At 74.0% G+C, this 57,671-nt stretch carries 45 protein-coding genes and 1 pseudogene (1 of these 46 running past the window's edge); 25 read left to right on the top strand and 21 right to left on the bottom strand.

Features of this window, described 5'->3' with window-relative positions; genetic code table 11:
* On the bottom strand, positions 1-923 hold the beginning of the coding sequence (locus ABZ898_RS28365) for an AAA family ATPase (RefSeq protein ID WP_361664858.1). Its footprint begins 940 nt before the window's first position; only the first 923 of its 1,863 coding nucleotides appear in the window; its start codon is at positions 921-923; the stop codon falls past the left edge of the window.
* 390 nt (positions 924-1,313) lie between these two features.
* Positions 1,314-1,997, bottom strand: a pseudogene (locus tag ABZ898_RS28360) (hypothetical protein).
* Positions 1,998-2,250: 253 nt separating this feature from the next.
* On the opposite strand from ABZ898_RS28360, the gene ABZ898_RS28355 reads away from it, so the two are divergent.
* The 5 genes from ABZ898_RS28355 to ABZ898_RS28335 all read left to right on the top strand — a co-directional run bounded on the left by ABZ898_RS28355 (position 2,251) and on the right by ABZ898_RS28335 (position 8,613).
* Positions 2,251-3,207, top strand: coding sequence for a hypothetical protein (locus ABZ898_RS28355; protein WP_361664845.1), 957 nt, complete (start codon positions 2,251-2,253; stop codon positions 3,205-3,207).
* A gap of 44 nt (positions 3,208-3,251) precedes the next feature.
* The gene (locus tag ABZ898_RS28350) at positions 3,252-4,793 is read left to right on the top strand and encodes an amino acid permease (RefSeq protein ID WP_361664843.1); all 1,542 of its coding nucleotides are present in this window, start codon (positions 3,252-3,254) and stop codon (positions 4,791-4,793) included.
* Between the two features lie 227 nt (positions 4,794-5,020).
* Positions 5,021-6,391 carry a peptidase C39 family protein gene (locus ABZ898_RS28345; protein WP_361664840.1) on the top strand — a complete coding sequence of 457 codons (1,371 nt, stop codon included), beginning with the start codon at positions 5,021-5,023 and terminating at the stop codon, positions 6,389-6,391.
* Between the two features lie 131 nt (positions 6,392-6,522).
* On the top strand, positions 6,523-7,221 hold the full coding sequence (locus ABZ898_RS28340; protein WP_361664837.1) for a TetR/AcrR family transcriptional regulator: 699 nt from the start codon (positions 6,523-6,525) through the stop codon (positions 7,219-7,221).
* A 219-nt stretch (positions 7,222-7,440) separates the two neighbouring features.
* A complete protein-coding gene (locus ABZ898_RS28335) occupies positions 7,441-8,613 on the top strand; it encodes an acyl-CoA dehydrogenase (protein ID WP_361664833.1) in 1,173 nt (390 codons plus the stop codon).
* Here ABZ898_RS28335 and ABZ898_RS28330 read toward each other — a convergent pair.
* Together ABZ898_RS28330 and ABZ898_RS28325 are read right to left on the bottom strand one after the other, a co-directional pair.
* Complete coding sequence (locus ABZ898_RS28330; RefSeq protein ID WP_361664830.1) at positions 8,576-8,812, bottom strand: hypothetical protein; 237 nt, start codon at positions 8,810-8,812, stop codon at positions 8,576-8,578. The two genes, ABZ898_RS28335 and ABZ898_RS28330, sit on opposite strands and share 38 nt — an antisense overlap.
* 157 nt (positions 8,813-8,969) lie before the next feature.
* Entirely contained in the window at positions 8,970-9,413 is a 444-nt protein-coding gene (locus tag ABZ898_RS28325) for a hypothetical protein (RefSeq protein ID WP_361664827.1), read from the bottom strand.
* A 235-nt stretch (positions 9,414-9,648) separates the two neighbouring features.
* On the opposite strand from ABZ898_RS28325, the gene ABZ898_RS28320 reads away from it, so the two are divergent.
* The 4 genes from ABZ898_RS28320 to fxsA all read left to right on the top strand — a co-directional run bounded on the left by ABZ898_RS28320 (position 9,649) and on the right by fxsA (position 13,745).
* On the top strand, positions 9,649-10,092 hold the full coding sequence (locus ABZ898_RS28320; protein ID WP_361664824.1) for an Lrp/AsnC family transcriptional regulator: 444 nt from the start codon (positions 9,649-9,651) through the stop codon (positions 10,090-10,092).
* A gap of 61 nt (positions 10,093-10,153) precedes the next feature.
* Complete coding sequence (locus tag ABZ898_RS28315; protein ID WP_361664821.1) at positions 10,154-11,758, top strand: amidohydrolase; 1,605 nt, start codon at positions 10,154-10,156, stop codon at positions 11,756-11,758.
* Between the two features lie 554 nt (positions 11,759-12,312).
* Positions 12,313-13,101, top strand: coding sequence for a polyprenol monophosphomannose synthase (locus ABZ898_RS28310; protein ID WP_361664818.1), 789 nt, complete (start codon positions 12,313-12,315; stop codon positions 13,099-13,101).
* A 77-nt stretch (positions 13,102-13,178) separates the two neighbouring features.
* On the top strand, positions 13,179-13,745 hold the full coding sequence (gene fxsA, locus ABZ898_RS28305; protein ID WP_361664815.1) for an FxsA family membrane protein: 567 nt from the start codon (positions 13,179-13,181) through the stop codon (positions 13,743-13,745).
* Between the two features lie 124 nt (positions 13,746-13,869).
* Here the strand turns inward: fxsA and ABZ898_RS28300 are convergent, their stop codons facing one another.
* The 4 genes from ABZ898_RS28300 to ABZ898_RS28285 all read right to left on the bottom strand — a co-directional run bounded on the left by ABZ898_RS28300 (position 13,870) and on the right by ABZ898_RS28285 (position 17,338).
* On the bottom strand, positions 13,870-14,244 hold the full coding sequence (locus tag ABZ898_RS28300; protein ID WP_003977404.1) for an RNA polymerase-binding protein RbpA: 375 nt from the start codon (positions 14,242-14,244) through the stop codon (positions 13,870-13,872).
* Positions 14,245-14,511: 267 nt separating this feature from the next.
* Entirely contained in the window at positions 14,512-15,858 is a 1,347-nt protein-coding gene (locus ABZ898_RS28295; protein ID WP_361664855.1) for an MFS transporter, read from the bottom strand.
* A 62-nt stretch (positions 15,859-15,920) separates the two neighbouring features.
* Positions 15,921-16,688, bottom strand: a complete 768-nt coding sequence (locus ABZ898_RS28290; protein WP_361664813.1) for a glycerophosphodiester phosphodiesterase — start codon at positions 16,686-16,688, stop codon at positions 15,921-15,923.
* Positions 16,685-17,338, bottom strand: coding sequence for a hypothetical protein (locus ABZ898_RS28285; protein WP_361664810.1), 654 nt, complete (start codon positions 17,336-17,338; stop codon positions 16,685-16,687). The genes ABZ898_RS28290 and ABZ898_RS28285 overlap by 4 nt, the downstream gene beginning before the upstream one ends.
* A gap of 103 nt (positions 17,339-17,441) precedes the next feature.
* Here ABZ898_RS28285 and ABZ898_RS28280 point away from each other — a divergent pair, with 103 nt between their 5' ends.
* Complete coding sequence (locus tag ABZ898_RS28280) at positions 17,442-18,947, top strand: PLP-dependent aminotransferase family protein (RefSeq protein ID WP_361664807.1); 1,506 nt, start codon at positions 17,442-17,444, stop codon at positions 18,945-18,947.
* Between the two features lie 94 nt (positions 18,948-19,041).
* Here ABZ898_RS28280 and ABZ898_RS28275 read toward each other — a convergent pair whose 3' ends face one another.
* Together ABZ898_RS28275 and ABZ898_RS28270 are read right to left on the bottom strand one after the other, a co-directional pair.
* Entirely contained in the window at positions 19,042-20,646 is a 1,605-nt protein-coding gene (locus ABZ898_RS28275; RefSeq protein WP_361664804.1) for a hypothetical protein, read from the bottom strand.
* A gap of 88 nt (positions 20,647-20,734) precedes the next feature.
* Entirely contained in the window at positions 20,735-20,929 is a 195-nt protein-coding gene (locus tag ABZ898_RS28270; protein WP_030810431.1) for a hypothetical protein, read from the bottom strand.
* A gap of 220 nt (positions 20,930-21,149) precedes the next feature.
* Here ABZ898_RS28270 and ABZ898_RS28265 point away from each other — a divergent pair, with 220 nt between their 5' ends.
* The gene (locus ABZ898_RS28265; protein ID WP_361664802.1) at positions 21,150-21,542 is read left to right on the top strand and encodes an ankyrin repeat domain-containing protein; all 393 of its coding nucleotides are present in this window, start codon (positions 21,150-21,152) and stop codon (positions 21,540-21,542) included.
* A gap of 307 nt (positions 21,543-21,849) precedes the next feature.
* Positions 21,850-23,268, top strand: a complete 1,419-nt coding sequence (locus tag ABZ898_RS28260) for a HEAT repeat domain-containing protein (protein ID WP_361664799.1) — start codon at positions 21,850-21,852, stop codon at positions 23,266-23,268.
* 45 nt (positions 23,269-23,313) lie between these two features.
* Here ABZ898_RS28260 and ABZ898_RS28255 read toward each other — a convergent pair whose 3' ends face one another.
* The 5 genes from ABZ898_RS28255 to ABZ898_RS28235 are packed head-to-tail and all read right to left on the bottom strand — an operon-like array spanning position 23,314 to position 27,737.
* Entirely contained in the window at positions 23,314-24,183 is an 870-nt protein-coding gene (locus tag ABZ898_RS28255) for a biotin-dependent carboxyltransferase family protein (RefSeq protein ID WP_361664796.1), read from the bottom strand.
* The gene (locus ABZ898_RS28250; protein ID WP_361664793.1) at positions 24,180-24,797 is read right to left on the bottom strand and encodes an allophanate hydrolase subunit 1; all 618 of its coding nucleotides are present in this window, start codon (positions 24,795-24,797) and stop codon (positions 24,180-24,182) included. The genes ABZ898_RS28255 and ABZ898_RS28250 overlap by 4 nt, the downstream gene beginning before the upstream one ends.
* Positions 24,794-25,552 (bottom strand): 5-oxoprolinase subunit PxpA, encoded by a 759-nt coding sequence (locus tag ABZ898_RS28245; RefSeq protein WP_361664852.1) that lies wholly within the window; start codon positions 25,550-25,552, stop codon positions 24,794-24,796. The genes ABZ898_RS28250 and ABZ898_RS28245 overlap by 4 nt, the downstream gene beginning before the upstream one ends.
* A gap of 44 nt (positions 25,553-25,596) precedes the next feature.
* Complete coding sequence (locus ABZ898_RS28240) at positions 25,597-26,436, bottom strand: putative hydro-lyase (protein ID WP_361664790.1); 840 nt, start codon at positions 26,434-26,436, stop codon at positions 25,597-25,599.
* The gene (locus ABZ898_RS28235; RefSeq protein ID WP_361664787.1) at positions 26,433-27,737 is read right to left on the bottom strand and encodes an MFS transporter; all 1,305 of its coding nucleotides are present in this window, start codon (positions 27,735-27,737) and stop codon (positions 26,433-26,435) included. Before ABZ898_RS28235 ends, ABZ898_RS28240 begins: the two co-directional genes overlap by 4 nt.
* Before the next feature lie 196 nt (positions 27,738-27,933).
* Between ABZ898_RS28235 and ABZ898_RS28230 the strand changes: the two genes are divergently transcribed.
* The 4 genes from ABZ898_RS28230 to ABZ898_RS28215 all read left to right on the top strand — a co-directional run bounded on the left by ABZ898_RS28230 (position 27,934) and on the right by ABZ898_RS28215 (position 35,854).
* Positions 27,934-28,626, top strand: a complete 693-nt coding sequence (locus tag ABZ898_RS28230) for a GntR family transcriptional regulator (protein ID WP_361664784.1) — start codon at positions 27,934-27,936, stop codon at positions 28,624-28,626.
* 96 nt (positions 28,627-28,722) lie between these two features.
* Positions 28,723-30,252 (top strand): hypothetical protein, encoded by a 1,530-nt coding sequence (locus tag ABZ898_RS28225; protein ID WP_361664781.1) that lies wholly within the window; start codon positions 28,723-28,725, stop codon positions 30,250-30,252.
* A 31-nt stretch (positions 30,253-30,283) separates the two neighbouring features.
* Positions 30,284-31,156, top strand: a complete 873-nt coding sequence (locus ABZ898_RS28220; protein WP_361664778.1) for a hypothetical protein — start codon at positions 30,284-30,286, stop codon at positions 31,154-31,156.
* A 42-nt stretch (positions 31,157-31,198) separates the two neighbouring features.
* Entirely contained in the window at positions 31,199-35,854 is a 4,656-nt protein-coding gene (locus tag ABZ898_RS28215) for a hypothetical protein (protein ID WP_361664776.1), read from the top strand.
* Here the strand turns inward: ABZ898_RS28215 and ABZ898_RS28210 are convergent.
* Complete coding sequence (locus tag ABZ898_RS28210; protein WP_361664774.1) at positions 35,846-37,408, bottom strand: amino acid permease; 1,563 nt, start codon at positions 37,406-37,408, stop codon at positions 35,846-35,848. The two genes, ABZ898_RS28215 and ABZ898_RS28210, sit on opposite strands and share 9 nt — an antisense overlap.
* Positions 37,409-37,541: 133 nt before the next feature.
* Positions 37,542-38,075 carry a hypothetical protein gene (locus ABZ898_RS28205; protein ID WP_361664849.1) on the bottom strand — a complete coding sequence of 178 codons (534 nt, stop codon included), beginning with the start codon at positions 38,073-38,075 and terminating at the stop codon, positions 37,542-37,544.
* Positions 38,076-38,492: 417 nt separating this feature from the next.
* Between ABZ898_RS28205 and ABZ898_RS28200 the strand changes: the two genes are divergently transcribed.
* From ABZ898_RS28200 to ABZ898_RS28175, 6 genes are all read left to right on the top strand, one after another.
* Positions 38,493-41,243 (top strand): nitrate- and nitrite sensing domain-containing protein, encoded by a 2,751-nt coding sequence (locus ABZ898_RS28200; RefSeq protein ID WP_361664772.1) that lies wholly within the window; start codon positions 38,493-38,495, stop codon positions 41,241-41,243.
* On the top strand, positions 41,240-41,674 hold the full coding sequence (locus tag ABZ898_RS28195) for a roadblock/LC7 domain-containing protein (protein WP_361664769.1): 435 nt from the start codon (positions 41,240-41,242) through the stop codon (positions 41,672-41,674). Before ABZ898_RS28200 ends, ABZ898_RS28195 begins: the two co-directional genes overlap by 4 nt.
* Before the next feature lie 10 nt (positions 41,675-41,684).
* Positions 41,685-42,080, top strand: coding sequence for a DUF742 domain-containing protein (locus tag ABZ898_RS28190; protein WP_361664767.1), 396 nt, complete (start codon positions 41,685-41,687; stop codon positions 42,078-42,080).
* Positions 42,081-42,104: 24 nt separating this feature from the next.
* Complete coding sequence (locus tag ABZ898_RS28185; protein WP_361664764.1) at positions 42,105-45,767, top strand: hydantoinase B/oxoprolinase family protein; 3,663 nt, start codon at positions 42,105-42,107, stop codon at positions 45,765-45,767.
* Positions 45,745-46,353: an ATP/GTP-binding protein gene (locus tag ABZ898_RS28180; RefSeq protein ID WP_361664761.1), complete on the top strand. Its 609-nt coding sequence runs from the start codon at positions 45,745-45,747 to the stop codon at positions 46,351-46,353. The genes ABZ898_RS28185 and ABZ898_RS28180 overlap by 23 nt, the downstream gene beginning before the upstream one ends.
* A gap of 75 nt (positions 46,354-46,428) precedes the next feature.
* Complete coding sequence (locus ABZ898_RS28175; RefSeq protein WP_361664759.1) at positions 46,429-46,959, top strand: NUDIX domain-containing protein; 531 nt, start codon at positions 46,429-46,431, stop codon at positions 46,957-46,959.
* A 15-nt stretch (positions 46,960-46,974) separates the two neighbouring features.
* Here the strand turns inward: ABZ898_RS28175 and ABZ898_RS28170 are convergent, their stop codons facing one another.
* Positions 46,975-49,299 (bottom strand): glycoside hydrolase family 31 protein, encoded by a 2,325-nt coding sequence (locus ABZ898_RS28170; RefSeq protein WP_361664847.1) that lies wholly within the window; start codon positions 49,297-49,299, stop codon positions 46,975-46,977.
* A 211-nt stretch (positions 49,300-49,510) separates the two neighbouring features.
* On the opposite strand from ABZ898_RS28170, the gene ABZ898_RS28165 reads away from it, so the two are divergent.
* On the top strand, positions 49,511-51,478 hold the full coding sequence (locus tag ABZ898_RS28165) for an acetoacetate--CoA ligase (RefSeq protein WP_361664756.1): 1,968 nt from the start codon (positions 49,511-49,513) through the stop codon (positions 51,476-51,478).
* A 6-nt stretch (positions 51,479-51,484) separates the two neighbouring features.
* Here ABZ898_RS28165 and ABZ898_RS28160 read toward each other — a convergent pair whose 3' ends face one another.
* Positions 51,485-52,804 (bottom strand): aminotransferase class I/II-fold pyridoxal phosphate-dependent enzyme, encoded by a 1,320-nt coding sequence (locus tag ABZ898_RS28160; protein WP_361664753.1) that lies wholly within the window; start codon positions 52,802-52,804, stop codon positions 51,485-51,487.
* Positions 52,805-52,849: 45 nt separating this feature from the next.
* Here ABZ898_RS28160 and ABZ898_RS28155 point away from each other — a divergent pair, with 45 nt between their 5' ends.
* Positions 52,850-54,121 carry an MFS transporter gene (locus ABZ898_RS28155; protein WP_361664750.1) on the top strand — a complete coding sequence of 424 codons (1,272 nt, stop codon included), beginning with the start codon at positions 52,850-52,852 and terminating at the stop codon, positions 54,119-54,121.
* A gap of 25 nt (positions 54,122-54,146) precedes the next feature.
* Positions 54,147-55,040, top strand: coding sequence for a hypothetical protein (locus tag ABZ898_RS28150; protein ID WP_361664747.1), 894 nt, complete (start codon positions 54,147-54,149; stop codon positions 55,038-55,040).
* A 76-nt stretch (positions 55,041-55,116) separates the two neighbouring features.
* Here ABZ898_RS28150 and ptsP read toward each other — a convergent pair whose 3' ends face one another.
* Together ptsP and ABZ898_RS28140 are read right to left on the bottom strand one after the other, a co-directional pair.
* Positions 55,117-56,787 carry a phosphoenolpyruvate--protein phosphotransferase gene (gene ptsP, locus ABZ898_RS28145; RefSeq protein ID WP_361664744.1) on the bottom strand — a complete coding sequence of 557 codons (1,671 nt, stop codon included), beginning with the start codon at positions 56,785-56,787 and terminating at the stop codon, positions 55,117-55,119.
* Between the two features lie 88 nt (positions 56,788-56,875).
* Complete coding sequence (locus tag ABZ898_RS28140; RefSeq protein ID WP_361664741.1) at positions 56,876-57,325, bottom strand: PTS glucose transporter subunit IIA; 450 nt, start codon at positions 57,323-57,325, stop codon at positions 56,876-56,878.
* Between the last annotated feature and the right edge of the window lie 346 nt (positions 57,326-57,671).

Genomic DNA, 57,671 nt, shown 5'->3' with positions numbered 1-57,671 from the left:
GGCACCGAGGGGAGCGGCCCGGTCGGCAGGTCCGGCTCGGACAGCCTGAGGTCGCGGCCCTCGGCCCCGTAGAGGGGGTCCAGCCCGTCCGGGCCGTCCATGGTGTCCTGCCCGGCGCCGGACAGGCTGATCGCCGCGAAGTCGGCGGGGTCGTCGTACTCGTCGCCCTCGGCGATCGCGGCGAGCCGGGCGGAGGTGTCCATGAACGCCGGGTCGACCCGGTGCACGGCCCGGTACAGCGGGAGCGCGGCGGCGCTGCGGCCGGTGCCCTCGTGGGCGCGGGCCAGCCAGTACCGCAGCTCCTTGCGCTGGGGCTGTTCGCTGCGGCAGCGCATCAGGGCGGACGCCAGCAGCGGCTCGGCCTGGCCGTAGGTCTCCAGCCGGACGCGGGCCATGCCGCCGAACAGGCCCGCCTCTATCCCGAGCAGGGGGTCGTCAAGCAGCGGGTCGGTGTGACGGACCAGCTGGTCCCAGTCCTTCACCAGGTAGGCGCGGCAGGCGTGCAGGAACCGCACCTGCGGGTCGGTGTCCACGGGGGGCAGCCCGGCCAGCGCCCGGTCCAGCTCCGGCACATGGCGGCCGTCCAGCCAGTGCGAGGCGTGCGCCAGCAGCAGGTCGCGGGGGCTCTCCAGTACCGGCTGCACCCACCAGCCGAGCCAGTACCAGGAGTTGAGGGCGCGGCGGTGGCGGGCGCGCTGTTCGCCGAAGCGGTCGCGGTGCCGGTACATCCGCAGTAACGCGGTGGTGGTGTCGACCCGGAGGGCGTGCAGTCCGAGCCAGGCGTCGGCCATCCCCGGGTCCATCCGCGCCGCGGCGCGGAACTCCTCCTCCGCCTGCGGGTAGGCGCCCATCGTGTAGGCGTCCACGCCTCGCATCCAGGCGAGGTCGGCCGGGGCCTCGGGGCCCTGGGTGCCGAAGTCCATCACGTCCCCCACGAACCGTGCCCCCCGTTGGTTGCCCACCGGGCAGGCGCTCGGCGGTCGCCGCGGTCGAACCGCTCTACCGCGGACCGGAGTTGCCGGTGCGCGAGGCTGTCGCCAGAAGGTCGCACCGAGGGCATCGTACCCGTGGGGGGACCGGCTGCCGAAGGGTGCCGCAGAGGGCATTCGACGAGGTGGGAGCATGCGGGGCGCATGGGGCGCGGTCACCCAGGGTGATCGGAACGACGCGTTCGGCGCCCCGGAAACCGGCTCCGGGCAGAACGAAGCCCCCGATCACGGGGGAACGATCGGGGGCTTCGTGTCTTCCGGCGCCCCTCGTGGGAGCGCGTGTGGAGAACGTAAGACCTGTACGGGCCCCCGGTCAAGCCGAGTTCAGGCTCCCGGCGAAGTTCCGGTGCCGACTCCTTCACATGTTCGACACACTGCGGATGGCGTGTCACCCTGAGTGAGGAAATGGGCTCGATCGGGCCACGCCGGACCGGCTCACGGGGGGCTCGCGGGTCCTGGCAGTACCTCGTACCCCTGCGGTGTCGCGCGCACCAGGAGGTCCGCGTGGGGGCGCGAGGGGTCGGCGGCGAAGTGCGCGCGCTCCGCCCGCGTCCAGCCGTCCCAGAACTCCCGCTGGGCCTCGCCGTCCCGCCGGCGGCCGCGCGCCCAGGACTCCCGGGCGGGCAGCTCCATCCACAGCAGCGACGCCAGGTGCGGGCGCAGCGCCCGGCGTCCCGCCCCCACCCCCTCCACCAGGATCACGGGGGCGGGCGGCAGCGGGCGCGGCGGGCCGAAGGCGCGCAGGTTCCAGTCGTAGGGGGTGTACCGCGCGCTCTCGCCCCGGCCGAGCGGCTCGATCACCTGGGCGGTCAGGCGGGCGGTCCAGGAGAAGAGTTCGCCGTGGCAGGCGATGTCGTCCAGGTGCAGCACCGGCGCCCCGCCGAGCGCGGCGGCCAGGCGGGCGGCGAAGGTGGACTTGCCGGAGCCCGCGTGCCCGTCGACACCGACGAGCCGGACCGGCCCCAGGGACGGAGTCAGGCCGCGCAGGCGGCCGGCGAGGTCGTGAATGGCGATTCCTGACGTGTGGTGCGGTGTGCGGAGTTCTGCCGGAAAGAGTGTAGTAGGGGCCGATGGGGGCGGTGTCCGGAGGCGGTGAATCGGGACTTCCCGAACCGTGTGCTGAACTTGGGTCAATCGGTGGGGATTTTCGCTCGGAATCCGCCGACCGATATGTGAAATTAGGCGTTCCAGGTGCGTCGGCCGGTGAGTAAGGTGCCTCCTGCACAACTGCGACGCGTCGTATCGGGACGGACAGGGGAGCATGGCCGCGGAGTTATTCGAGGGGCAGTACGTCTGGCACCCGGCGGCCGACGACCGCGTCCTGGCGAGCGTCTGCGTCGACGTCCGCGCCGGGCGTCATCGCTACGCCTACGAGGCCCTCGCCGAGACGCGGTCCGATTTCGCCCTGCGCGCCCACCGTTCGCTGGTGCTGGCCTCGGAGGCGGCGGGCACCGACCTCGTCGAGCGCTGGGTCGCGGAGGAGCCGTCGCCCGAGGCCGCGCTGATGTGGGCCCGCGTCGCCGTGCAGCGCGCGATGCGGGCCGCCGACGCGCGCGACGAACGCGCCGAGGCGCTGGAGCGCATCGCGCTGACCGCCTGCGAGCGCGCCGCCGCCCTCGCCCCCGACGACCCCACCCCCTGGGTCGCCAAGCTGGCCATGGCCCGCCTGCACCAGTTGCGCGAGCCCGCGCCGCAGGGTCTGCTCACCGCGCCGCCCGGCCCCTGGCGGCTGTTCGCCCACATCCTGTCCCTGGACCCCTGGCACCGCGAGGGCCACCACCGCTTCCTCTCTTTCTTCTTCACCCGACACGGCGGCTCGGTCAACGCCGCGTGGGACGTGGCCGCCTTCCTCAGCCAGCGCGCGCCCGCCGACTCCGCGCTCCGGCTGCTGCCGCTGGTCGCGCTGGTGGAGAGCTACAACCCGACCCAGCTGCTCGCCGACCGGGTCTGGGAGCAGCCGCAGTGGCGCTCCACCGCGCTTGCCGCCTACCGCAACTGGCTGCCCGCGGTGCCCCGCAGCCGCTTCACCCCCGTGCTGGACCTGGCCTACCTCGCGCACGCCCTGGTCATGGGCCAGAGCGAGTTCGAGGCACGGGCGGTCTTCGCGGCGATGGGCCCCTACGCCTCGCGCATGCCCTGGAGCGCCTTCGGCGACCCAGCCGAACAGCTCTCCCGGGCCCGGCGCGCCTGCGGCCTGGCCGTCCCCGGGCCCGCCTGAGAACCGCATCCACCGCGTCCACCCCCCAACAGAAAGGCAGATCAGTGTCGGAACGGATATCGCCGCCAGGGGTCAAGGCCCCGGCGGCCGAGGAACCGGTCGTGCTCGACGACGACGCGACCCTCCACGCCATGGGTTATCCGCGCGCTCTGACGCGCCGGTTCAAGGCGTTCGACAATTTCGCGATCTCCTTCACCATCATCAATATCCTCTCGGGTATTTTCTCGTCCTTCGGATTCGGTCTGAGCGCGGGCGGGCCCCGCATTCTCGTGTTCGGCTGGATCGGCGTCTCGGTGATGGTGCTGTTCATCGGAGCCGCCATGGCGGAGGTCGCTTCCGCCTTTCCGACGAGCGGGGCGCTGTATTTCTCCGCCGGTAAACTCGCCAAGCGGCACAAGGGCGCCTGGTCCTGGTTCACCGGGTGGCTGAACTTCGTCGGCCAGATCGGCGGCACCGCCGCCACGGGGTACGCCGCGGCCACCTTCATCCAGGCGTTCGTCGCCCTGCAGTGGACGTCCTACGAGCCCACCGCCCACCAGACGGTGCTGATCACGGCGCTGATCATCGTGCTCCAGGGGCTCGCCAACACCTACACGGTCCAGCTCGTCGCGCTGCTGAACCGGATTTCCGTGTGGTGGCTGCTGATCGGACTCGTGGTGATCGTGGGCGCACTCATCGTGATTCCCGATCATCATCAGTCGGCGTCCTTCGTGACGCATTTCGAGAACAACACCGGCTTCACCAACGGCCTTTACGGCGGCATGCTGGGCCTGCTGGTCACGAGCTGGACCTTCACCGGCTTCGACGGCAGCTTCCACATGTCGGAGGAAACGGTCCAGGCGACGGTCAACGCGCCGAAGGGCATCACCCGCGCCATCGGCTATTCGGCGATCACCGGCCTGATCCTGATGCTCGCGCTCGTCTACAGCATCGGCGACTACGCCAAGGTGGCCGGCTCGGACGCGCCGCCCGTGCAGATCCTCATCGACGGGCTCGGCATCGGCGCGGCCAAGGTCATGCTCCTCATCGTGATCGGCGCCATGCTCTTCTGCGGCCTGGCCAACCTCACCAGCAACACCCGGCAGATCTTCGCCTTCTCCCGCGACGGCGCCATGCCCGGCTCCCGCTGGTGGCACTCGGTCTCGCCGCGCACCCGGACGCCCGTCAAGGCGGTGTGGCTCGCCGTCGGCTGCTCGCTCGCCCTGGTGCTGCCCGGCTGGTGGTCCCACACCGCGTTCACCGCGATCGTCAGCGTCAACGTGGTCGGGCTCTTCCTCGCCTACGCGGTGCCGATCTTCCTGCGGCTGCGGCTCGGCGACGAGTTCCAGCCCGGCCCCTGGCACCTGGGCCGCTGGGGCCGGCCGATCGGCTGGGCCGCGGTGACCTGGATTCTCCTCAGCAGCGTGCTGTTCATGCTGCCGCAGGCGTCCCCGATCACCGTGGACTCCTTCAACTACGCCCCGATCGCGCTCGCGGTCGTGCTGCTCATCGCCACGGTGTGGTGGTTCACCACCGCCCGCCGCCGCTTCCAGGGCCCGGTCAGCTACGGCCGCCCCGACGAGGTCGCGGCGATGGACCTGGTCTGAGCCCCTGGGTGACATGAGCCTGCCATGACGGGGCCCCGGTGCGCGGCTGGACCGCCCGCACCGGGGCCGCGTCATGTCTCCGTACCGCGTCCGCCATTGGCCGAGACCAATATTCGTGGGCGCGGCATGCGCCGAAGTGCTGGCAGGGGCATGTCGCCTGCTCCATAGTTGGCGCACAACCGTGCACCTGACCGTCCCGACCCGGACACCTGGGGGTAGTCGCGCCCATGAGCAGAGCCCAGCAGCCGTCCCGCCGAACCGTCCTCGCCGCGGCCGTCGCCGCCGCGATGGCCGCCGGAGCGGTACCCGCGTCCGCCGCCACCGCACCGGCGGCCGCCGACGCCGGCGACTCGGGCCGCGCGCCCGCCCGACCCGTCGACAACCGCGCCTGGACCACGCACACCGACTGGCGGAGCGGTACCGGACGCGGCGTGCGGACCGTCGCCGGAAGGCGCCCCGGCATCGCCATCGCCGCGCCCGCGGGCCGCGTCGACTACACCGACCCGCACACCGGCACCACCGCCGCCTGGGAGTACGCCACCTGGACCTCCCCGGTCCACCGGCTCCGGGTGCCCGCCACCGAGCTGATCGCCTCCTGGAACGCCGACACCCCGGCCGGCACCTGGCTCCAGATCGAGCTGGAGGCCGCCTACTCCGACGGCACCACCGCGCCCTGGTACGTGATGGGCCGCTGGGCGGCCGGCGACGAGGACATCAAGCGGACCTCGGTGGACGACCAGAGCGACGGCAAGAGCTCGGTGTGGACCGACACCTTCGCCATCGACGACGCGAGCACCGGCCTGCGCGCCGTGGCGTACCGGCTCCGGCTCACCCTGTACCGGGCGCCGGGCACCCGCGCCACCCCGACCGTGTGGCGGACCGGCGCCATGGGCTCCGACGTCCCCGACCGCTTCACCGTCCCGGCCTCCACCCCCGGCCTCGCCCGCGAACTCGTCGTACCCCGCTACTCGCAGGAGATCCACAAGGGGCAGTACCCGCAGTACGACAACGGCGGCGAGGCGTGGTGCAGTCCGACCTCCTCGCAGATGATCATCGAGTACTGGGGCGGCCGGCTCACCCCGGAGCAGCTCGCCTGGGTCGATCCCTCCTACGCCGACCCGCAGGTCGACCACGCGGCCCGGTACACCTACGACCACCAGTACACCGGCTGCGGCAACTGGCCGTTCAACGCCGCCTACGCGGCCACCTTCCCCGGCATCCAGGGCGTGGTGACCCGGCTGACCTCGCTCACCGACCTGGAGACCCTGATCGCGGCGGGCATCCCGGCCATCACCTCCCAGTCCTTCCTCAAGACCGAGCTGACCGGGGCCGGTTACGGCACCTCCGGCCACCTGATGACGGTCATCGGCTTCACCGCCGGCGGCGACGTCATCGCCAACGACCCGGCGTCGCCCAGCGACCCCGAGGTGCGCCGGGTCTACGCCAGGCGCGAGTGGGAGAACATCTGGCTGCGCACCAAGCGGTACGACGCGGAGGGCAAGGTCAGGAGCGGGACGGGCGGCGTCTGCTACCTGTACTTCCCGGCGCACCCGACCCCGCGCCAGTCCCGCGCGCTGGCGGCGGTGGGCGTGCGCTGACCGCCGGGCGGCGGACGGGCTCCGGCCCGCCCGCCGCCCGCCGCGTGCGCCCCCCGCGACGCCCTCCTGGCCGCCCGGCGCCCTCTGCCATACTGCGAAGGTCCCGCCGACTGCCGACACCAGGGTGGAAAGTGAACGTGGGTCAACAGTGCGCCGCCGCCCGCCCTCCGGCCCAGGGCGCGGGCCGCACCGCGGGAGCCCCGGCCGGGGGACGCGCCACCGAACGCTCCGCCGCCCGCCGCGCCGAACTCATCTCCATCGGGCGCGGGCTGTTCGCGGACACCTCCTACGACGCGCTGTCCATGGACGACATCGCCCGCCAGGCCCACGTCGCCAAGGGCCTGATCTACTACTACTTCCGCTCCAAGCGCGGCTACTACCTGGCGATCATCCAGGACTCGGTGGCCGAACTGGTCGCCTCCGCCGCCAGTGGGGCCGAACGCCCGGCCGTGGACCGCCTCCAGCGCACCATCGACGGCTACCTCCGCTTCGCCGAGCACCACCAGGCCGCGTACCGCACGATCGTCAGCGGCGGCGTCGGCTTCGACGCCGAGGTGCACGCCATCCGGGACGGGGTCCGCGAGGCCATCGTCGCCACCATCGCCGACGGCGCCTACGGCCGCACCGACATCGGCCCGCTGGCCCGCACCGGCCTGTTCTCCTGGGTGTGCAGCGTCGAGGGCACCACGCTCGACTGGATCGGCCGCCCGGAGCTGACCCGCGCCGCCCTGGGCGAGCTGCTGGTGAAGACGCTCGGCGGAACCCTGCGCGCCGTCGAGGAGCTGGACCCCTCCTGCCCGGCACCGCCGCCGGCCCGCCGCGACGGCTGAGCGGGCACCCGCGAACCGTCCCGGCTGGATTCTTCGAGTAAGCGGTCGTTAACTGGTGACGGGACGTCCCCGATCGGGCATACTCACGGCACAAGCCGCTGGTCAGCCGCTTCCGAGACCCGGAAGCGGGCCCTCGGCGCAACCGGAGCGATCGCGCGGAGCCGCCCCACCCAAGGCGCACATCCGCCGATGTGCCCGCACAGGGAGGAGTCCGACGCCATGTCCGACCGCGAGACGCAGCCGGTGGAGCGTCAACTGCCCACGGACGAGGCGAGGGATCTGCTCGCCCTGGTCCGGGACATCGCACAGCGCGAGATCGCGCCGAAGGCGGCCGAGGAGGAGGACGCCGGACGCTTCCCCCGCGAGGTCTTCACCCTGCTCTCGGAGGCGGGCCTGCTGGGCCTGCCCTACGACCCCGAGCACGGCGGCGGGGAGCAGCCCTACGAGGTCTACCTCCAGGTGCTGGAGGAACTGGCCGCGGCCCGGCTCACCGTCGGCCTCGGCGTCAGCGTGCACACGCTCGCCTCGTACGCCCTCGCCACCCACGGCACCAAGCAGCAGCGCGTCGAGCACCTGCCCGCCATGCTCGGCGGCGGCCTGCTCGGCGCCTACTGCCTATCCGAGCCGTCCTCCGGCTCGGACGCCGCCTCCCTGCGCACCAGGGCCGTCCGCGACGGCGACGACTGGGTGCTCAGCGGCACCAAGGCGTGGATCACCCACGGCGGCATCGCCGACTTCTACACCGTGATGGCCCGCACCGGCGAGGACGGCCCGCGCGGCATCACCGCGTTCCTGGTGCCCGGCGACGCCGAGGGACTGAGCGCGGCCGCGCCGGAGAAGAAGATGGGGCTCAAGGGCAGCCCCACCGCCCAGATTCACCTGGACGGCGTACGCGTCCCGGACGACCGCCGGATCGGCGACGAGGGCCAGGGCTTCGGCATCGCGCTCTCCGCGCTCGACTCGGGCCGGCTCGGCATAGCCGCCTGCGCCATCGGCGTCGCCCAGGCGGCCCTGGACCAGGCGGTGTCCTACGCGACCGAGCGCCGGCAGTTCGGGCACCCCATCGCCGACTTCCAGGGACTGCGCTTCATGCTGGCCGACATGGCCACGCAGATCGAGGCCGGCCGGGCGCTCTACCTGGCCGCGGCCCGGCTGAAGGACGCGGGCAGGCCGTTCGCCAAGCAGGCCGCCATGGCCAAGCTGCACTGCACCGACACCGCGATGCGGGTCACCATCGACGCCGTGCAGATCCTCGGCGGGTACGGCTACACCGCCGACTTCCCGGCCGAGCGCCACATGCGCGAGGCCAAGGTGCTCCAGATCGTCGAGGGCACCAACCAGATCCAGCGGATGGTCATCGCTCGTCATCTGGCGGGGCCGGAGAGTCGCTGAACTGCCCCCTGCGCACGGTCGGGGCGGCCAGCGCGACCCACTCCGGGTCGTGGCGCCCCGGCAGTGTGCGGCCCCGGTCGGCCCAGACCCGCATCAGCTCGCTGTAGATCGGCGGGTCCGGCTGCTGCGGGGCCGGTTCCGCGGACCGGGGCACGTAGACGCGGCGCTGACGCCCGGTGGCCGTCTGGGTGGGAGTCATGCCCGGCCAACGCGAGCGCGGCCGGGCAGGTCACCGGCGCGCGGAATCGAGCGTCAGTCCAGCGCCGTCCGGACCCCGCCGGAACGCCGCGACCCCGCAGGCGGGGCGCGAGGCGCCCCGGTGCGGGGTCACAGGAGACGGTGGCCGCCCGGACGGCTCAGGCGGCGGCCCGGCCGCGCATGAAGGGCACGCGCATCGGGCGCGAGCCCGGGCCGCCCACGTGCGAGAACGGCTGCGTGCGCCAGTCCAGGCCCTGGGGGAGCGTCAGCAGCAGGGCGGTGTCCTGCTCCTGGGGCGCGGCGGACTCGTCGGCGGGGCGGGCGTCGGCCGCCGCGCGGCCCGTACCGGCGCAGGCCGTCAGCCCGAACGGGTTCCACGGCGACGCGCACAGCGCGTGCTCCGGCAGGCTCTCCTCGTCCGCCAGCAGCGCGATGGGCTGCGCGCAGTCCGGGCAGATGACCCGGTACATCTCGAAGGTGTCGTAGTCGGCGTCGAGGCCGTACGCGTCCGAGGCGTCGGGTTCGACACCCTCCGGCTCGGGCTCGACCACCTGCTGCTGCCGCTTGGCGACGGAGCGAACGGGGCGCTTGACACTCTGCATGGGATTCTCCCCCTAAGGCTGGGCCGTGAAGGCGCTGCGGCCTCGACCACAGCAAGCACTTCCCGGCGGATCTCGGCGGTAACCGCGAGAACCTCACGGAGCGCGTTCAAGTGGTGTGGCGTTCGTCACAGGCTAACGGTGGATATCCGCCCAGATGCCGCGTGCCGCGCCATGAGCGAGCCCCGAAGTGCTCCCGCGCGCACGCGCGCGGGAGCACACGGTAGGTTTTGGCGGCATGGAGGAGCTGGACCGTCAGATCGTGGAGCTGCTCGTCAAGGACGGGCGCATGAGCTACACGGACCTGGGCAAGGCCACGGGCCTGTCCACGTCGGCCGTGCACCAGCGGGTGCGCCGGCTCGAACAGCGGGGCGTCATCCGCGGCTACGCCGCCGTCGTCGACCCCGAGGCCGTCGGGCTGCCGATGACCGCCTTCATCTCGGTCAAACCCTTCGACCCCAGCGCCCCTGACGACATCGCCGAACGGCTCGCGGACGTCCCCGAGATCGAGGCGTGCCACAGCGTCGCAGGGGACGAGAACTACATCCTCAAGGTGCGGGTCGCCACCCCGCACGAACTGGAGGAACTCCTCGCCCGGCTGCGCTCGCTGGCCGGGGTCTCCACCCGCACCACGGTCGTGCTGTCCACCCCGTACGAGGCGCGCCCGCCGAAGATCTCCTGAACCCCGCCCGACACGCGCCCCGGTTCGGGGCGCCTCGCGGGTACGGGAGAGACTGGTGGGCATGAGTGAGCAGCCCGCCGACCCCACGACCGTCCTCCTGCGCCGCGGCGAGGTCCACAGCCCCGCCGACCCCTTCGCCACCGCGATGGTGGTGGAGCGGGGCCAGGTCGCCTGGGTCGGCTCCGAGGGTGCCGCGGACGCCTTCGCCGACGGGGTGGACGAGGTGGTCGACCTCGACGGCGCCCTGGTCACCCCCGCCTTCACCGACGCCCATGTGCACACCACCGCCACGGGACTCGCCCTGACCGGGCTCGACCTGTCCGGCGCGCCCACGCTGGAGGCGGCCCTCGGTCTCGTCCGGGACTTCGCCGCCGCCCGCCCCGCCGACCGGGTGCTGCTGGGCCACGGCTGGGACGCCGCCCGCTGGCCCGGCGGCCGGCCGCCGGCCCGCGCCGAGCTGGACGCCGCCACCGGCGGCCGCCCGCTCTACCTCTCCCGCGCCGACGTCCACTCGGCCGTCGTCAGCAGCGCCCTGCTGGAGCTGGTGCCGGACACGGTGAGCCGCGCCGACGCCCCGCTCACCGCCGACGACCACCACACCGTCCGCGAGGCCGCCCTCGCCGCCCTCACCCCGGCCCAGCGCGCCGAGGCCCAGCGCACCGCGCTCGCCCACGCGGCCTCCCTCGGCATCGGCTCGGTGCACGAGTGCGGCGGCCCGCAGATCTCCTCCGAGGACGACTTCACCGGCCTGCTGAAGCTCGCCGCCGAGGTGCCGGGACCCCGTGTCGTCGGCTACTGGGCCGAGCAGGACGTCGACAAGGCCCGCGAACTGGGCGCGGTGGGCGCGGCCGGCGACCTCTTCGCGGACGGCGCCCTCGGCTCCCACACCGCCTGCCTGCACGAGCCCTACGCCGACGCCCCGCACACCGGAACCGCCTACCTGGACGCCGAGGCGGTCGCCGAGCACGTCGTGGCCTGCACCGAGGCCGGTCTCCAGGCGGGCTTCCACGCCATCGGCGACCGCGCCGTCACCGCCGTCGTCGAGGGCGTGCGCGCCGCCGCAGAGAAGGTCGGCCTCGCCCGCGTCCGGGCCGCCCGGCACCGCGTCGAACACGCCGAGATGCTCACCCCCGGCACCGTCGCCGCCTTCGCCGAGCTGGGCCTGATCGCCTCCGTGCAGCCCGCCTTCGACGCGGTCTGGGGCGGCGACGACGGCATGTACGCCCGCCGCCTGGGCGCCGAGCGGGCCCGCACCCTCAATCCGTACGCGGCCCTGCTGCGCGCCGGGGTGCCCCTCGCCTTCGGCTCCGACAGCCCGGTGACCCCGCTGGACCCGTGGGGCACCGTCCGTGCCGCCGCCTTCCACCGCACGCCCGGGCACCGGGTCTCGGTGCGCGCCGCGTTCACCGCGCACACGCGCGGCGGCTGGCGCGCCATCGGCCGGGACGACGCGGGTGTCCTGGTGCCGGGCGCGCCCGCCGACTACGCGGTCTGGCACACCGGGGACCTGATCGTGCAGGCCCCCGACGACCGGGTGGCGCGCTGGTCCACCGACCCGCGATCGGGCACCCCGGGCCTGCCCGACCTCACCCCCGGCACCGGACTCCCGCTCTGCCTGCGCACGGTGGTGGCGGGGCGGACGGTGTACGTGCGGCCGAGCGAGTGATCTCCCGCCCCCGCCGTCCCGCCGAACGGGTGGCACCGCCCGGCCGCCCGACCTGCGCATCCTCGCCATTTTCCGCATTTTTCCGACATGCGCCCTGTTCAGGGGGGTGTTGACAGCCGACGGCGGCGGGCCGGTAGGTTCGGCCGCGTCCACCACCGGACGTTCGACCGGGGAGTGTTCGCACACTCGTCGCGGCGCCACTGGGTCAGGGCGGTGTGCCGTACCGGGGCACCGTCGACGGCAGCCAGGCGCAGTGCTCGCGCCGACGAGGGAGCGCTCCGGCCGGTCGGCAAGGTGTGACCCGGATGGGGCCCGCGCGCTCAGTAGACAACGGCTCTCGGTCGATCCGCAGCCAGCGGGTCCCAGGTCGGCCCGAAGGGCGCCGGGCCCCCATCCGCCGGGTGGGAGCCGCGGGAAACGCGGGGGAGAACCGCCGAAAAGCGCGCTCCTGCCCAGCTCGCCTGCTTCCCACACCTCCCGAGGCCCGCGCCGCCGCGTCATCGCAGGCCGTGACCACTATGGTGGGTGCCTGCGCACGACATGAAGGGGCAGCAGTGAACGACGGCGACGGGACCCTCGCGGCCAAGGCCCAGGGGCGGCAGTTCGGTCCGCTCGGCACGGCCTTGGTGATCATTCCGACCTACAACGAGGCGGAGAACATCAAGACCATCGTGGGCCGGGTACGCAAGGCCGTCCCCGAGGCGCACGTCCTCGTGGCGGACGACAACAGCCCGGACGGCACCGGCAAGCTGGCCGACGAGCTGGCCGTCGCGGACGACCACGTCCAGGTGCTGCACCGCAAGGGCAAGGAGGGGCTGGGCGCCGCCTACCTCGCCGGGTTCCGCTGGGGGATGGAGCACGGCTACGGCGTCCTGGTCGAGATGGACGCCGACGGCTCCCACCAGCCCGAGGAGCTGCCCCGCCTGCTGACCGCGCTCAAGGGCGCCGACCTGGTGCTCGGCTCGCGCTGGGTGCCCGGCGGCCGGGTCGTGAACTGGCCGAGGTCCCGCGAGGTCATCTCCCGCGGCGGCAGCCTGTACTCGCGCATCGCCCTCGACCTGCCGCTGCGCGACATCACCGGCGGCTACCGCGCCTTCCGCGCCGAGACGCTCCAGGGGCTCGGTCTGGAGGAGGTCGCCTCCCAGGGCTACTGCTTCCAGGTCGACCTGGCCCGCCGCGCGGTCAAGGCCGGATACCACGTGGTTGAGGTCCCCATCACCTTCGTGGAGCGCGAGTTCGGCGACTCCAAGATGAGCCGGGACATCCTCGTCGAGGCCCTGTGGCGGGTCACCGCGTGGGGCGTGGGCGACCGCGTGGGCAAGATCAAGGCCAAGGGCAAGTAGCGCCCGGCGGGTCCGGCCGGGCGGACGGCGGTCCACCCCTTACGCGGCGCTCAGCCGGGCCCAGGCACACTGGAAGCATGACGACTGGCGCATCCACCCCTCCCCGCTCCGGGCGGCCCCGGCGTTCGGCGCTCCGCAGGTATCTGCCCCTGGGCATCGCCGCCTGGCTGGTGCTGGAGATCTGGCTGCTGATCCTGGTCGCGGACGCGGCCGGGGGCCTCGCCGTGTTCCTGATCCTGGCCGCGGGCTGCGTCGCGGGAGCGGTCGTCGTCAAGCGGGCCGGCCGCCGTGCCTTCCGCAACCTCGACGAGGCGCTGCGGCGCGGCACCGCGCCCTCCTCGGGCGGGGGGAGCAACGGCCTGCTGATGCTCGCCGGACTGCTCCTGATGCTCCCCGGCATGCTCTCCGACGTGGCCGGACTGCTGCTGCTCCTGCCCCCGGTGCAGCACCTCGTGCGCGGCCGTACCGAGCACCTGGTGAACCGCCGCCTGGGCGGGGCCGCGCCGGGCTCCTTCGGTGACGCCTTCCAGCAGGCCCGGATCCACCGCCCCGACGGCAAGGTGGTGCAGGGCGAGGTCGTCCGCGAGCGGCGCGACGACTCCACCGACTCCACCGACGAGCCCCGGCCGCCGCTGAACCGCTGAACGCCCCAGGGCCGCTGGGCGGCGTGGGCGGCCCGGACAACGAAGAACCGCGGGCTCCGTACATCCTGAAATGTACGGCGCCCGCGGTTCTTCTGTGCGCTCGATACGGCGCTGCCCCTCGGGGCTACGCCGACTTGCGGCTGTCGCGCGGGTGTACCGCGATGTTCATCGCGCCCGAACGAAGGACCGCCAGACGCTCCTCGAGGACCTCTTCGAGTTCCTCGCGGGTGCGTCGTTCCATCAGCATGTCCCAGTGGGTACGCGCGGGCTTGGCCTTCTTCTCCTCAGGGCCGTCGCCGTCGACCAGGAGTGCCTGGGCCCCGCAGACCTTGCACTCCCACTCCGGCGGAATCTCCGCCTCGACCGAGAAGGGCATCTCGAAACGATGCCCCTTCTCGCATGCGTACTCCACGGCCTGGCGCGGGGCCAGGTCGATACCGCGGTCCGTCTCGTAGCTGGTCACCACGAGGCGCGTACCGCGAAGAGCTCGCTCACTCATGAATCGTGCCTCCCGGGCTTGTCGCCCACAGGACAGGTGTCGCTGTCGTCGTCATCCGGTCAACGTCCGGTCGGCGGTAAAGATTCCCGTTCCGAGTCCCGTTCCGGGTCGTGCGTCGCCGTCGTAGCCGCCCCTTGTTGTACCCACACACGCCCGGTTTGTCACATCTACACGCAGATATGACCCAGCGTTTCGCTGTCTTTGACGCGCAGTAACGGTACGCCTGGCAGGCCAAACGCGTACACTACCGCCCTTTCGTGTTGAACGCTAAATCCTCTCGGGGACCGGATTCCCCGCCTCGCCGATCGCACGCCGCACCGGCACCCGCGCCAGCAGCACGAAGCCGATCACGAAGAAGGCCACCAGCGAGACGATGGCCGAGCGGTAGCTCCCGCTGAGCTGGTAGGTCACCCCGAACAGCAGCGGGCCGAGCCAGCTCATGCCCCGGTCGCTCAGCTCGTACGCGGAGAAGTACTCCGCCTCCTTGCCCGGCGGGACCAGGTGCGAGAACAGCGAGCGGGACAGCGCCTGGCTGCCGCCGAGCACCAGGCCGATCCCGGCCGCCAGCACGTAGAAGAACACCGGCGCCCCGGCCGGCAGGAAGTACCCGGCCGCCAGTGTGAGCGTCCAGGCGACCAGGGAGCCGAGGATCGTGCGCTGCGCGCCGAAGGTCCGCGCGAGCCGGCCCATCGCCAGCGCGCCCGCCACCGCCAGCACCTGCACCAGCAGCACCGCGCCGATCAGCGTGGACTGGCCGAGCCCCAGCTCCTCCGAGCCGTACACCGACGCCTGGGTGATCACCGTCTGGATGCCGTCGTTGTAGACGAGGTACGCCAGCAGGAAGGCCAGGGTGCGGGGGTGGCGGCGCATGTCCCGCACCGTCGCCGCCAGCTGGCGGAGCCCGGTCGGGGCGGTGCCCTCCACGCGCGCGTGCCGGTCGCGCAGCCGGCGCAGCGGCACCAGCGCGAAGGCGCCCCACCACAGCCCGGCCGACGCCAGGCACACCCGCACGGCGGCGGTCTCCGACAGGCCGAAGGAGTCGTGCGCCGAGTACAGCACCAGGTCGGCGACCAGCATCAGGGAGCCCGCCGCGTAGCCGAAGGCCCAGCCGCGCGAGGAGACCGCGTCGCGGTCGGCGGGCGGGGCGATCTGGGGCAGGTAGGAGTTGTAGAGCATCATCCCGACCGACTGCGCGGCATTGGCCACCACCAGCAGCAGCCCGCCGAGCAGGTACCGGTGGCCGTCCAGGAAGAACATGCCCGCCGTCGCGGCCGCCCCGGTGTACGCGGCCGCCGCCAGGAGCGGCTTCTTGCGCCCCGTGCGGTCGGCCAGGCTGCCCACCAGGGGCATCACCAGCACCGCGACGATCACGGACAGGGAGACCGCGTAGGCGAAGAACGAGCCCGCCCGCACCGGCAGGCCGAGCGGATGCACATAGCCCCCGGCGTCCGCCGCGTTCCGGGCCACCGCGGTCAGGTACGGGCCGAGGAACACGGTCAGGACGCTCGTGGAGTACACCGAGCACGCCCAGTCGTACACGTACCAGCCGCGCTGCTCGCGCCGCAGCGCGGCCGTCTCGTCGGGCGCCTTCGCCCGCACGGTGCCGATGCCCACCCCGCGCCCTCGCTTTCCCCGCGCCGTGCCCGCCGAGGCGGGGGAGGCGTCGCGGGGTCCGGTCATACCCAGACGCCGCGGTCCTCCATGACCTCGCGCAACGTGTCGATGTGATCGGTCATGATGCCATCGACCCCCAGATCCAGGAGCCGGTGCATCCGCTCCGGTTCGTTGACCGTCCAGACGTGCACCTGGAGCCCGCGCGCGTGCGCCTCGTCCACGAAGCGCCGGTCGGTCACCGGGACACCCGACTGGGCCTCGGGCACCTGTGCCGCCACCGCCGAGCCGCGCACCGGGGCGGGCAGCCCCCAGGAGCGCAGCCGCAGTCCCAGCACACCGAGGGTGCCCAGGGAGGTGGCCAGCCTCGGCCCCGCCAGCCGCTGCGCGCGCCGCACCCGCGCCTCCGAGAAGGAGCCCAGACAGACCCGGTCCCAGGAGTCCGTCCGCGCGAGAAGGTCGAGGAAAGGACCGAGGGCGGCCTCCGCCTTGACGTCCACGTTCCAGCGGACCCGCGGGAACGTCTCCAGCAGCTCCTCGAAGAGCGGTACGGGCTCCGCGCCGCCCACGCGCGCGCGGGCGACCTCCGCCCACGGCAGGTCGGCGATGCGGCCGGTGCCGTCGGTGACGCGGTCCAGGGACTCGTCGTGGAAGGCGACGAGCGCGCCGTCCGCCGTGAGATGGACGTCGGTCTCGATGTAGCGGTACCCGCGCTCCACCGCCCGGCGGAACTGCGCCACGGTGTTCTCCACCCCCGCGGCCGCCCCGCCCCGGTGGGCGAAGGCGATGGGGCCGGGATGGTCCAGGTACGGATGGCGTATCGGCTCGGTCACGGGCGCAGTATCGCGTGCTCCGGCGCCCCGGCGGCGACCACCCCGGCCGGGGCGGGCAGCGGCCGGAGCGCGAACACGCGCAGGAAGAACTGGGCGAGCGGACCGATGCACAGCGCGTACAGCACGGTGCCGATCCCGACCGTGCCGCCGAGGGCGAAGCCGGTCGCCACGACGGTGACCTCCACGCAGGTGCGGATCAGCCGGATCGAGCGGCCGGTGCGGCGGTGCAGGCCGGTCATCAGGCCGTCGCGCGGGCCCGGACCGAAGTCCGCCGCGATGTAGAGGCCGGTCGCCGCGCCGTTGAGCACGATCCCCGCGACCAGCAGCGCGATCCGCGCCGCCAGGCCGTGCGCGTCCGGCAGCACGGACAGGGTGGCGTCCATGGCGAAGCCGATCACCAGCACGTTGGAGACCGTGCCCAGGCCGGGCCGCTGGCGCAGCGGTATCCACAGCAGCAGGATCGCGGCGCCGAGCAGGGTCAGCACCACCCCCATGCTCAGCCCGGTGCGGGCGGCCAGTCCCTGGTGCAGCACGTTCCACGGCTCCAGGCCCAGGCCCGACCTGACGAGCAGGGCCGAACTCGCCCCGTACAGCGCGAGTCCGGCGTAGAGCTGGAGCAGCCGGCGGGCCAGACGGCCGGGAGTGGACATGGGAAACCCCCCTGGGGTGGTGACAGTGGCCTGACCCGTGCCACTCTGTGGCTTGGGACGAAAAGTCATCCATGGCCAATTCGGGGAAGGTGGACTGATCTGCATGGCGCATTGGACCTCGGCGGTGGGTGCGGCACAGCTCGCCCGCCTGCTCGGCTCCCAGCAGGACCGCCCCGGCGGCCCCGGCACGCGCCGACCGCCCGCCTACCGCGCCCTGGCCGACGGCATCCGGCTGCTCGTCCTGGAGGGCCGCGTCCCCGTCGCGGCCCGGCTGCCCGCCGAACGCGAGCTGGCCCTCGCCCTCTCCGTCAGCCGCACCACCGTCGCCGCCGCGTACGAGAACCTGCGCGCCGAGGGCTTCCTGGAGTCCCGGCGCGGCGCGGGAAGCTGGACGGCCGTCCCGGCGGGCAACCCGCTGCCCGCGCGCGGGCTGGAGCCCCTCCCGCCCGAGTCGCTCGGCTCCCTGATCGACCTGGGCTGCGCGGCCCTCCCGGCGCCCGAGCCCTGGCTCACCCGCGCGGTCACCGGCGCGCTGGAGGACCTGCCGCCCTACGCCCACACCCATGGCGACTACCCGGCCGGACTGCCCGCGCTGCGCGCCATGATCGCCGAGCGGTACACCGCGCGGGGCATCCCGACCATGCCCGAGCAGATCATGGTGACCACCGGCGCCATGGGCGCCATCGACGCCATCTGCCATCTCTTCTCGGGCCGGGGCGAGCGGATCGCCGTGGAGTCGCCGTCCTACGCCAACATCCTGCAGCTGATGCGGGAGGCGGGCGCCCGGCTCGTCCCGGTGGCCATGGCCGAGGGGCTGACCGGCTGGGACCTCGACCGCTGGCGCCAGGTGCTGCGCGAGGCCGCGCCCCGGCTCGCCTACGTCGTCGCCGACTTCCACAACCCGACGGGCGCGCTGGCCGACGAGGACCAGCGGCGCCGGCTCGTGGACTCCGCCCGCGCGGCCGGGACCGTGCTGGTCGCGGACGAGACGATGAGCGAGCTGTGGTTCGAGGAGGAGCTGGGCCGGGCGATGCCCCGCCCGATGTGCGGCTTCGACCCGGCCGGTTCGACGGTCATCACGGTCGGCTCGGCCAGCAAGGCGTTCTGGGCCGGGATGCGCATCGGCTGGGTCCGGGCCGCCCCGGACGTCATCCGCAGCCTGGTCTCCGCGCGCGCCTACGCCGACATGGGCACCCCCGTCCTCGAACAGCTCGCCGTGCACTGGCTGTTCAGCAGCGGCGGCTGGGAGCAGGCCGTGGCGCTGCGCCGGGCCCAGGCCCGCGAGAACCGCGACGCCCTGGTCGCGGCCCTGCGCCGGGAGCTGCCCGGCTGGGAGTACGAGGTGCCCTCCGGCGGTCTGACCCTCTGGGTGCGCGCCGGGGGACTGTCCGGGTCCCGCATCGCCGAGGCGGGCGAGCGGGTCGGCGTGCGCGTCCCCTCCGGGCCCCGGTTCGGCGTCGACGGCGCCTTCGAGGGGTACCTGCGGCTGCCGTTCACCGTGGGCGGCGCGGTCGCGGACGAGGCCGCGTCCCGGCTGGCGGCGGCCGCGCGGCTGGTGGAGTCGGGGGCCACCGGGGGCGGGGAGGCGCCGGGGGCGTTCGTGGCCTGAGCCCCGCGGGGAGCGCGCCCGGCGGCTCCCCCTCCGTGCGGAACGCGCGTGCCCGCTCCGGTGGCCGGAGCGGGCACGCGCGTCTTCTACGGGATCAGGCCCGGTCCGCCGGTACCGCGTCGGCGGGTTCGGCCGGGGAGACGACCTCCGGGGAGCGGGGCGGTTCCGGCTCCGCGGGAGCCGTGCGGGCCGGGAGCAGGGACAGCACGGCCCGGCGGTCCGCTTCGGGGGCCGCCTCGTCGTAGGGGTCCGGGGTGGCTGGTACTTGGAGGCGGTGGACCGGCCCGGAGCCGAGACGGGCGTAGCCGCGGCCGGGGGGAATCCGGTCCGGCGGGGTGGTGTGCGCGGGGGCGCCCAGGGTCGCGGCGACCTGGTCGGGGGAGGCCGGGCCGAGGACCACCCGGGCGCGGGCGTGCTGGCCGACGGCCTCGCTCAGATGGTCCGCGCTGTCGAACTGCTCGGCGACGACCACGGTCACGCCCGCCGCGCGGCCGTGCCGCAGCGGGACCTGGAGCAGGGCCTGCGGGTCGGTCCGGTGCTCCGCCTCGGCGAGGTGGGTGAAGACGGTCGGGCGGTCCAGGAGGATCCACAGGGGACGCGTGGTGTCCTCGGGCGGCGGACCGCCCGCCTGCCGGGCCTGGTTGACCGCGATGAGCCGCCGCTCGGTCTCCTGGGCGGCCCACTCCAGCCCGGTCACGGCGCCGGCCGGAGCGCACTCCACGGCGAGCACGCCCTCCCGGCCGACGAGGCAGGAGTAGTCCCCGGCCCCGCCGCCGTCGACGATCATCACGTCGCCGTGCCGCAGCGCCTGGAGGGCGAGGGAGCGCATCAGCGTGGACGTGCCGCTGCCGGGGTGCCCCATGATCAGCAGATGGGGTTCCGGCGAGCGGTTGCCGGTGCGCCAGACCACCGGAGGCATGTCGCACCGCTCCTCGCCGTAGGAGAGCGGGAGCGTGCGCTGGACCTCGTCGGGGTCGGTGAAGCCGAGCACCGTCTCACCCGGGGCGGTGACGAAGTGCTGGGCGGTGACGCCGGTGGGCAGGGGGGCCAGGGCGTTCAGCGTGAGCCGGTTCGCCTCCTCCTCCCAGGTGAAGCGGTACTCCCGGCCCCGCCCGGCCTTCGCGGTCAGCAGCCGTTCGACGCCGGCCCGGCTCTCCGGGTCGCCGTCCGGGAAGTACGCCGGGTAGCGGATGACGATCAGCTCCAGGCGGCCGCCCTCGTCGAAGCCGTGCTCCGCGAACACCGCGTCCCACTCGCCGCCGTGCGTGTACATCGGCGCCGGGTCGTCGGCGGTGGAGAAGCAGGGCACCAGCGCCTCGTACAGCGACTGGAGCCGTTCGGTCTGCGCGGGGTCGGGGCCCTCGGGCGCGGCCGGGGCGTGGTCGCGCCCGTACCAGGCCGCCGCGACCATCAGGCTCACGGCGGCCAGCAGCGGGCCGTACGGCATCAGTGCCACCGCCATGACCACGGCGGCCGCCAGGAACAGCAGCGGCCCCCGCTTGTCCTTCGGGGTCGCCGCCCACTTGGCCCGCCCGGCCAGAGCCAGCCGGCGCAGGCCGCGCGAGATGGTGATCAGCGGGTGGAGGACGTCCGTGGCGCTGTCCGCCGCCGTCCGGGCCAGCTCCCGGCTCCGGGCGATCTGCAGCCGGGCGATCTGCGCGCTGTCCTTGCTCAGAATGCGGGGGAGAGGCCGGGCCACTGCTGTCTCCTGTTGGTGCGTACGGGCGTGGGGAGCTCCCCCTCGGCCGGGACCCGCCGGTCCGCGTCGCCTCGGGGGAGAGGGGGCTTCAGAACTTGATGCCGCCGAGAAGGCTCGCCAGGCTCTCGCCGCCGGCCTTGATGCTGGGGGCGATCGCCGTGCTGGCCAGGTAGAAGCCGAACAGCGCCGAGACGACGGCGTGCGAACCCTTGAGCCCGTCCTTGCGGAAGAACAGGAAGACGATGATGCCGAGCAGGACCACGCCGGACATGGAGAGGATCATTTGGGACCTCCTGGTGTCGAAGGGGGGACAGTCACCATGAGTACTTCCAGGATCACAGAATGTATCCATACGATAAAAGGTGCAAGTGGGTGAAATTCGCCGTTTTTCCCACGGGTGGGGGAGCCGCCGGTCACCCGGCCGGGCAGGGCGCCCACGCCGCCGCGCGAGCCAGTACGCTGGCGATTCACCCGAACGGAAGTCATGAGAGGCGGTCCGGCCGATGAGCGAAGCCCCCGACCCGGAGGTCGTGGAGCTGGCGACCAAGATCTTCGATCTGGCCCGGCGGGGACGGACCGAGGAGCTGGTGGCCTACGTCGACGCGGGCGTGCCGGTCGGACTCACCAACGACCGGGGCGACTCCCTCGTGATGCTCGCCGCCTACCACGGGCACGCCGACGCGGTCCGGGCGCTGCTCGCGCGCGGCGCCGACGCGGACCGGATCAACGACCGGGGGCAGACCCCGCTCGCCGGGGCCGTCTTCAAGGGCGAGACGGCGGTCATCCGGGCCCTGCTCGACAGCGGCGCCGATCCGGCCGCGGGCACGCCCTCGGCCGTCGACACCGCACGCATGTTCGGCAAGACGGAACTGCTGGAACTGTTCGGCGCTCACTGATCCACGAGCGACCGCCTCCACCAGGGGGCACGGAACGACGGGGGGAGGCGGAGGGGGACCGCCGGGAAATACGGTCGCGGCGGCACAAACCGCGGGTCATCATGACGACGTGATTCACGGACGCGATGGCTGGGCAGGTGTTGCCGCACCACGCGGGCCGTGAAGCGGCCCGCAAGGGGCCCCGACGAGAGGCAGAGGGAAATGGGAAGCAGCAAGCAGAAGACGGCGGGCGCTCCGACGTTGTGTCACGCGGCCAGGTGATGCGTGTTCCCCGGTTGCGTCGACGCTTGATGTGAGGCTGTTTCCCATGTTCGATCCGGTCATAGCGCCCAGCGGTACCCTGCTCGGCCTGCTTCAGCGGGGCCGGGGTGACGGCACCCTGCACGCGCTCACCGCCCCCCGCGCGGAAGCGCTCCAGACCCTCGACCACTGCGTCCTCCACGACCCCCGCCACGACTGGCAGGTGGAGAACCGCTCCCTGTACTACGCGCGCCTCTACCTCGACCTCAACGGCGAACTGGACGCCATCGAGGCGCATCTCCTCGACCCCGAGGACGCCCTGGACCCCGACGAGTCCCGCACCGGACTCGCCCTCGCCGTCCTCGGCCACCTCGCCTCCTACGGCAGGCTCGACGCGCTCGCCCTGCTCCGCCGGTACGCGGCCAGGGGCGCCAACTGGGCCTGGGCGCTGGACGAGCTGGCCCTGCGCGACGACGACGCGGGCCTGCGCGCCCTCGCCGCCCCCGTGCTGGCCCGCTTCGGCACCGACCCGGCGGGCGAGGCCGAACTCGCCGCCGCCGTCCGCGACGCCTTCGAACCGAGGCCCTGGCGGCTGTGGGCCGACGACCCGCGCGAATCCGTCTCCACCCGCGTGCGGGCCGCCCGCGAGGCCGGCAGCTTCGACCGCTGGCAGCGGCAGATGCGGCCCACCGGGCCCCGGCCCGGCTGGAGCGTGAGCGCGGTCTTCGAGTGGGCCCAGCAGGGCATCGAGCGCGGCGCCGCCCTCCATGTCCCCGCCGCCCGCTGCCTGGTCGCCGTCGCGGCGCCCGAGGACCGGCCGGAGATCCTCGCCGCCGCCCGCGCCGGCACCGACGGCGCCCGCTGCACCGCCCTGCGCTACCTCGCCGACAGCGAGGCCCCCGAGACGCTCGACCTGATCGAGGCCGCCGTCACGGACGGCACACGGGCCGTCGTGGACGCCGCCCTAGACGCCTTCGAGCGGATGCGCACCCCCGCCGCCGTCGACCGCGCCCGCCGCTGGGTCCAGCGGCCCGACGCGCTCGGCGCCGCCGCCGGACGCGTCCTCGCCTGCCGGGGCGGCGCCCAGGACAGCGACCTCGTCCTCGGCGCCCTGCGCGAGGCCGTGCGGGGCGAGGGGCCCGACGCGCCCACCCTGTGGACCCTCGTCGACGGCGCCGGGCGCCTCGGCATCGTCTGCGCGGCACCCGTACTGCGCCACGTCTACCGGGAGACGGCCTCCTCCCATCTGCGCGGCCGTGCCGCCCGCGCGCTGGCCGCCACCGACCCCTCCTTCGCCTCCGGGTTCGCCGTCGAGTGCCTCTGGGACTGCGAGGAGACCACCCGCGAACTGGCCGCCCGGCACGCCGAGACCGGCGACGCCCGCGTCGTCGAACGGCTGCGCCGCCTGGCCGCCGACCCCGCCGAGGAGGACGAGGTCCAGACGGCGGTGCGCAGCCGCTTCGACCAGGACCCGCAACCCCTGTGACCGGCCGGGCCGGGGGCTCGCCGGTACCCCGGTGAGCCCCCGCGCTCAGCGGCGGCGCACGGGCACGAAGCGCAGCGGTGTGCCCGGCCTCGCCTGGGCGGCGGCCGAGAGGTCCGCCGGGTGCACCACCGCCGGGACCGGGTAGCCGCCGGTGGTGGGATGGTCGGCCAGGAAGACCAGCGGGAGGCCGTCCGGGGGGACCTGCACCGCGCCCAGGACCATGCCCTCGCTGGGCAGTTCGCCCGCACGGGCGCGTTCCAGCGCGGGGCCCTCCGTGCGCAGGCCGATGCGGTTGCTCGCGGGGGAGACCCGGTACGCGCGCGTGGTGAGGTCGCCGAGGGCGCGCGGGGTGAACCAGTCCTCGCGGGGCCCGAGTGTGATCCGCAGGACCAGTTCGGCCGGCGGAGCGGGCTGCGGCGCGAGGTCCACGCGGGCGGGAGGGGCGCCCGGGGGGCCCAGGGGAAGCACGGTGCCGTCGGTCAGCGGCGCGGGGCCGAGGCCCGACAGGAGGTCCGTGGACCGGCTGCCGAGCACCGGGTCCACCGCGACGCCCCCCGACACGGCGACGTAGGAACGCACCCCCGCCACCGCCGCCCCCACCTGAAGCACCTCACCGGCGGGCACGCGGACGGGCGCGCCCCAGGGCGCCGGGCGGCCCCCGACCGCGACCGGGCAGGGCGCGCCGCCCACCGCGACGGTGACCGTCGAACGGGCCCGCACGGCACAGCCGTCGAGCGTCGTCTCCAGAACGGCCGCGTCGGGGGAGTTGCCGGCCAGCCGGTTGACGAGCGCCGCCGCGGGCGGGTCCAGCGCGCCGGAGCGGGGCACGCCCAGGTGGGCGTGGCCGGTCCGGCCCCGGTCCTGCACGGTCGTCAGCGCTCCCGCGCGTACCACCACCAGCGCACGGTCCGTCACGCGTCCTCCACCGGGGCGAAGCGCACCCGCGTGCCCGGCGCCAGCAGGGCGGCCGGTTCGCGCGCGGTGTCCCACAGCACGGCGTCCGTGCGGCCGATGAGCTGCCAGCCGCCCGGCGAGGAGCGCGGGTACACGCCGGTGTACGGCCCGGCCAGCGCGACCGACCCGGGCGGCACCGCCGTACGGGGGGTGGCCCGGCGCGGCACGCTCCGGTGGCCGGGCAGGCCGGTGAGGTAGCCGAAGCCGGGCGCGAAGCCGCAGAAGGCCACCGTGAACTCGGTGCCCGCGTGGATCGCGGCCGCCTCGCGCGGCGTCACCCCCCAGTGCGCGGCCACCTCGGCGAGGTCCGGCCCGTCGTAGCGCACCGGCAGCTCCACCGGGGCGGACCGGACCCGGGGCGCGGACGGCACCTCGGCGACGGCCAGTTCGGCGGCCCGGCGTACCGGGTCGTCCACGCCGTCGAGCAGGACCGTACGGGCCGCCGGGACGATCTCGCGGGCCCGCAGCGAGCCCTCCGCGCGCCGCCGCAGCAGCTCCGCGTGCAGGGCCCGCGCCTCCTCGGCCGAGGCGACCTCCACCAGCAGCGCGTGCTCGCCCATCGGCAGCGCCCTCACGCGAACGCCTCCACCGGCACGCCCGCCGAGGCCAGCCGGGCGCGCACCCGCCGGGCCAGATCGACCGCGCCGGGGGTGTCGCCGTGCAGGCACAGGGAACGGGCCCGTACCCGGACGCGGGCGCCGGAGAGCGCGGTCACCTCCCCGGAGCGGGCGAGGTCCAGCGAGCGGGCCACCACCGCCTCCGCATAGCTGATCACGGCACCCTCGCGGTCACGCGGCACGAGGGTGCCCTCGTCGGTGTACGCGCGGTCCGCGAACGCCTCCGGGACGGCGCGCAGGCCCGCCTTCGCGGCCACGTCCAGCAGACGTGACCCGGGCAGTCCCAGCACCGGCAGCCGGGCGTCCGCGAGGAGCACCCCCTCGACCACCGCGCGGGCCTGCTCCTCGTCGCGCACGACCCGGTTGTAGAGCGCGCCGTGCGGCTTCACATACGCCACGTGGGCGCCGGCCGCCCGCGCGAACACCTCCAACGCGCCGATCTGGTAGGCCACTTCGGCCGTCAGTTCGGCGGGCGGCACGTCCATCGCGCGGCGCCCGAAACCGGCCAGGTCCCGGTAGGACACCTGGGCGCCGACACTCACCCCACGCGCGGCCGCCAGGTCGCACACCCGGCGCATGGTGGCCGCGTCCCCGGCGTGGAAGCCGCAGGCCACGTTGGCGCTGGTGACGACGGACAGCAGCCCCTCGTCGTCGGTCAGCCGCCAGCGGCCGAAGCCCTCGCCGAGGTCGGCGTTGAGATCGACCGGCTCGATCGCGGTCATCGGGTACGGCACCTCCGTCGTGTCGGTCATCCGGATCAGTCGACCCCGGCCACGCGGTACTGCTCGTCGCGCGCGTCGGTCAGGAACATCTGCCCCGGCGCGTGCGTGAGGGCGAACGGCGGCCGGGACGCCGTCACCGCCGCCTGCGGGGTCACCCCGCAGGCCCAGAACACCGGTACGTCGTCCGGCGCCATCTCCACCGGATCGCCGAAGTCCGGCCGGTCCAGGTCCGCTATGCCGAGACCGGCCGGGTCGCCGCAGTGCACCGGGGCGCCGTGCACGGCCGGGAGCATCCCGCTCTCCCGGACCGCGGCCCGCAGGTGCGCCGGCGGCACCGGACGCATCGACACCACCATCGGCCCGCGCAGCCGCCCCGCCGGGCGGCACTGCCGGTCGGTCACGTACATCGGGACGTTGCGGCCCTGCTCGACATGGCGGATCGGTACGCCCGCCCCGGCGAGCGCCCACTCGAAGGTGAAGCTGCACCCCAGCAGGAACGCCACCAGGTCGTCCCGCCAGTAGGCGCGCGCGTCGGCCGGCTCGGCCACCAGCTCGCCGTCCCGCCACACCCGGTAGCGGGGCAGATCGGTGCGCAGGTCCGCGCCCGGCGCGAGGACGGTCGTGACCGCGCCCGCGTCCGTCACGTCCAGCACCGGGCAGGGCCGGGGGTTGCGCTGGCAGAACAGCAGGGTGTCGTAGGCCCAGTCGGCGGGCACCGCGATCAGGTTGGCCTGGGTGTGGCCCGCGGCCACGCCCGCCGTGGGGCCCGTGAGGCCCGCCCGGAAGCGGGCCCGCGCGGCCGCCGGGGTCCACTCGCGCGCGCCGGGCTCGGCCAGGGCCACCGGGCGGTCGCCGGTCAGGTCGGCGCGCGTCATGCCAGTTCCCGGCCGCGCGTCTCCGGCAGGCCGAACAGCGCCAGCGCCGCCAGCCCGTACCCCGCCGCGCCGAACGCCAGCGCGCCGCCGACGCCCCAGCTGTCGGCCAGGAAGCCGACCAGCGTCGGGAAGACCGCGCCCACCGCCCGGCCGGTGTTGTAGGTGAAGCCCTGGCCCGTGCCGCGCACCGGGGTCGGGTACAGCTCGCTCAGGTAGGAGCCGAAGCCGCTGAAGATGGCCGACATGCAGAACCCGAGCGGGAAGCCCAGCACCAGCAGCAGCGTGCCCGAGCCGGGCGGGATGTTGGCGTACGCCAGCACGCAGACCGCCGACAGCAGGGCGAACAGCCAGATGGTGCGGCGCCGGCCCAGCTTGTCGGTGAGATGGCCGCCCGTCAGGTAGCCGAGGAAGGCCCCGGAGATCAGCAGCGCCAGATAGCCGCCGGTGCCGACGACCGACAGGCCCCGCTCGGTCTTCAGGTACGTCGGCACCCAGGTCGCCAGGGTGTAGTAGCCGCCCTGCACACCGGTCGACAGCAGGCTCGCGAAGAGGGTGACGCGCAGCAGGCCCGGAGACTCCGGCGTGCCCGGCCGGAAGATCGCCGCGAACGAGCCGCGTTCCGGGCTGCGTTCGCGGGCCGCGGCGGCCTCGGGCGCGTCGTGCACCCGGCGGCGCAGCCAGAGCACCAGCAGGGCGGGCAGCGCGCCGGTCCAGAACAGCACCCGCCAGGCCAGGTCCTCGTCCACGAAGGAGAACACCAGGGTGTAGACGATCGCGGCCATACCCCAGCCGACCGCCCAGGAGCTCTGCACGACGCCGAGGGTGCGCCCCCGGTGACGGGCGCTCGCGTACTCGGCGACCAGGATCGCCCCGACGGCCCACTCGCCGCCGAAGCCGAGCCCCTGGAGGGCCCGGAAGACCAGCAGGGACTCGTAGTTGGGGGCGAAGCCGCAGGCGACCGTGAACACCGCGTAGGTGACGACGGTGATCATCAGGGCGCGGACCCGGCCGATCCGGTCCGCGACCACGCCCGCCAGGGCGCCGCCGAGCGCGGACAGCACCAGGGTGACGGTGGTGAACAGGCCGGTCTGGCCGCTGTCCAGGCCGAAGTAGGCCGACAGCGCGACCATGCTCAGCGGCAGCGTGAAGTAGTCGTAGGAGTCGAGGGCGTAGCCGCCGAAGGCTCCGGCGAAGGCGCGGCGGCCACGCGGGCCCAGGGCCCGCAGCCAGCCGAACGGACCCTCCTCCTGTGCGGGTCGCTCCGGGACGACGGTCAGTTCGGGCGGGGCAGTCGTGCTCATGGGCGGCACCTCGCTGAAGCGTGAGGGAGGGGTGCGGATCGGTGAGCAGTGCGGGGTCGTGCCGTGCGGGACGTGCGGGGGGACGTGCGGTGCGGGACCTCGTGGGGAGGGCCGTGCGGAGCACCGTAGAGGATTGTTCAACGATCCTTCAATAGGTACGTTGTCCCGGACCCGGCTCTGCGGTTGAATTCCGGGCATGGCAGAGCAGTCGACCCAACTCGCCGAGGACCGGGCCCTCCTGGGCCGGACCAGTACCGCCGAACGCGTCTCCGACATCCTCCGCAACCGCATCGCGGAGGGCTATTTCCCGCCGGGCGCCCGGCTGTCCGAGGACAGCATCGGCGGCGCCCTCGGGGTGTCCCGCAACACCCTGCGCGAGGCGTTCCGGCTGCTCACCCATGAACGGCTGCTCGTCCACGAACTCAACCGGGGTGTCTTCGTCCGGGTGCTCAGCGTCGCGGACGTGGAGGACATCTACCGCACCCGGTCCCTGGTCGAATGCGCCGTCGTACGCGGCCTCGGCGAGCCGCCGTACCCCCTCGACGCGCTCGCCGCGGCCGTCGCCGAAGGGGAGTCGGCCGCGCGGGAGAACGACTGGAAAGCGCTGGGGACGGCCAACATCCACTTCCACCGGGAGCTGGTCGCGCTGGCCCGCAGCGAGCGCACCGACGAGCTGATGCGCACCGTCTTCGCCGAACTCCGGCTCGCCTTCCACCTCGTCGACCACCCCCGCCGCCTCCACGAGCCCTACCTCGGCCGCAACCGCCAGATCCTCGACGCCCTGCGCGACGGCGACCGCGGCGGGGCGGAGGAACTGCTGTCGACCTATCTCTCCGACTCGCTCGAACGCGTGCTGGAGGTCTACCGGCGGCGGGTCGACGAGGAGTGAGACGACTGCCCGTGAGGGGGGTCTCGCGCCGCTGTGACGGCCGTCGCTTCCGCACCGTTTGGGTTGTTGTCGCACCGAGGACCTAATCTGTGCACCGTGACTTCGCCTGCACCGACGGACAGCGTTCCGCCCCAGCTCAGCGCGGCGCCGCGCCCCGCGCCGGGCCCGGCCGCCGACGAGGGCCTGGCGCGGCGGCTGCGCGCGCTCGCCTGCACGGCCCCGCTGCACGACCTGGACGCCCGCAAGGCCAACCTCGCCGGTGAGTACTCGACGTACGGCATGGCCGAGGTGGCGCTCGCCGCCATCGACCTCGTCACGCTCAACATGGACTTCGACACGGGCGCCGACCACGAGCAGATCGTCGCCCGGCTCGTCCCGCGCATCACCGCCCAGGCCCCGCACCGCACCACCGCCGAGCACGAGCGCGTGGCCCGCTGGGTGCTGGAGAACCTGATCAACGTCGGCAGCGCCGACCGCGGCTTCCGCGCGGTGTACGGCACCTTCGCCTCCGACGGCACCTACGTCCGGCGCGACTACGACTTCAAGCTCGTCGAAGAGGTCCCCGGCCCCGGCGGCACGGTCTACCTGCGCACCACCGACGAAGCCGTCAACGTCCTCGTCGGCGCCCTGGACACCGACGTCACCAGCGCCCAGATCGCCGCCGAGGTCAAGCTGGAGGTGCTGATCAACCGGGGCCGGCTGGCCGACGCCCAGCTCGCCGCCGAGCAGGCCCGCTACCGCACCGTGCAGTACTCCGAGACCCTGCGCCGCGCCCTGGACGCCACCCGGCGCAACGTCCGCGCGGTCGACTGGCTAAACTCCGTGCCCGACATGATCGCCGAGGCGCTGGACCACGTGGCCGACCGCTACCGCCACGAGAACGCGATCCTCACCAACATCCGCAAGGCCCGCGACGAGACCGAGGAGCCGGAGCACAAGCGGCGCGCGGCCGAACTGGTCGACATCGTCAAGGACTGTATCCGCCGCCACACCCAGCTCCAGTCCCGGCTGCTGGAGGCCGGGCCGCTGTTCCGCGCCGAGCAGGACCGGCAGGCGTTCGCCGCACCCACGGGCACCTCCGGCATGGACCTGTACGGCCACCTGGTCGCCCCCGTGCTGCCGCTGCCGCTCCAGCGGGCGATCCGGGTCACCGACGCGTTCTTCGCCGCCGGGGCGGGGCTGCGCACGCCGGTGGCGGTTCGGGTGGGCGACCTGGTCGACATACTGCTGACCCCGCCGGTCGAGCGGGAGCATCTCGGGGCGGAGATGCCCGAGCCGGACCTCATCGCCACGCCGGACGACAGCCGGTTCTCGGAGGAGCAGGTCGCCGCCGCTCGCGCTCTGCTGGACCTGCCGGCCGACGCTCCCCGGAGGCTGTCGGGGCTGCTGGCCGATGCCCGCGCGGCCGAAGGGTTCGAGCTGGCCTATCTCGTCGCGCTGATGGCCATTCACGCGGCCAGTCCCGCTGTAGGTACCGCCTACCGGCAGGGCGAGGAGAAGCTGTTGTTCGCGGTGGACGACGGTACTCAGCTGGACGACCCCGACTTCGGCGGGGCGGATCTGATCGTGGGGACCGCTCTGCTGGACGCCGTCGGGATGGCCAGCGACCGGGCGGTCGCGGGATGATCCCAAGTTTCGAGTTCAAGGAGTTTACGTCGTGACCGAGCACGTCGAGTGGAGTGACGTCGAAGCGCCGGCGCCGCCGCCGGCCGTCACCCCCGCCGACGCCGCCGACGCGGCCCGGCTCGTCGCGTTCGGGCTCCAGCCGAAGCTGCAGCCCGCGCGGGACCAGGAGTACGCCGAACTGCTGCGCCGCTACCGGGAGGACGGCTCCTTCGCCCGGCTCGCCGACGCCGTGGCGACCGGGCTCGGGCTCGTCGTGCTGGAGGTGTCGCCCCGGGCCGGAATGGCCGTGACGGCCGCCGAGGACTCGGTGTTCGCCGTGCGCATGGGCGACTACGCCCGCCGCGCCACCGCCGACTCCGCCGACCGGTTCCTGCACGGCCTCGCCCATCTCGCCGTGGCCGCCCTGGCGTTCCCGCGCCCCGAGGACCTCGCCGACGACTCCTACATCGGCCGCGTCACGGTCAACGGCGTCGACGCCTTCGTACGGCAGGCGTGCCGCAGGCTGGAGGAGCGGGCCGAGCAGTCCGGGGAGAACACCGACCCGGTGACCGACGCCCCCGGCCTGGAGGCCGCCTGGCGCATCTGGGCCCGGCGCAGCGCCACCGGCGCCACCAAGGACGCCCGGCGCCCGGCCGCCTCCACCACCGGCATCGTCGCCAAGGCCCTCGGCTTCCTCACCGACTCCGGCTTCCTCCAGCGCACCGGGGACGACCACGGCGGCACCTACCGCACCACCGCCCGCTACCAGCTCCAGGTGCGGGACATGGCGGGCGGCGCCGCGCTCGCCGAACTGCTCGAACTGGGCGTCGTACCCGAGACCGGCGGTACCGCCAGCCTGCTGCCCGCCGAGGACACCGACGACCTCGACCTGGTGGCCGACGCCGGACTGCCCTTCCACTCCTGACCCCGCCCGCACCTTTCCGAAGCCTTACGACGAGAGTCCGCCATGTACGAGCTGTCCCGCGTCCGCCTCTACTCCATCGGGCCCGCCGGCGCGCGCTACGCCGACACCGTGCTCGACATGCGCGGCGTGGGCGCGCCGGTGCCCGACCCGGCCCCCACCCAGGCGGAGTTCTTCGAGGAGGAGCCGGTCGGCCCGCCGCGCCGCCCCGCGCCCGCCGGTGTGCTGTTCCTGGAGAACGGCGGCGGCAAGTCCGTACTGCTCAAGCTGATCTTCTCGGTCATGCTGCCCGGCCACCGCAACACCCTCGGCGGCGCCAGCTCCGGCGTGCTGCGCAAGTTCCTGCTCGCCGACGACTGCGGGCACGTCGCGCTGGAATGGCAGCACGTGCAGACCGGCGAGTGCGTCGTCGTCGGCAAGGTCAGCGAGTGGCGCGGACGCCAGGTCTCCAACGACCCGCGCAAGTTCGCCGAGGCCTGGTACTCCTTCCGGCCCGGCCCCGGGCTGAGCCTGGACAGCCTGCCCGTCGCCGAGTCCACCGCGGTGCGGCCCATCGTGGAGGGCGCCTCCGGCGCGCAGGGGCGCCGCCGCACCATGAAGGGCTTCCGCGACGCCCTCACCGAGGCGGGCAAGAACTACCCGCACCTGGAGGCGCACTGGGAGGAGACCCACGAGCGCTGGACCGAGCACCTCGGCGACCTGGGCCTGGACCCCGAACTCTTCCGCTACCAGCGGGAGATGAACGCCGACGAGGGCGAGGCCGCCGGCCTCTTCGCGGTCAAGAAGGACTCCGACTTCACCGACCTGCTGCTGCGCGCCGTCACCGACACCCGTGACACCGACGGCCTCGCCGACCTCGTCAGCGGCTTCGGCAACAAGCTCGGCCGCCGCGCCGAACTCATCGCCGAACGCGACTTCACCGCGGGCTCGGTCGACCTGCTCGGCCGCATCGTCGAGGCCGCCGACGCCCGCACCCGCGCGCGGGACGTGCACACCGGCGCCGAGCGCCGCACCCGCCACCTGGCCCGGCGGCTGTCCGCGCGCGCCGTGCGCGAGCGGGTCCGCGCCTCCGACCTCGCGCAGCGCGTCACCGCGGCCGCCTACGCCGTCACCCACTCCGAGGGCGCCCGCGAACGCAGCTCCCTGGTCGCCGCCGAACTCGCCTACCGGCACGCCTCGCTGTCCCTCGCCGCCGCCGAGAAGGCCGCCGCCGCGCAGAAGCGCGAACTGGCCGACGCCCGCACCCTGTACTCCGCCTGGCAGGCCGCCGAGGCCGTACTGCGCCACCGCGCCGCCGCCGACCGGGTCGCCCGGGTCTCCGTCGCCATCCAGGAGGCCGAACGGGACGCCGCGCCCGCGCTCGCCGCCCGCGCCAAGGCCGCCGTCGACCTCGTACGCGCCCTGCACGCCGCCGCCCAGAACGCCGAGGCCCTCGCCAACGAGGAGGAGGAGCGCTCCGCCGCCCTCCAGGAGGTCAGCGACAGCGCCTACCGCGACTCCACCTCCGCCGCCACCGACGCCCAGCGCGCCCGCAGCGAGATCGGGCACCTGCGCCAGCGCCTCACCGAGGTCGAGCAGGAGACGGCCGAGGCGGTCCGCGCGGGCTGGCTGGACGACAGCGCCCCCGACGCCGACCCCGCCCGGGCCGCGCTCGCCGCCAGCGACGCCGAGAAGACCACCGTCGCCGCCTGGGACACCGCCCGCGAGGCCGCCCGCACTGCCGTCGAGCACGCCCGCGAGACGGCCGCCGCCGAGTCCCGCGCCGAACTGACCGCCGCCCGCGCGGCCGACGCCGCCACCGCCGCCGAACGCGCCCACACCGCCGAGCGCCGCCTCGCCGAGGCCCTGGCCGCCGAGGAGCGGCTCGCGGAACTGCTCAGCCTGCCCGCCGCGGGCGTCGCCCGCTCGGCGATCCCGGCCCCGCGCGACGGCTCCGGCTCCGGCTCCGGTGACCCCGTACACGGCTCCGCCGCCGAGGGCCCGCTCACCGCCGAGGAGCTCGACCGCTTCGCCGACGAGCTGCGCGGCCTCCTCGACGACGCCGTCTCCACCGCCGAGCGCACCCTGTTCGACCTGCGCACCGCCGCGGCCGACGACACCCGCATCCTCTCCGCCCTCGGCGACGGCGGCCTGCTGCCGCCCGGCCCCGACGTGCTGGCGACCGTGGAGTTCCTCGGCGAGCACGGCATCCCCGCCCTGCCCGGCTGGCGCTACCTCGCCCAGGCCGTCGACCCCGCCGACCACGCGCGCGTGCTCGCCACCCGCCCCGAGCTGGTCGACGGTGTGATCATCACCGACCCCGACACCCACGTCCGGGCCCGCGAGGCCCTCGGCGAGGCGGCCCTGCTGCCCCGCTCCGCCGTCGCCGTCGGCACCGCCGCCGCCCTGCTCGCCCCGGCCCCCGCCGCCGACGCGCAGCCCACCGACGTCTTCCTGGTGCCGCCGAACCCGGCCATGCACGACGAACACGCCGCCGACGAGGAACGCCAGGCCCTGCGCGCGCGGGCCACCGAACGCGACGACGAGATCCGTACCCTCGCCGCCCGCCTCGGCAAGGACCGCGAACTCGCCGCCCGCCTCGCCTCCTGGCGCACCGGCTGCCCCGCCGGGCGGATCGTCGAACTCGCCTCCGGCGCCGAGGAGGCCCGCGCGTTCGCCGAGGAGACCGAGGCCGAACTCACCGACGCCCGCGTCACCCGCGCGGAGGCCGAGGAGACCGCCGCCGAGGCGACGCGGCTGCGCGACGAACGCCAGGAGGCCGCCCAGCGCGCCAGCCGGGTGGCCGACGCCCTCGCCGGACTCGCCCACCGGCTGCGCGAACGCGCCACCTGGCAGGTCAAGCTCCGCGAACTCGCCGACGACGCCGCCGAGTCCGAGGCCCGTACCCAGTCCTGCCTGGAACGCGCCCGCGCCGCGGACGAGGACCGCCGCGCCACCCAGCGCGCCGCCGACGACGCCCGCCGCACCGCGCGCGCCCTGCGCGCCGAGCGCGCCGAGATCGCCGGCGCCCCGGACGACGTGCCGGAGGCCGAGGACGGCGCCCCGAAGGCGTCGCTGCCCGCGCTGCGCGAGGCATACCGGGCCGCCTCCCAGGTGTACGAGAAGGTCGGCGTCGGCGCCGACCTGCGCGCCGAACAAGCCCGCGCCGAGAGCGACGAGAGCGGCGCCCGCGCCGACCTCGACCGGCTCAGCAACAAGGTCCGCACCCGCGCCGAACAGCTCCTGCAGTCGCCCGACGGCTCCGACGGCCCCTCCCGCCAGTCGGCCGCCGCCCGTGCCGAGGAACTGGTGCAGCTGCTGGAGACCCGCATGTCGACCGCGAGCGAACAGCTCGGCCGGCTGCGCGGCGAGGCCGAACGGCACGCCCCCGAGGAGGGCGAGGCCCACACCGAGCTGTCCGAGGAACTGGTCCCGCGCGACGCCGAGCACGCGCAGGCCCTGCTGCGCACCGCCACCGCCGAACTCGCCACCCGCACCGAGGCGCTGACCGAGGCCCGCGCCGCCCACGCCGAGCTCCAGCAGGCCCACCGCTTCGCCGAGGACGCCGCCGGAGGCTTCGACGAGACCGCCGCGATGCTCCGCGACCTGCTGCGCGAACCGGCCGCCGAGGAGGAGGGCGAGGACGGCGACCCGTACCCCGGCACCCTGGAGGAGGCCCGGCAGTCGGCCGCCGAGGCCCGCCGCTCGCTGCGCGGCTGCGCCGCCGACCTCTCCGCCGCCGACACCGCTGTCCGTGAGGCCAGTGACATCCTGGTCCGGCACGCCAACTCCACCCGCTACGAGCAGGTCCGCACGCCCGCCCGGCAGCAGATCCGCGAACTGCCCGCCGCCGCGCTGCCCGAGCACGCCCAGAAGTGGGCCGACGCCTTCGCACCCCGGCTGCGCGTCCTCACCGACGAGCTGGCCCAGCTGGAGCGCAACCGCGACTCGATCGTGGACCGGCTCCGGGGCCTGGTCGAGTCCTCCCTCGCCACGCTCCGCTCCGCCCAGCGGCTCTCCCGGCTGCCCGAGGGGCTCGGCGAGTGGTCCGGCCAGGAATTCCTGCGCATCCGCTTCGAGGAGCCCGACCAGGCCACGCTGACCGAGCGCCTCGGCGAGGTCATCGACGAGGCCACCCGCGCGGCCGTCAAGAAGAACTCCGACCTGCGCCGGGACGGCATGTCCCTGCTGCTGCGCGGAGTCGCCGCCGCCCTCCAGCCCAAGGGCATCGCGGTGGAGATCCTCAAGCCGGACGCCGTGCTGCGCGCCGAGCGCGTCCCCGTCGGCCAGATGGGCGACGTCTTCTCCGGCGGCCAGCTCCTGACCGCCGCCATCGCGCTGTACTGCACGATGGCCGCCCTGCGCTCCAACGACCGGGGCCGCGACAAGCACCGGCACGCGGGCACGCTGTTCCTCGACAACCCCATCGGCCGCGCCAACGCCACGTATCTGCTGGAGCTCCAGCGGGCCGTGTCCGACGCGCTCGGCGTGCAGCTGCTGTACACCACCGGCCTGTTCGACACCACCGCGCTGGCCGAGTTCCCGCTGGTCATCCGGCTGCGCAACGACGCCGACCTGAGGGCCGGGCTGAAGTACATCAGCGTGGAGGAACACCTGCGGCCCGGCCTGCCGCAGCAGCCGCAGGCCGGGGACGCGGTGCGCAGTGAGATCACCGCGACCAGGATGTTCAAGCGGCCGTCGGCGGGGGTGTCCTCAGTCTGAGGCGGGCGCCGGCCGGGAGGTCTGAGCCGGGACCTCCAGCCGGTGTTCGGCCAGCACGCCCGTCCGGTGCCGCTGGACGAACCAGTAGTACGCGAAGCCGCCGCCCGCGATCACGGCCACGAACAGCACCGCGCCCCACCGCAGGTACCAGTGGTAGGGCGCGGTGGCGTTGTAGACCGCCGGGCGCGGCCAGATCAGGTTCAGCGTCATCCCGGCGCCCCACACCACCGCGACCAGGTTGACCGGCAGTCCCCAGCGGCCCAGGGAGAACCTGCCGCCGCCGGCCGGGGTCCACGTGCCGCGCAGCCGGGCCACCAGCATCGGCGCGGTGACGCCCAGGTAGGCCAGGTAGATCATGATGATGCCGATGCTGGTGACGACGGTGAAGATCTGCGGCTGGCGGATGTTGACCACCAGGATCGCCAGCGCGAGCACCCCGATCACCACGGCCGGCACCACCGGCGTGCGGAAGCGGGGGCTGACCCGGGCCAGCAGCGAGGACGCGGGCAGGTTGTTGTCCCGCGCCATGGCGAACGCCAGCCGGATCGCCGCGGTGTGCACGGCCAGCGCGCACACCGTGACCGCGATCAGCACGCACCACAGCATGCCCTTGCCCGCCGTCGGACCGAGCACGTCCAGCACCACGTACTGCAGCCCGTCCGTGGACAGCTTGTCGCCCTTGAGGCTGGAGACGCTCATCAGCGCCAGCAGCAGCACCAGGCCGCCCAGCACGAACGAGGCGATGATCGCGCGCAGGATGGCGCGGGGCGCGTTGCGGGACGGGTTCAGCGACTCCTCGCCCAGCGAGGCCGCCGTGTCGAAGCCGTACATGACGTACGCCGACGCCAGCGACGCCACCAGGAACGCGCCGAGGTAACCCGCGCCGTGGCCCGCGCCGGTGCCGTTGGTCTCCAGCACGACCTGCGGGCCACGGGTGATGTGGACGGCGAGCATGACGATCAGCACCACACTGGCGACCAGCTCGATGAACACCCCCGCGGTGTTGATCCTGGCCATCAGCTTCACCCCGAAGGCGTTGACCAGCGTGGTGAACAGGATCAACACGGTCGCGAGCACGACCGCGTTGGTCGCCACGTCGTAGGTGCCGGTGCCGTCCCCGACGAACTGGAAGGCCGACGATATCTGCGGCAGCGTCAGCTGGTAGGCCAGCGCCACCGCCGCGATCGACACGATGGACGCGACCAGCATCATCCACCCCGCCAGCCAGCCCAGATGCGGATTTCCGATCCGCTTCGACCAGTTGTAGACCGAACCCGCCACCGGATGGCGGGCCGCCAGCTCCGCGAAGCACAGGGCCACCGCGAACTGGCCCACGAACACCAGCGGCCACGACCACCAGTAGGCGGGGCCGCCGCTGCCGTAGCCGAAGTAGAAGAGCTGGAAGGTGCCGGTCAGGATCGAGATGTAGCTGATCCCGGCGGCGAAGGTGTGGAAGTTGCCCAGCGTGCGCTTGAGTTCGGGCCGGTACCCGAACTCCGCGAGTTCGCTGTCGTCGTGCCCGTGCGTACCTGACGGTGGTGCTGCCTTGGTCATCGGTGTGACTCCTGAGGGCAGAGGGAAACGGGAGCGGCCGTGTCCTACCCCGGTTCGCGGCTCACGGAGCCTCTTCGCCCAGCATCCGCAGCAGCCACGCGTGGAACGCCCCGATGTGGTGCTCCGACCGGAGTCAGGGGTGGGACAGCCGCTTCGCGCCGGCCCGCCGGGCTATCCGCTCCTGGTCCCGCCGCGCGACCCGCTCCCGCCGCCGCGCCGCCCGGCGCTCCCGGCGCAGCCGCCGGGCCGTGCTGCTCGGTTCGGAGACCACCCCGTACCGCTGGTTCCACACCTGGCGGGTCACCCACACGTCGACCACGGCCCAGGTCGCCACCACCGTGCTCGCCACACTGCTGACCACCATCGGGAACGCCAGCCAGGACCCGGCCAGCGTGCACAGGAACGCCACCATCGCCTGGACCAGCGTCACCGCGATGATCAGCACCGAGCGCACCGCGGCCGTCCGCACCGGGTCCGCCATCCGGCGCCGCCGCGCGGGCTCCTCCACCCACAGCGGGCGGTACGCCGCCGCCCGCCGCGGTCCGGCACCGGTGCCGCCCGGACCGTGTCCCGGCGTCCGCCGCTCCGGCCCCGCCGGGCCCGGAATCCGCGCCGGACGCTCCGCCACGCTCACCTCGGGCGCATCGCTGCGCCCCGCCGTCCCCATCACCGAGTCACTCCCCACCGCCTGCAGACCGCTCGCCCCGGCACCCGAAGGTCCCGGCTTCCCCAGTGGCTGCCCGGCTTGCGCTGTTTTACGCGACCGGGGCGAAGGACGCGGCGCTGTGGCCGGTTCCCTCCCCGTCTCCCGATGTGAACGACGCACGGCACACCCCGATGATTCCCGACTTGTGAAAATTTCCGGCCAACTGGTGTCCGTACTGTTTCGGCCCGCTTCCCCTGGACCCCTCCCTTCGCGGCCGCAATCTCCCCCAATGCCCGGACAACTCGCCATCTCTCGTCTCTCACAAGGGAGTTCACACATCAGACGTGCCTTCGAGTCACCTGCGAGGCGGTAGTAGGCTCGCGCCGTTCCGAGTCGGACACACGTACCCCGACCGACGGGGTCGAGCTGGGGGAGGCCATGCGGTTTCGCGGGAAGTCGATCCGCCGGAAGATCGTGGCGCTGCTTCTCGTGCCGCTGGTGTCCCTGACCGTGGTCTGGGGCTTCGCCACCGTGCTCACGGGCAGCGAGGTCGCCCAGCTCCTGCGCGTCTCCCGCGCGGTGAGGGAGATCGGGCATCCCACCGAGGACACCGTCCGCGACCTCCAGCGTGAGCGGCGCCAGAGCCTCGTCTACCTCGCCGACCCCCGCGCCGCCGACGCCCTCGCCACCCTGCACCGGTCGCGCACCGCCACCGACCGGGCCCTGACCGCCCTGCGCGCCCACGCCCGCGACCGCGAGACGCGCGACGCGATCCGCGGCGAGGACGGCGAACGTCTCACCACCGCGCTGGACGCCCTCGGCGGCCTGGAGTCGCTGCGCCGCAGCGTCGAGGAACGCACCGTCACCCGGGCCGAGGCCCTCGACCTCTACAACCGGCTGGTCGACCCCTGCTACGCCCTGGTCGCCGCGGTCGACGGCGTCGACGACGTGGAGATGGACAAGCAGGCCGGGGCCCTCGTCAACATCGGCCGCGCCCGCGAACTCCTCTCCCGCGAGGACGCCCTGCTCGGCTCCGCGCTGGTCGTGGGCAGCCTCTCCCGCGAAGAGGCCCGCGAGATCTCCGACCTCGTCGCCCAGCGCACCCTGCTCTACGACGTCAGCCTCCCGCTGCTGCCCGCCCCCGAACGCGACCGGTACGAGAGCTACTGGCGCAACGCCGCCACCGCGCCCCTGCGGACGGCCGAGCGCGACGTCGTCGGCACCGGCGCCGGGGTCCCGCGCGGCGTCACCACCGCGAGCTGGCACGCCGTCGCCGGAGGCGTCCTGGAAGACCTCGCCACCATGGAGGACCAGGCCGGCGCCCGCTTCCGGGACCGGGTACGCCCCGTCGCCTACGGCGTCATCGCCCAGGCGGCCGTCGCCGGCGTCCTCGGCCTCGCGGCCCTCCTCGTCTCCCTCGTCCTGTCGGTACGCGTCGGCCGCCGCCTCATCCGCGACCTGAAGCGGCTGCGGACCGAGGCGCACGACGCGTCCGCGGTCCGGCTGCCGCACGTGATGCGCAGGCTCTCCGCGGGCGAACCCGTCGACGTGGAGAGCGAGGTCCCCCGGCCGGAGTACGACCAGAACGAGATCGGCGAGGTCGGCCGCGCCCTCAACACCCTCCAGCGGGCCGCCGTCGAGGCCGCGGTCAAGCAGTCCGAGCTGCGCGCCGGTGTCGCCGAGGTGTTCGTCAACCTCGCCCGCCGCAGCCAGGTGCTCCTGCACAAGCAGCTCACGCTGCTGGACACCATGGAACGCCGCACCGAGGACACCGACGAGCTCGCCGACCTCTTCCGGCTGGACCACCTCACCACCCGTATGCGCCGGCACGCCGAGGGCCTGGTCATCCTCTCCGGCGCCGCACCCTCCCGGCAGTGGCGCCGCCCGGTACGGCTCATGGACGTCGTCCGCGCCTCCGTCGCCGAGGTGGAGGACTACGAGCGCGTCGAGGTACGGCGGCTGCCCCGCGTCGCGGTCATCGGCCCCGCCGTCTCCGACCTCACCCACCTCGTGGCCGAACTGCTGGAGAACGCCACCCTGTTCTCGCCCCCGCACACCCACGTCCACGTGGTGGGGGAGCGGGTCGCCAACGGCTTCGCCCTGGAGATCCACGACCGCGGCCTCGGCATGACCGCCGAGGCGCTCCTGGACGCCAACCTCCGGCTCGCCGAGACCCCCGAGTTCGAGCTGTCCGACACCGACCGGCTCGGCCTCTTCGTGGTCAGCCGCCTCGCCCAGCGCCAGCACGTCCGCGTCTCGCTCCAGCCCTCGCCCTACGGCGGCACCACCGCGGTCGTCCTCATCCCCGACGCGCTGCTGACCGACGACGCCCCCGACACCAACGGCATCGGCATCCGGCTCGGCGACCTGTCCAAGGAGACCCGGCGGACCGCGGAACGCGGCGTCCCGCGCCCCCAGCCCGTCGCCGGGGTCCTGGAGGAGACGGCCGAGCCCGGCGCCCTGGCCGACCGCCGCGTCCTCGACGCCTCCACCGTGGCCTTCCCGGGTGCCCTGGCCGACGACGACAGCGAACTCGGCGGCATCTTCCGCGCCCGGGGTCTCACCCCCGCCGAACTGCCGGAACCCGTCGAGGTGCCCGGCGCCATCGTCCCGCTGCCCCGGCGCGAGCCGCCGAAGCTGGTCAGCTCGCACGGCGAACCCGTCGGCCCGCGTACGGAACCCGCCGGCGCCGCGTCCGACGGGCCGCCCCCGCTGCCCACCCGCCGCCGCGGCGACTCCGGCGGCCGCCCGACGCCCCGTACCGCCCGCACCGCCACGGCGGAGCAGCACGGGACCCCGTCAGCCGATGCCGACGCGTTCCCCCCGGAGCTGCCGCGACGGCCCCGGCCCGACCCGGACACCCCCGACCCGATCAGCTCGGCGGCGTCCCACGGAACCGGCCCCGCCCAGGGCGCCCCCCGGAACACCCCGCCCGCCGGCACGGCGGCCGACACCACCGCCCCGCTGCCCCGGCGCGTGCGCCAGGCCAGTCTGGCGCCACAGCTCCGGCGCGACCCCGAGCGGCGTGCCGAGAACACCTCCGAGCCCGCCGTACGCGACGCCGACGAGGTCCGCACCCGGATGGCCTCGCTCCAGCGCGGCTGGGAGCGCGGCCGCGAGGAGAACGCTGAGGGCGACCGAGCCCACAGCGGCACAGCACAAGGAACGACTGAGGGAGACGGTCGATGACCGCACCGAACGCGACCGGCCACACGGACACCAAGAAGAAGGAGCTGAACTGGCTCCTCGACGACCTCGTCGACCGGGTCGCCAGCATCCGCAAGGCCGTCGTCCTGTCCGGCGACGGCCTGGCCATGGGGGTGTCCTCGGACCTGACCAGGGAGGACAGCGAACACCTGGCCGCCGTGGCCTCCGGCTTCCACAGCCTCGCCAAGGGCGTGGGCCGGCACTTCGAGGCGGGCAGCGTCCGGCAGACCGTGGTCGAGCTGGACGACGCCTTCCTTTTCGTGACCGCGGCCGGTGACGGCAGCTGCCTCGCCGTGTTCTCGGACGCCGACTCCGACGTCGGCCAGGTCGCCTACGAGATGACGCTGCTGGTCAAGCGGGTCGGCGTCCATCTGGGCAGCGCCCCGCGCAGCGACTCGCCCACGGGCGGGTAGTCGTACAGACATGAGCGGAGAGGGTCTGAGAAGCGGCCACTGGTTCGACGACGAGGCGGGCCCCGTCGTCCGGCCGTACGCCATGACACGTGGCCGTACCACCAGCCCCGGCCAGCACACCCTGGACCTCATCGCGGTCGTCGTCACCGAACCCGACGCCGGCGACCCCGAGGAGGACCCGACGCTGGCCCCGGAGCACGTGGAGATCGTCGGACTCTGCCGGGACGAGCCGCAGTCGGTCGCCGAGCTGGCCGCGGGACTCGACCTTCCCGTGGGCGTCGTACGCGTCCTGATCGGCGACCTCGTGCACGCCGAACTCGTCCACGTGACCCGGCCGGTGCCCCCGGCCGAGCTGCCCGACGAGAGCATTCTGCGCGACGTGATCGACGGCCTCCGGGCGCTCTGACCAGCACGGAAGCAGGGTGAGGACGTGACAGGCTGGGAGTTCTGGGTCGACCGGGGCGGCACCTTCACCGACATCGTCGCGCGCCGCCCCGACGGTCGGCTGCTCACGCGCAAACTGCTCTCCGACAACCCCGCCCGCTACGCCGACGCGGCCGTGGCGGGCGTCCGCGCGCTCCTCGACGGCTCGCCGGAGCCCGTCGACGCGGTCCGGATGGGCACCACCGTCGCCACCAACGCGCTGCTGGAGCGCGCCGGCGAACGCACCCTGCTGGTGATCACCCGCGGCTTCGCCGACGCCCTGCGGATCGCCTACCAGAACCGCCCGCACCTCTTCGCCCGCCACATCGAGCTGCCCGAGCTGCTGCACGAGCGCGTCATCGAGGTGGACGAGCGGATCGCCGCCGACGGCACCGAACTGCGCGCCCCCGACCTCGCCGCGCTGGAGGACGGGCTGCGGCGCGCGTACGACGACGGCATCCGCGCCGTCGCCGTCGTCTGCCTGCACAGTCACCTCCACCCCGCCCACGAGAGGGCCGTCGGCGAGCTGGCCGAGCGGATCGGCTTCCCCCAGATCTCCCTGTCCAGCGAGGTCAGCCCCCTGATGAAGCTGATCCCGCGCGGGGACACCGCCGTGGCCGACGCCTACCTCTCGCCCGTCCTGCGCCGCTACGTCCGCCATGTCGCCGACGAACTGAGTGATGTGCGGCTGATGTTCATGCAGTCCAACGGCGGACTCACCGAGGCCGGACAGTTCCGCGGCAAGGACGCCGTGCTGTCCGGGCCCGCCGGAGGCATCGTCGGCATGGCCCGCATGTCGGAACTCGCCGGGCACGACCGGGTCATCGGCTTCGACATGGGCGGCACCTCCACCGACGTGTCGCACTACGCGGGCGCGTACGAGCGCGTCTTCACCACCCGGATCGCGGGCGTCCGGCTGCGCGCCCCCATGCTCGACATCCACACCGTCGCCGCCGGAGGCGGGTCCGTCCTCCACTTCGACGGCTCCCGCTACCGGGTGGGCCCCGACTCCGCGGGCGCCGCCCCCGGCCCCGCCTGCTACCGCGCGGGCGGCCCGCTCACCGTCACCGACGCCAACGTGATCCTCGGCCGCATCCAGCCCGCCCACTTCCCGGCCGTGTTCGGCCCCGACGGCGACCAGCCGCTGGACGTCACCGCCGTCCAGGACGGCTTCGCCGCGCTCGCCCGCGAGATCCACGAGGCCACCGGCGACGACCGCACCCCGGAACAGGTCGCCGAGGGCTACCTGCGCATCGCGGTCGCCGGCATCGCGGGCGCCGTCAAGCGGATCTCCGTGCAGCAGGGCCACGACGTCACCCGCTACGCCCTCACCACCTTCGGCGGCGCCGGGGGCCAGCACGCCTGCCGCGTCGCCGACGCCCTCGGCATCCGCACCGTGCTGGTGCCGCCCGTGGCCGGTGTGCTCTCCGCGCTCGGCATCGGCCTCGCCGACACCACCGCGATGCGCGAGCAGTCCGTCGAGGCACCCCTGACCGAGGCGGCCATGCCCGGCGTCCATGAGACAGCCGACGCGCTCGAAGCCGCCGCCCGCGCCGAACTCCGCGCCGAGAACGTGCCCGAGGACCGCGTCGCGACCGTCCGCCGCGCCCAGCTCCGCTACGACGGCACCGACACCACGCTCACCGTCGAGCTGACCGACGTGACCGCCATGCGGCACGCCTTCGAGGAACGCCACCGCGCCACCTACTCCTTCACCCTCGACCGCGAGATCGTCGTCGAGGCCCTCTCGGTGGAGGCCACCGGCATCACGGAGCCCCCCGACCTCTCCGCCCTCGCCCCCTACGAGGGCCACCCCGCCGAACCCGACACCGTCCGGCTGCACACCGACGGCACCTGGCACGACGTCCCCCTCCACCAGCGCCGGGCCCTGCCGCCCGGCGACCCCGTCACCGGCCCCGCGCTCATCACCGAGCCCGGCACCACGACCGTCGTCGACGACGGCTGGCGGGCGACCGCGAACGACGAAGGACACCTGGTCATGGAACGGACGTCCCTCAAGCGGACCTCCCGCCCCGACACCGAGGTGGACCCGGTCCTGCTGGAGGTCTTCAACAACCTCTTCATGTCCATCGCCGAACAGATGGGCGCCCGGCTGGAGTCCACCGCCCAGTCCGTCAACATCAAGGAGCGCCTGGACTTCTCCTGCGCCCTGTTCGACCCGGACGGGAACCTGGTGGCCAACGCCCCGCACATCCCCGTCCACCTGGGCTCCATGGGCACCAGCGTCAAGGAGGTCGTCCGCCGCAGGGGGCCACGGATGCGGCCGGGCGACACCTACGCCGTCAACGACCCCTACCACGGCGGCACCCACCTCCCGGACGTCACCGTGATCACCCCCGTCTTCGGCACCGGCACGCCCGGCGGCGATCCCGAGATCCTCTTCCACGTCGCCTCGCGCGGCCACCACGCCGAGATCGGCGGCATCGCCCCCGGCTCCATGCCCGCCGGCAGCCGCACCATCGACGAGGAGGGCGTCCTCTTCGACAACTGGCTGCTCACCGAGGACGGCCGCCTGCGCGAGGAGGAGACCCGCAGCCTGCTCGCCGGAGCCCGCCACCCCTCCCGCAACATCGACACCAACCTCGCCGACCTGCGCGCCCAGATCGCCGCCAACCGGAAGGGCACCGACGAACTGGGCCGCATGATCGAGGAGTTCGGCCTCGACGTCGTCCAGGCATACATGCGGCACGTGCAGGACAACGCCGAGGAATCCGTCCGCCGCGTCATCGACGCCCTGGACGACGGGGAGTACGCCTACGAGACCGACGCGGGCGCCGTCATCCGCGTCCGGGTGCGCGTCGACCGCGCGGAACGCCGGGCCACCATCGACTTCACCGGCACCTCCGCCCAGCTCGGCACCAACTTCAACGCGCCCTCGGCGGTCGTCGACGCCGCCGTCCTGTACGTCTTCCGCACCCTCGTCGCCGACGACATCCCGCTCAACGACGGCTGCCTGCGCCCCCTCGACATCGTCGTACCGCCCGGCTCCATGCTCGCCCCCGAGCCGCCCGCCGCCGTCGTCGCGGGCAACGTCGAGACCTCCCAGGCCATCACCGGCGCCCTGTACGCCGCGCTCGGTGTGCAGGCCGAGGGCTCCGGCACGATGAACAACGTCACCTTCGGCAACGACCGGCACCAGTACTACGAGACCATCGCCTCGGGTTCGGGTGCCGGCGACACCTTCCCCGGCGCCGATGTGGTGCAGACCCACATGACCAACTCGCGGCTCACCGACCCCGAGGTGCTGGAGTGGCGACTCCCGGTCCGCCTGGAGGAGTTCGCGGTACGGCGGGGGAGCGGAGGCGCCGGACGACGGCGCGGCGGGGACGGAGCGGTGCGCCGCATCCGCTTCCTCGAACCGATGACGGTCTCCACCCTCTCCCAGCACCGCCGCGTCCCCCCGTACGGTATGGCGGGCGGGTCACCCGGCGCCCTCGGCGGCAACCGGGTCGAGCACGCCGACGGCACGGTCACCGACCTGGGCGCCAGCGGCTCGGCCGAGGTCGCCCCCGGCGACGTACTCGTCGTCGAAACCCCTGGTGGCGGCGGCTACGGCAGCCCGCCGCCGGACCCCGCCGGCACCGGCACCCACCCGACGGACACCCACCGAGCAGGAGAAGTGAGCGATGGTCTTCCAGCGACGAGCTGAACGCGGCAAGCCCCCCGTCGAGCCCGTCACGCTCAAGATCCTGGTGGCCGGAGGGTTCGGCGTCGGCAAGACCACCATGGTCGGCGCGGTCAGCGAGATCCGGCCGCTGCGCACCGAGGAGGTGCTGACCGAGGCCGGGCGGCCCGTCGACGACACCGGCGGCGTCGAGGGCAAGCGCACCACCACCGTGGCCATGGACTTCGGGCGCATCACCCTCCGCGCCGACCTCGTGCTCTATCTGTTCGGCACGCCCGGCCAGGAGCGCTTCTGGTTCATGTGGGACGAGCTGTCCGAGGGCGCGCTCGGCGCGGTCGTCCTCGCCGACACCCGGCGCCTGGAGGACTGCTTCGCGGCCGTCGACTACTTCGAGCGGCGGTCCATCCCCTTCGTCGTCGGCGTCAACTGCTTCGAGGGCGCGGCCCGTTACCCGGCGGAATCCGTCCGCAAGGCGCTCGACCTCGATCCGGACGTGCCCGTGCTGCTGACCGACGCACGCGACCGGGAATCGGTCAAGACCGTGCTCATCGGGGTCGTCCAGCACGCCATGGAACTGGCCGCCGAACGCCGCCGCGCCCTCGCCACCTGACCGGAGGGCCGGGCCGTCCCGCCCGTCCCGCCGGCACCCCGCGACACGCCCGCCGTGATCGGATACAGTCCGCGCGTGTCCGAGAATCAGCAGCCGTCCGCCAACTCCGGCCCCGGCTCACACTGTTCGAGCTGCGGCGCCCCCTACGGGGACGTCACCGGCTGGCCGCGCACCTGCCCCGCCTGCGGCGCCACCGCCTACCGCAACCCGCTGCCGGTGGCCGTCGTGCTCCAGCCCGTGTACGACACCCACGGCGCCGCCCTCGTCGTCATCACCCGGACCGTCGCCCCGCGGCTCGGCGGGGTCGCCCTGCCCGGCGGGTTCATCGACGACCGCGAGGACTGGAAGCACGCCGCCGTCCGCGAACTGCGCGAGGAGACCGGCATCGAGGCCGACGCCCGCGACCTGCGCCTGGTGGACGCCATGAGCTCGCCCGACGGCCATCTGCTCCTCTTCGGGCTCCTGCCCGAACGCCCGGCCGACGACCTCCCCGCCTGCGCCGCCACCGACGAGACCGAGGGCTGGCACCTGCTGCGCGGCCCCGAGGAACTCGCCTTCCCGCTGCACACCCTGGCCGTCCGCGCCTGGTTCCAGGGCCGCTACTGACCCTAGGCCGCGTCTCTAGGCGGCCCCGCCCAGCCCCCGCACCCGCACCGGACGGGACGGCTCGGCGGTGCCGTCGTCCGACTCCCTGGTGACGACCACCCCCGCGCCGTCCCGGCGGGTGACGTACCGCTCGATCTCCGGCCGGGCCCAGCCGCCGCCCGCGTCCGGCACCACCAGCCCGCCCCCGGTCCGGCCGGCCGCGGGCGCCCACACCTCCAGCTCCGCCGTACCGTCCGCGCCCCGCACCGGAACCACGGCACCCGCGCGCGCCAGCACCGGAATCCGCGACCTCGGCGCGTCCACCAGCACCTGCCCCGGACCCTCGTACGCCCGCTCCGTCACCGTGTCGTACCACCGCCCCCTCGGCAGCCGCACCGCGCGCCGCTCGGTCCCGGGCTCCAGCACGGGCGCCACCAGCAGGGCGTCACCCAGCAGGAACGCGTCCTCGCAGTCCCGCAGCCCCCGGTCCTCCGGCGCACCCCACCACAGCGGTCGCACACAGGGCGCCCCCGTCCAGCGGGCCAGGTGCGCCAGGGTCACCAGGTACGGCAGCAGCCGGCGCCTCTCCAGCAGCGCCACGCGCGCGTGCTCCAGCACCCCCGACCCGAACTCCCACGGCGCCCGGGCCCCCGTACGCGTACGCAACAGCGGCAGATACGCGCCCAGCTGCAACCACCGCAGATACAGCTCCGGCGACGGATCGGCCCCGAGCCCCCCGACATCCGTCCCCGCGTACGGCATTCCGCACAGGCCCAGCCCCAGCACCACCGACAGCGACGCCCGCAGCCCCGGCCAGCCCGCCGTCACGTCCCCCGGCCAGACACCCCCGTACCGCTGCGACCCGGCCCACCCCGACCGCGAGAGCACGAAGGGCCGCTCCCCGGGCGAGAGTTCGCGCAGGCCCTCGTACGCCGCGCGCGCCATGCCCAGCGCGTCCACGTTGTGCGCCTCCCGGTGGTCGCCGCCGCGCCCCTCCAGGGCGTGCCGCGCCGAACGCGGCAGCGGCGGCTCCCCGAACACGTCCCGCGCGGACGGCTCGTGCGCGCCGTGCCAGAACCCGTCGAAGCCCTGCTCCAGCCGCTCCTCGTAGAGGCCGCCCCACCACGCGCGCGCCCGCGCGTGCGTGAAGTCCGGGAACACCGACTCACCGGCCCGCCCCTCACCCCGTACCGTCCGCCCCGACGCGTCCCGCACGAACGCGCCCACGGCCGACCCGCCCTCGTACACCGGGTCCCCCGGCACCGCGGGCACCGCCGCCTCGACGGCCGACACCAGGCGTATCCCGTCCCGGCGCAGGTCCTCCGCCAGACCGGGCAGCTTGGGGAAGCGGTCCTGGTCGACGGTGAAGGGCCGCCCGCCGTCGTGATGACCGGCGTCCAGATGCACCGCGTCCAGCGGCAGATCGCGCTCCTGATGGCCCGCGACCGCCTCGCGCACCTCCTGCTCGTCCGTGAAGTCCCCCGCGTGCTGGTGGCCCAGCGCCCACGCGGGCGGCAGCGCGGGCGCCCCGGTCAGCGACGCCCAGGTGCCGAGCACGCGCGCGGGAGGGCCCACGATCACCCAGCAGCGCAGCGGGCCCCCGTCCATCCGCACCTCGCAGCGCCCGGCCCGGTCGTGCCCGGAACCGGCCCCCTCCTCACCCTCCCGCAGCACCACCGACCCGTCCCACGTGGTGTCGTGGAACACCAGATGCGCCGAGGCGTCCGCCACCACCATCTGCACCGGCACGGCCAGGGCCGCCGCGTCACCGTTCCACAGCCGGTACGTCCCGTCCCGCAGCCGCGGCCCCGAGGCGTGCCCGCCCAGCCCGAAGAAACGGGCGTCCGCCGCCACCTCCGCCCGCTGCGTCCACCGCGCCGCACCCCCCGCCGGAGGCTCCCACCAGCGCGGCGGCAGCTCCCGGCGCAGCACCAGCCCGCCGGGCGTGCACACCTCCACCGCCCCGAGCCGGGACACCACCACCGTCACCCGCTCGGCCACCACCCGCCAGCCGCCGTCCTTGTCCGGCTCCAGCACCGCCCGCGGGTCCACCTCAGGTGCCCCGGCCGCCAGCGCGTACGACGGCTCCGGACCCGCGCCGTCCCAGCCCAGGAAGACCGCCCCGCCGACCGCCACCATGATCCGCAGCTCCGAGCGCGCGAACCGGATCACACCGCCACCGGGCTCCGGCTCCGCGCCCCGCACCTGACCGGGCACCCGGGCCCGCTCAGCCCCGCGGGGCGGCAGCCCCAGGGCGTCGCTGCGCCTGCGGTGCCAGGCCGCGCGCACCGCCCGTACCCCTCGCGCGGCGCGCCCCGCGCCGACCCCACCCCACGAACGCACCAGGTCACGACCGTTCATGCTGCTCACCCTGTCACTGTGCGCCCCACGCGCGTGTGCCGTTCAACTGCCGTTCACCGTGGTGGGGCCACATCGTCGACACACGCACTATGTGGGGCGTGCCCTGGTGCCGAAGTCGATCACATGGCATCGTCCCTGTCAGCCCTGTCCCGCGCACCCACCAGGCCGTGTGCGGACGACGCAACGACGCGTACAGTCCGGGAGCCGCATCATGTCCACCGCGCATCCGCAGCCGCTCTGGCAGCCCACCGACGAGCGGATCGCCCGCGCCCGCATCACCCGGTTCCAGGCATGGGCCGCCGAGCACCACGGCGCCCCCGCCGAGGGCGGCTACCCGGCCCTGCACCAGTGGTCCGTGGCCGAGCCGGAGGACTTCTGGACGGCCGTCACCCGGTGGTTCGACGTCCGCTTCGCCACGCCCCACACGCGCGTGCTCGGCGACCGTGCCATGCCCGGCGCCCAGTGGTTCCCCGGCGCCACCCTCAACTACGCCGAGCACGCCCTGCGCGCCGCCGCCGACCGCGCCGACGAGCCCGCGCTGCTGTACGTCGACGAGACCCACGAGCCCCGCCCGGTGACCTGGGCGGAACTGCGCCGCCAGGTCGGCGCGCTGGCCGCACGCCTGCGCGACCTCGGCGTACGCCCCGGCGACCGGGTCAGCGGCTACCTGCCCAACATCCCCGAGGCCGTCGCCGCCCTGCTCGCCACGGCCGCCGTCGGCGCCGTATGGACCTCCTGCGCGCCCGACTTCGGCGCCCGCAGCGTCCTGGACCGCTTCCAGCAGGTCGAGCCCGTCGTCCTGTTCACCGTCGACGGCTACCGCTACGGCGGCAAGGAGCACGACCGCCGCGACACCGTCGCCGAACTCCGCCGCGAACTGCCCACCCTGCGCGCGGTCGTGCACATCCCGCTGCTCGGCACCGACGCCCCCGAGGGCGCCCTTCACTGGGCGGAGCTGACGGCCGGCGACACCGAGCCGGTCTTCGAGCAGGTGCCCTTCGACCACCCGCTGTGGGTGCTGTACTCCTCCGGCACCACCGGCCTGCCCAAGGCCATCGTCCAGTCCCAGGGCGGCATCCTCGTCGAACACCTCAAGCAGCTCGGCCTGCACTGCGACCTGGGCCCCGAGGACCGTTTCTTCTGGTACACCTCGACCGGCTGGATGATGTGGAACTTCCTCGTCTCCGGCCTGCTCACCGGCACCACGATCGTCCTGTACGACGGCAGCCCCGGCTTTCCGGACACCGGCGCCCAGTGGCGCGTCGCCGAACGCACCGGCACCACCCTCTACGGCACCTCGGCCGCCTACGTCATGGCCTGCCGCAAGGCGGGCGTCCACCCGTCCCGCGACTTCGACCTCTCCGCCGTCCAGTGCGTCGCCACCACCGGTTCCCCGCTGCCCCCGGACGGCTTCCGCTGGCTGCACGACGAGGTCCGCGACGACCTGTGGATCGCCTCCGTCAGCGGCGGCACCGACGTCTGCTCCTGCTTCGCCGGGGCCGTGCCGACCCTGCCCGTCTACACCGGCGAACTCCAGGCCCCCGGCCTCGGCACCGACCTCCGGTCCTGGGACCTGAACGGCGAGCCCCTGGTGGACGAGGTGGGCGAGCTGGTCGTCACCAACCCCATGCCCTCCATGCCGATCCGCTTCTGGAACGACCCCGACGGCAGCCGCTACCGCGAGAGCTACTTCGACACCTATCCCGGTGTCTGGCGGCACGGCGACTGGATCACCCTCACCTCACGCGGCTCGGTGATCATCCACGGCCGCTCCGACTCCACCCTCAACCGGCAGGGCGTCCGCATGGGCTCCGCCGACATCTACGAGGTCGTCGAACGCCTCCCGGAGATCAGGGAATCCCTGGTCATCGGCGTCGAACAGCCCGACGGCGGCTACTGGATGCCCCTCTTCGTCCACCTCGCCCCCGGCGCCGTCCTGGACGACGCCCTGCGGGACCGCGTCAAGAAGTCCATCCGGGAACAGCTCTCGCCCCGGCACGTCCCGGACGAGATCATCGAGGTGCCCGGCGTCCCGCACACCCTCACCGGCAAGCGCATCGAGGTCCCGGTCAAGCGCCTCCTCCAGGGCACCCCGCTGGAGAAGGCGGTCAACCCCGGCTCCATCGACGACCTGACCCTGCTCGGCTTCTACGAGAAGCTTGCCCGCGAACGCGGCTGACCCCCGTCAGCCCCCGTAGGTGGCCTCGGACTCGCCCAGCACGGCCGCGAAGTCCGAGGCCAGCCGGACCGCCTCCGGTGGCTGGAGGTCGGTCGTGGTGATCCGTACACCTGGCGCCGAGGCCAGCCGGAACCGCGCCCCGGCCGCCACCCACCAGCCGCGCGACCGCAGCCCGTTCACCACGGCCGACTCGTCGCGCACCGGCACCCAGAGATTCAGCCCGCTCGCCCCGTGCGCCGCGATGCCGTGCCCGGCCAGCGCCTCGGTGAACGCGGTACGCCGCAGCGCGTACTCCGCACGCGCGCGTGCCACCAGCGCGCCGGTCCCCGGGTCCGTCAGCAGGCCGTGCACCGTCTCCTGGAGCAGGTGGCTGACCCACCCCGAGGTCAGCAGCAGCCGCCCGTCGTGCCGGGCCAGCGTCACCGGGTCGCAGGCGGCCGCCGCCCACCGCAGGTCGGTGCCGAGGAACTTGCTCACCGTCCGCACATGCGCCCAGCGGGCCGGCCCGGCCCCGGTCAGCGAACGCAGGGGCGCGGCGGACACGTCGGAGGCGTGGTCGTTCTCCAGCACCAGCACGTCCGGCGTCTCGCGCAGCACGTGGGCGAGCGCGTCCCGGCGCGCCGCCGAGAAGGCGCCGCCGTAGGGGTTCTGCGCCCGTGGACTGAGCACCACCGCGCGGACCCCGGCCCGCAGCGCGGCCCGCAGCTCCTCCGGGCGCATGCCCTCGCCGTCGACCGGGACGGGCACCGCGCGCAGCCCGAGCGCGGCGACCAGGTCCAGCAAGTGGTGATACCCGGGGTCCTCCATCGCCACGGCGTCCCCCGGCCGCAGTTCGGCCGAGAGCACCCGGCCGATGAAGTCCAGCGCCCCGTGCGCGAACGTCACGTGCTGGACCGGCACTCCGTCCGCCCCGATCCAGTCGCGCACGGCGTCCTCCAGCCGCGTGAGCCGGGGCGCCGAGCGGTGCGAACGGACACCGGGGGAGAGGCGCGAGGGCGGCACCAGCGCGGGCAGCAGCGCCGGATCAGGATGGCCGCCCGCCAAGTCCCGCAGTCCTTCGGGCACCTTGGGCGGGCGCCGGGACGCCACCGAGGGCGCCTCGGCCACGACCGTCCCGCCGCGGCCGAGGGTCACCACGATCCCGCGCCGCCGCAGCTCCTTGTACGCGGTGGCCACCGTGCCCGGGCTCACCCCCAGCTCCTCCGCGAGCCGCCGCACCGGGGGCAGCGCCGCCCCCGGCGCCAACACGCCCTCGGACACTCCCTGTTCGACGGAACGCGTAATCCCCTTGGCGGTCGTACCGCTGATCTCATATTGTGTTGCCACGTACCTGATTATGTATCAGTACATACATCGAGGCAAGGGGGAACCGTGGCCGCGAAGCCCGGCGCAGCCAACCACCGAGCACGCGTCCCCGGAGGCCGCGACGGACGCCGGATGCTCGCCGTCACCCTCCTCGACCGCATCGGCAGCGGCCTGTGGGCCTCCGTCTCCGTCCTGTACTTCACCTACGTCTCCCACCTCTCCGCCGCCCAGATCGGCACCCTCGCCGCGATCTCCGGCGCCGTCGGCATCGCGGGCGCGCCCCTCGGCGGCCGCCTCGCCGACCGCTTCTCCCTCACCCACGTACTCATCGCGCTCCAACTCCTGCGCGCCGTCGCCTCCTTCGCCCTCCTCACCACCGACCGCCCCACCCTGCTGGTCGCCTACTCCGCCCTCGGCGCCCTCGGCGACCGCGCCGCGGCCATCCTCACCAAGCTCTACGCCACCCGCGTCGCCGGAAGCGACCGCGCCCGCTACCAGGCCATCAACCGCAGCGCCTCCAACGCCGGCTGGGCGCTCGGCGGCGTCGCCGCGGCCGCCGCCCTCACCCTCGGCACCACCACGGCCTACCGCTGGCTCCTCACCGGCGACGCGCTCTCCTTCGTCCTCGTCGCCCTGCTCACCCTCACCTGCGCCGAACCCCCCTCCGCCCGCCGCGTCGCCGCCACCGCGGGAGACACGCCACGCGCCCGCCCCCGCACCCCCTGGCGCGACCGCACCTACCTGGCCTACGTCGGCACCGAGACCGTCCTCTTCCTCGACGACACCTACTTCAAGATCGGCCTGCCGCTCTGGATCGCCCACGCCCCGGGCGTCCCGCACGGCCTCGCACCCCTGCTCCTCGTGCTCAACAGCGTGCTGGTCGTCGCCTTCCAGATCCCGCTCGCCCGCTTCGGCGCCACCACCGAGGCGTCCCGCAGGCTCCTCCTGCCGCTCTCCGCCGTCTTCGCCCTGGGCGGCCTCGCCATGACCCTCTCCGCCACCGGCGACCCCGTCCGCGCGACCTGCCTGCTCACCGCCTCGGCCACCCTCTTCACCCTCGCCGAGATGCTGCACGCCACCGTCTCCTGGGAACTCTCCGTCGCCCTCGCCCCCGACGACGCCCAGGGCGCCTACCTCGGCGTCCACGGCCTCGCCCAGGCCGCACAGCGCTCCCTCGGCCCCCTCGCCGTCACCGCCGCCCTCGCCCTCGGCCCGGCCGGCTGGACCGTCCTCGGCACCACCATCGCCCTGACCTGCGCGATCCAGCACCGCCTGGTCCGCGAACGCCTCGACCCGACCCCGTTGTCAGTCCCCCCGGTTACCGTGAGTGAGCATTGATCGACAGCGCACACAGGGGGAAACCATGGCGCACACCGACCACCGGACCATGCGCGGCGTCCTGCGCCGCGAGATCGCCGGCACCGTCGGCCTGCTCACCGACGAACACGACTTCCGCGCCATGCGGCGCTACCGCAGCTTCACCTTCGACGACCACACGACCTACCTGCGCCAGATGGAGGCCGTCCTCAAATCCCGCGCGGCCCAGGGCAGTCACACCGCGCTCGCCCTGTTCGACCCCGACGAGTACGCGGAGTTCTGCACCGCCACCGGCATCGACCCCGAAGCCCCCGCCAGCCGCAGCCGCTTCACCGCCGAACTCGCGGCCCTCGGCCCCACCATCCCCTACGAGGGCGAACCCCTGACCGCACTCCTGCCCGCCCTCGTCGGCGAAGCCGTCCGCCAGGCCACCTGGGAGTACGCCACCACCCTCCTCACCCGCCTCGGACCCTGCGCCACCTGCGGAGAGGACATCGGCCGCGCCGCCTTCATCCGCGCCTCCGCCCTCCTCGCCCGCGTCCTCCAGAGCGCACCACCGGGCGCCCAGCACCTCGTCTGCAGCGTCGCCGGACCGCCGGAGAGCCTCGTCGCCGTCCTCCACGCCGACGCCGACACCGAGGGCACCGCCGAACCGGACCGGACCGAGACGCTCGAATTCACCAGTGTCCTCGCCCTCGGCCTCGCCACCCGCAGCCCGGGCGGCCTCGTCATGCGCGTCAGCGCGCCGGGCCGGCCCGACCGCGTCCACGGCTGGCGCCTGCGCTCCGGGCACCTCCAGCCGCTCACCGCCTCCGAGGTCTTCGACGCCTACTGCACCGACGCCGACACCGGCGACCTCATCGCCCCCGAGTCGGACGTCGACTACCGCGCCGCCCCCGACCTCACGGACGACGAGCCGCCGGGCGGACACCACCACTGAGAACGCGCCAGGGGCGCCCCACCCGGAGATGGGACGCCCCTGACCGGCACGGACACTCCGGTCCGCGCGCGACCGGCTACTCGCCGGACAGCACCGCCTGCGCGGCGGCCCGCGCCTCGTCGGCGCTGTCCGCGGTCCGCGCGGCGGCGGCGGCCCGCTCGCACTGCGCCAGCGTGTGCTTGGCGAGCGTCGCCCGCACGTAGGGGATCGACGCCGCACCCATCGACAGGGAGGTGACACCCAGACCCGTCAGCACACACGCCAGCAGCGGGTCCGACGCGGCCTCACCGCACACCCCGCAGCTCTTGCCCTCCGCCCGCGCCGCCTCGGCGGACAGCGCGACCAGGTCGAGCAGCGCGGGCTGCCAGGGGTCCTGCAGCCGCGACACCGCACCCACCTGCCGGTCCGCCGCGAAGGTGTACTGCGCGAGGTCGTTGGTGCCCAGCGAAAGGAACTCGACCTCCCGCAGGACCGACCGCGCCCGCAGCGCCGCCGAGGGGATCTCCACCATGGCGCCGTACTTCGCGCGCAGCCCCGCCTCACGGCAGGCGTCCGCGAACGCCTTGGCGTCGGCGCGGTCCGCCACCATGGGCGCCATGACCTCCAGGTGCACCGGCAGCCCCTCGGCCGCCTTCGCCAGCGCGGTCAGCTGCGTACGCAGGACCTCCGGGTGGTCGAGCAGCGTCCGCAGCCCCCGCACACCGAGCGCCGGGTTCGGCTCGTCCGCCGGCGTCAGGAAGTCCAGCGGCTTGTCGGCGCCCGCGTCGAGCACCCGCACCACGACCCGGCCCTCGGGGAACGCCTCCAGCACCTGCCGGTAGGCCGTCACCTGCTTGTCCTCGGACGGCGCCGTCTTGCTGTCGTCCAGGAACAGGAACTCGGTGCGGAACAGACCCACACCCTCCGCGCCGGCCTCCAGCGCGGCCGGCACGTCCGCCGGACCACCGATGTTGGCCAGCAGCGGCACCTTGTGCCCGTCGGCGGTGACACCGGGACCGGTCGACGCGGCCAGCGCCGCCTTCCGCTCCGCGGCGGCCGACTCCAGCCGGGCCGTCGTCTCCTCGCTCGGGTTCACGAAGATGTCGCCCGAGCTGCCGTCCACCGCGATCACCGTGCCCTCGGCCAGCTCACCGGCGCCCGGCAGCGCGACCACGGCGGGCACTCCGAGCGCCCGCGCCAGGATGGCGCTGTGGCTGGTCGGCCCGCCCTCCTCGGTCACGAAGCCCAGCACCAGCGCCGGGTCGAGCAGCGCGGTGTCGGCGGGAGCCAGGTCACGGGCCACCAGTACATAGGGGTGGTCGCTGTCCGGCACACCCGGCATGGGCACACCGAGCAGCCGCGCCACGATGCGGTTGCGTACGTCGTCGAGGTCGGCCACCCGCCCGGCCAGGTACTCACCGGCGTTCGCCAGCAGCTCCCGGTAGGCCGCGAACGCGTCGTACACCGCGCGCTCGGCCGTGCTGCCCGCCGTGATCCGCCGCTCCACGTCGGCCATCAGCTCGGGGTCCTGGGCCATCAGGGCCTGGGCCTCCAGCACGGCCTGCGCCTCGCCCCCCGCCAGGTTGCCGCGTGCCGTCAGGTCGGCGGCCACGGCGTCCACGGCCTGCCGGGCGCGGCCCTGCTCGCGCTCCGCGTCCTGCGCCGCAATCCGCCTGGCCGGCGGTTCGAGCACCGCCGTACCCATGTGCCTGACCTCGCCGATCGCCACACCGTGGCTCACACCGACGCCTCGCAGCGTTGTCTCCATCTCACCGTCTCCGCTACTGCGGCGGCCCCCGCCGCCGCGTTGGTTGTCGTACATACCGTCGGACGGCCGCGCCGCCCGGACCAGGAGATCAGGACCAGGAGAAGAGGGCGTCGCCGGCCGTCACATCGCCGTTCTCCGACACGTCGGCGAGGGAGTCGGCCGTGGCCTCGAGCGCGACGACGGGACAGATGGGGGACTTGCCGGCGGCCTCGACGGCGGCGGGGTCCCAGCGCACGACCGCCTGGCCGCGCGTGACCGTGTCCCCCTTGTTGACGAGCAGCTCGAAGCCCTCGCCGTTGAGCTGGACCGTGTCGATACCGAGGTGGACGAGCACACCGTGCCCCTCTGAGTCGACCACGACGAACGCGTGCGGGTGCAGGGAGACGACGACGCCGTCCACGGGGGACACGACCGCACCGGCCTCACGTACGGGGTCGATCGCGGTACCGGGGCCCACCATGGCCCCGGAGAAGACCGGATCGGGCACGTCGGCCAGTCCGATGGCGCGTCCGGCGAGCGGGGACGTCACGGTGGTCATGGGAAGCCTCCCAGAGAAGGGGTAGTGGCGATTCCTCAGAGAAGTTAGCAGTTGGTGGTCTAGACCACCAACCTCGGAGGTTTGCGTCGTCGCCGGAACTTGTGTACAGTCATCGTCCTGCCTGAGACCGAGCTGCGCGACAGCGCGCTTACTCTCGGCAGCACCCAAACTCGTCAGATCCTATCTCGGGATCAGTTCTCGCATGCTTGCGAACGACTGGTCAGGGACACGGAAAAACCCTGCTAGAGTTTGAACCGCCGGAAAGGGAAACGCGAAAGCGAGAACCTGGAAAGCACCGAGGAAATCGGATCGGAAAAAGATCTGATAGAGTCGGAAACACCGAAGG

This window comes from Streptomyces sp. NPDC046860 (genome assembly GCF_040645115.1).
Classification (GTDB): Bacteria; Actinomycetota; Actinomycetes; order Streptomycetales; family Streptomycetaceae; genus Streptomyces.
This window is presented reverse-complemented; position numbering and strand designations above follow the sequence as displayed.

Bases quoted from the DNA above. Each gene is read 5' to 3' on its own strand.
- ABZ898_RS28355 (WP_361664845.1), top strand. From the start codon at position 2,251: ATGGCCGCGGAGTTATTCGAGGGGCAGTACGTCTGGCACCCGGCGGCC.
- ABZ898_RS28345 (WP_361664840.1), top strand. From the start codon at position 5,021: ATGAGCAGAGCCCAGCAGCCGTCCCGCCGAACCGTCCTCGCCGCGGCC.
- ABZ898_RS28335 (WP_361664833.1), top strand. From the start codon at position 7,441: ATGTCCGACCGCGAGACGCAGCCGGTGGAGCGTCAACTGCCCACGGAC.
- ABZ898_RS28330 (WP_361664830.1), bottom strand. From the start codon at position 8,812: ATGACTCCCACCCAGACGGCCACCGGGCGTCAGCGCCGCGTCTACGTG.
- ABZ898_RS28325 (WP_361664827.1), bottom strand. From the start codon at position 9,413: ATGCAGAGTGTCAAGCGCCCCGTTCGCTCCGTCGCCAAGCGGCAGCAG.
- ABZ898_RS28320 (WP_361664824.1), top strand. From the start codon at position 9,649: ATGGAGGAGCTGGACCGTCAGATCGTGGAGCTGCTCGTCAAGGACGGG.
- ABZ898_RS28315 (WP_361664821.1), top strand. From the start codon at position 10,154: ATGAGTGAGCAGCCCGCCGACCCCACGACCGTCCTCCTGCGCCGCGGC.
- fxsA (WP_361664815.1), top strand. From the start codon at position 13,179: ATGACGACTGGCGCATCCACCCCTCCCCGCTCCGGGCGGCCCCGGCGT.
- ABZ898_RS28300 (WP_003977404.1), bottom strand. From the start codon at position 14,244: ATGAGTGAGCGAGCTCTTCGCGGTACGCGCCTCGTGGTGACCAGCTAC.
- ABZ898_RS28285 (WP_361664810.1), bottom strand. From the start codon at position 17,338: ATGTCCACTCCCGGCCGTCTGGCCCGCCGGCTGCTCCAGCTCTACGCC.
- ABZ898_RS28280 (WP_361664807.1), top strand. From the start codon at position 17,442: ATGGCGCATTGGACCTCGGCGGTGGGTGCGGCACAGCTCGCCCGCCTG.
- ABZ898_RS28270 (WP_030810431.1), bottom strand. From the start codon at position 20,929: ATGATCCTCTCCATGTCCGGCGTGGTCCTGCTCGGCATCATCGTCTTC.
- ABZ898_RS28265 (WP_361664802.1), top strand. From the start codon at position 21,150: ATGAGCGAAGCCCCCGACCCGGAGGTCGTGGAGCTGGCGACCAAGATC.
- ABZ898_RS28260 (WP_361664799.1), top strand. From the start codon at position 21,850: ATGTTCGATCCGGTCATAGCGCCCAGCGGTACCCTGCTCGGCCTGCTT.
- ABZ898_RS28240 (WP_361664790.1), bottom strand. From the start codon at position 26,436: ATGACGCGCGCCGACCTGACCGGCGACCGCCCGGTGGCCCTGGCCGAG.
- ABZ898_RS28235 (WP_361664787.1), bottom strand. From the start codon at position 27,737: ATGAGCACGACTGCCCCGCCCGAACTGACCGTCGTCCCGGAGCGACCC.
- ABZ898_RS28230 (WP_361664784.1), top strand. From the start codon at position 27,934: ATGGCAGAGCAGTCGACCCAACTCGCCGAGGACCGGGCCCTCCTGGGC.
- ABZ898_RS28215 (WP_361664776.1), top strand. From the start codon at position 31,199: ATGTACGAGCTGTCCCGCGTCCGCCTCTACTCCATCGGGCCCGCCGGC.
- ABZ898_RS28210 (WP_361664774.1), bottom strand. From the start codon at position 37,408: ATGACCAAGGCAGCACCACCGTCAGGTACGCACGGGCACGACGACAGC.
- ABZ898_RS28205 (WP_361664849.1), bottom strand. From the start codon at position 38,075: ATGGGGACGGCGGGGCGCAGCGATGCGCCCGAGGTGAGCGTGGCGGAG.
- ABZ898_RS28200 (WP_361664772.1), top strand. From the start codon at position 38,493: ATGCGGTTTCGCGGGAAGTCGATCCGCCGGAAGATCGTGGCGCTGCTT.
- ABZ898_RS28195 (WP_361664769.1), top strand. From the start codon at position 41,240: ATGACCGCACCGAACGCGACCGGCCACACGGACACCAAGAAGAAGGAG.
- ABZ898_RS28190 (WP_361664767.1), top strand. From the start codon at position 41,685: ATGAGCGGAGAGGGTCTGAGAAGCGGCCACTGGTTCGACGACGAGGCG.
- ABZ898_RS28180 (WP_361664761.1), top strand. From the start codon at position 45,745: ATGGTCTTCCAGCGACGAGCTGAACGCGGCAAGCCCCCCGTCGAGCCC.
- ABZ898_RS28170 (WP_361664847.1), bottom strand. From the start codon at position 49,299: ATGAACGGTCGTGACCTGGTGCGTTCGTGGGGTGGGGTCGGCGCGGGG.
- ABZ898_RS28165 (WP_361664756.1), top strand. From the start codon at position 49,511: ATGTCCACCGCGCATCCGCAGCCGCTCTGGCAGCCCACCGACGAGCGG.
- ABZ898_RS28150 (WP_361664747.1), top strand. From the start codon at position 54,147: ATGGCGCACACCGACCACCGGACCATGCGCGGCGTCCTGCGCCGCGAG.
- ptsP (WP_361664744.1), bottom strand. From the start codon at position 56,787: ATGGAGACAACGCTGCGAGGCGTCGGTGTGAGCCACGGTGTGGCGATC.
- ABZ898_RS28140 (WP_361664741.1), bottom strand. From the start codon at position 57,325: ATGACCACCGTGACGTCCCCGCTCGCCGGACGCGCCATCGGACTGGCC.